This is a genomic window from Rhizobium sp. Root1203, from assembly GCF_001424945.1.
Lineage (GTDB): Bacteria > Pseudomonadota > Alphaproteobacteria > Rhizobiales > Rhizobiaceae > Rhizobium.
Window position 1 is genome coordinate 616,009 of the sequence record NZ_LMCW01000012.1, and the last position, 57,671, is coordinate 673,679.

The 57,671-nt window shown below is 60.4% G+C and carries 50 protein-coding genes, 1 tRNA gene and 1 other annotated feature (2 of these 52 only partly in view); of the genes, 15 read left to right on the top strand and 36 right to left on the bottom strand.

Annotated features, from left to right (window positions below; genetic code table 11):
- Positions 1-325, bottom strand: the beginning of a protein-coding gene (locus ASC97_RS13575; RefSeq protein WP_037061425.1) for an LL-diaminopimelate aminotransferase. It extends 896 nt beyond the left edge of the window; the window shows 325 of its 1,221 coding nt (coding positions 1-325); its start codon is at positions 323-325; its stop codon lies off the left edge, out of view.
- A gap of 225 nt (positions 326-550) precedes the next feature.
- The gene (locus ASC97_RS13580) at positions 551-967 is read right to left on the bottom strand and encodes a hypothetical protein (RefSeq protein WP_057468839.1); all 417 of its coding nucleotides are present in this window, start codon (positions 965-967) and stop codon (positions 551-553) included.
- A gap of 154 nt (positions 968-1,121) precedes the next feature.
- On the opposite strand from ASC97_RS13580, the gene phaC reads away from it, so the two are divergent.
- Positions 1,122-2,960, top strand: a complete 1,839-nt coding sequence (gene phaC / locus ASC97_RS13585; RefSeq protein WP_057468840.1) for a class I poly(R)-hydroxyalkanoic acid synthase — start codon at positions 1,122-1,124, stop codon at positions 2,958-2,960.
- A gap of 25 nt (positions 2,961-2,985) precedes the next feature.
- Here the strand turns inward: phaC and ASC97_RS13590 are convergent, their stop codons facing one another.
- Positions 2,986-4,008 (bottom strand): SAM-dependent methyltransferase, encoded by a 1,023-nt coding sequence (locus ASC97_RS13590; RefSeq protein WP_443216742.1) that lies wholly within the window; start codon positions 4,006-4,008, stop codon positions 2,986-2,988.
- Positions 4,009-4,380: 372 nt separating this feature from the next.
- Between ASC97_RS13590 and ASC97_RS13595 the strand changes: the two genes are divergently transcribed.
- Positions 4,381-5,676 carry a DUF2778 domain-containing protein gene (locus ASC97_RS13595; protein ID WP_057468841.1) on the top strand — a complete coding sequence of 432 codons (1,296 nt, stop codon included), beginning with the start codon at positions 4,381-4,383 and terminating at the stop codon, positions 5,674-5,676.
- Between the two features lie 36 nt (positions 5,677-5,712).
- Here the strand turns inward: ASC97_RS13595 and ASC97_RS13600 are convergent, their stop codons facing one another.
- Entirely contained in the window at positions 5,713-6,390 is a 678-nt protein-coding gene (locus ASC97_RS13600; RefSeq protein ID WP_057468842.1) for an NAD(P)H-binding protein, read from the bottom strand.
- 33 nt (positions 6,391-6,423) lie between these two features.
- The gene (locus ASC97_RS13605; RefSeq protein WP_057468843.1) at positions 6,424-7,890 is read right to left on the bottom strand and encodes a SulP family inorganic anion transporter; all 1,467 of its coding nucleotides are present in this window, start codon (positions 7,888-7,890) and stop codon (positions 6,424-6,426) included.
- 71 nt (positions 7,891-7,961) lie between these two features.
- Positions 7,962-8,017 (bottom strand) — a sequence feature (sul1 is cis-regulatory element that is thought to sense ions involved in sulfur or methionine metabolism; They are found in Alphaproteobacteria).
- Positions 8,018-8,667: 650 nt separating this feature from the next.
- Here ASC97_RS13605 and map point away from each other — a divergent pair.
- The 5 genes from map (at position 8,668) to ASC97_RS13630 (ending at position 14,482) form a co-directional block, all read left to right on the top strand.
- A complete protein-coding gene (gene map, locus ASC97_RS13610; protein WP_057468844.1) occupies positions 8,668-9,504 on the top strand; it encodes a type I methionyl aminopeptidase in 837 nt (278 codons plus the stop codon).
- 7 nt (positions 9,505-9,511) lie between these two features.
- The gene (gene radC / locus ASC97_RS13615; protein ID WP_057468845.1) at positions 9,512-10,318 is read left to right on the top strand and encodes a RadC family protein; all 807 of its coding nucleotides are present in this window, start codon (positions 9,512-9,514) and stop codon (positions 10,316-10,318) included.
- A gap of 79 nt (positions 10,319-10,397) precedes the next feature.
- Complete coding sequence (locus ASC97_RS13620) at positions 10,398-10,988, top strand: dual specificity protein phosphatase family protein (protein ID WP_057468846.1); 591 nt, start codon at positions 10,398-10,400, stop codon at positions 10,986-10,988.
- Between the two features lie 100 nt (positions 10,989-11,088).
- A complete protein-coding gene (sthA, locus tag ASC97_RS13625) occupies positions 11,089-12,495 on the top strand; it encodes a Si-specific NAD(P)(+) transhydrogenase (protein ID WP_057468847.1) in 1,407 nt (468 codons plus the stop codon).
- A 163-nt stretch (positions 12,496-12,658) separates the two neighbouring features.
- Complete coding sequence (locus ASC97_RS13630) at positions 12,659-14,482, top strand: B12-binding domain-containing radical SAM protein (protein WP_057468848.1); 1,824 nt, start codon at positions 12,659-12,661, stop codon at positions 14,480-14,482.
- A 9-nt stretch (positions 14,483-14,491) separates the two neighbouring features.
- Here the strand turns inward: ASC97_RS13630 and ASC97_RS13635 are convergent, their stop codons facing one another.
- From ASC97_RS13635 to ASC97_RS13655, 5 genes are all read right to left on the bottom strand, one after another.
- Positions 14,492-14,917 carry a nuclear transport factor 2 family protein gene (locus ASC97_RS13635; RefSeq protein WP_057469360.1) on the bottom strand — a complete coding sequence of 142 codons (426 nt, stop codon included), beginning with the start codon at positions 14,915-14,917 and terminating at the stop codon, positions 14,492-14,494.
- A gap of 192 nt (positions 14,918-15,109) precedes the next feature.
- Entirely contained in the window at positions 15,110-16,594 is a 1,485-nt protein-coding gene (tig, locus tag ASC97_RS13640; protein WP_057468849.1) for a trigger factor, read from the bottom strand.
- Positions 16,595-16,775: 181 nt separating this feature from the next.
- Positions 16,776-16,860, bottom strand: a tRNA-Leu gene (locus ASC97_RS13645).
- Positions 16,861-17,015: 155 nt separating this feature from the next.
- Positions 17,016-17,606 (bottom strand): GDYXXLXY domain-containing protein, encoded by a 591-nt coding sequence (locus tag ASC97_RS13650; RefSeq protein ID WP_057468850.1) that lies wholly within the window; start codon positions 17,604-17,606, stop codon positions 17,016-17,018.
- Complete coding sequence (locus tag ASC97_RS13655) at positions 17,603-18,706, bottom strand: DUF2157 domain-containing protein (RefSeq protein ID WP_057468851.1); 1,104 nt, start codon at positions 18,704-18,706, stop codon at positions 17,603-17,605. The genes ASC97_RS13650 and ASC97_RS13655 overlap by 4 nt, the downstream gene beginning before the upstream one ends.
- Positions 18,707-19,555: 849 nt before the next feature.
- Here ASC97_RS13655 and ASC97_RS32945 point away from each other — a divergent pair.
- Both ASC97_RS32945 and ASC97_RS32950 read left to right on the top strand, forming a co-directional pair.
- Positions 19,556-19,699: a DUF1127 domain-containing protein gene (locus ASC97_RS32945; protein WP_082529986.1), complete on the top strand. Its 144-nt coding sequence runs from the start codon at positions 19,556-19,558 to the stop codon at positions 19,697-19,699.
- A gap of 295 nt (positions 19,700-19,994) precedes the next feature.
- A complete protein-coding gene (locus tag ASC97_RS32950; protein ID WP_082529987.1) occupies positions 19,995-20,138 on the top strand; it encodes a DUF1127 domain-containing protein in 144 nt (47 codons plus the stop codon).
- Positions 20,139-20,236: 98 nt separating this feature from the next.
- Here ASC97_RS32950 and ASC97_RS13660 read toward each other — a convergent pair whose 3' ends face one another.
- Entirely contained in the window at positions 20,237-21,124 is an 888-nt protein-coding gene (locus ASC97_RS13660) for a LysR family transcriptional regulator (protein WP_057468852.1), read from the bottom strand.
- Positions 21,125-21,235: 111 nt separating this feature from the next.
- On the opposite strand from ASC97_RS13660, the gene ASC97_RS13665 reads away from it, so the two are divergent.
- The 3 genes from ASC97_RS13665 to trmFO all read left to right on the top strand — a co-directional run bounded on the left by ASC97_RS13665 (position 21,236) and on the right by trmFO (position 25,474).
- Entirely contained in the window at positions 21,236-21,853 is a 618-nt protein-coding gene (locus ASC97_RS13665) for a glutathione S-transferase family protein (RefSeq protein WP_057468853.1), read from the top strand.
- A gap of 52 nt (positions 21,854-21,905) precedes the next feature.
- Complete coding sequence (locus tag ASC97_RS13670; protein WP_057468854.1) at positions 21,906-23,969, top strand: 2Fe-2S iron-sulfur cluster-binding protein; 2,064 nt, start codon at positions 21,906-21,908, stop codon at positions 23,967-23,969.
- Between the two features lie 71 nt (positions 23,970-24,040).
- Positions 24,041-25,474 carry a methylenetetrahydrofolate--tRNA-(uracil(54)-C(5))-methyltransferase (FADH(2)-oxidizing) TrmFO gene (gene trmFO, locus ASC97_RS13675; RefSeq protein ID WP_057468855.1) on the top strand — a complete coding sequence of 478 codons (1,434 nt, stop codon included), beginning with the start codon at positions 24,041-24,043 and terminating at the stop codon, positions 25,472-25,474.
- Positions 25,475-25,516: 42 nt separating this feature from the next.
- Here trmFO and ASC97_RS13680 read toward each other — a convergent pair whose 3' ends face one another.
- The 7 genes from ASC97_RS13680 to yajC all read right to left on the bottom strand — a co-directional run bounded on the left by ASC97_RS13680 (position 25,517) and on the right by yajC (position 32,181).
- Positions 25,517-26,554, bottom strand: coding sequence for an MBL fold metallo-hydrolase (locus ASC97_RS13680; RefSeq protein ID WP_057468856.1), 1,038 nt, complete (start codon positions 26,552-26,554; stop codon positions 25,517-25,519).
- A gap of 41 nt (positions 26,555-26,595) precedes the next feature.
- Positions 26,596-27,258 (bottom strand): peroxiredoxin, encoded by a 663-nt coding sequence (locus tag ASC97_RS13685; RefSeq protein WP_057468857.1) that lies wholly within the window; start codon positions 27,256-27,258, stop codon positions 26,596-26,598.
- A 175-nt stretch (positions 27,259-27,433) separates the two neighbouring features.
- Entirely contained in the window at positions 27,434-27,901 is a 468-nt protein-coding gene (locus ASC97_RS13690; protein ID WP_057468858.1) for a hypothetical protein, read from the bottom strand.
- Between the two features lie 70 nt (positions 27,902-27,971).
- The gene (locus ASC97_RS13695; protein WP_057468859.1) at positions 27,972-28,823 is read right to left on the bottom strand and encodes a phytoene/squalene synthase family protein; all 852 of its coding nucleotides are present in this window, start codon (positions 28,821-28,823) and stop codon (positions 27,972-27,974) included.
- A gap of 2 nt (positions 28,824-28,825) precedes the next feature.
- On the bottom strand, positions 28,826-29,212 hold the full coding sequence (locus tag ASC97_RS13700; protein ID WP_057468860.1) for an Mth938-like domain-containing protein: 387 nt from the start codon (positions 29,210-29,212) through the stop codon (positions 28,826-28,828).
- Positions 29,213-29,216: 4 nt separating this feature from the next.
- Positions 29,217-31,778, bottom strand: coding sequence for a protein translocase subunit SecDF (gene secDF / locus ASC97_RS13705; RefSeq protein WP_057468861.1), 2,562 nt, complete (start codon positions 31,776-31,778; stop codon positions 29,217-29,219).
- A 55-nt stretch (positions 31,779-31,833) separates the two neighbouring features.
- Positions 31,834-32,181, bottom strand: coding sequence for a preprotein translocase subunit YajC (yajC, locus tag ASC97_RS13710; RefSeq protein ID WP_057468862.1), 348 nt, complete (start codon positions 32,179-32,181; stop codon positions 31,834-31,836).
- Between the two features lie 194 nt (positions 32,182-32,375).
- Here yajC and ASC97_RS13715 point away from each other — a divergent pair, with 194 nt between their 5' ends.
- Complete coding sequence (locus ASC97_RS13715) at positions 32,376-33,248, top strand: ATP-binding protein (protein WP_057468863.1); 873 nt, start codon at positions 32,376-32,378, stop codon at positions 33,246-33,248.
- 80 nt (positions 33,249-33,328) lie between these two features.
- Here ASC97_RS13715 and ASC97_RS13720 read toward each other — a convergent pair whose 3' ends face one another.
- The 13 genes from ASC97_RS13720 to ASC97_RS13780 form a co-directional block, all read right to left on the bottom strand.
- The gene (locus ASC97_RS13720; protein ID WP_057468864.1) at positions 33,329-34,879 is read right to left on the bottom strand and encodes a peptidoglycan DD-metalloendopeptidase family protein; all 1,551 of its coding nucleotides are present in this window, start codon (positions 34,877-34,879) and stop codon (positions 33,329-33,331) included.
- Positions 34,880-35,007: 128 nt separating this feature from the next.
- Positions 35,008-35,661, bottom strand: coding sequence for a protein-L-isoaspartate(D-aspartate) O-methyltransferase (locus tag ASC97_RS13725; protein WP_057468865.1), 654 nt, complete (start codon positions 35,659-35,661; stop codon positions 35,008-35,010).
- 6 nt (positions 35,662-35,667) lie between these two features.
- Entirely contained in the window at positions 35,668-36,435 is a 768-nt protein-coding gene (surE, locus tag ASC97_RS13730; protein WP_057468866.1) for a 5'/3'-nucleotidase SurE, read from the bottom strand.
- Between the two features lie 4 nt (positions 36,436-36,439).
- Complete coding sequence (serS, locus tag ASC97_RS13735; RefSeq protein ID WP_057468867.1) at positions 36,440-37,723, bottom strand: serine--tRNA ligase; 1,284 nt, start codon at positions 37,721-37,723, stop codon at positions 36,440-36,442.
- Positions 37,724-37,825: 102 nt separating this feature from the next.
- Positions 37,826-38,653, bottom strand: coding sequence for a twin-arginine translocase subunit TatC (gene tatC / locus ASC97_RS13740; protein ID WP_057468868.1), 828 nt, complete (start codon positions 38,651-38,653; stop codon positions 37,826-37,828).
- Positions 38,650-39,297, bottom strand: a complete 648-nt coding sequence (gene tatB / locus ASC97_RS13745; protein ID WP_057468869.1) for a Sec-independent protein translocase protein TatB — start codon at positions 39,295-39,297, stop codon at positions 38,650-38,652. The genes tatC and tatB overlap by 4 nt, the downstream gene beginning before the upstream one ends.
- A gap of 50 nt (positions 39,298-39,347) precedes the next feature.
- Entirely contained in the window at positions 39,348-39,548 is a 201-nt protein-coding gene (locus ASC97_RS13750; RefSeq protein WP_057468870.1) for a twin-arginine translocase TatA/TatE family subunit, read from the bottom strand.
- Between the two features lie 185 nt (positions 39,549-39,733).
- The gene (gene scpB, locus ASC97_RS13755; protein ID WP_057468871.1) at positions 39,734-40,447 is read right to left on the bottom strand and encodes an SMC-Scp complex subunit ScpB; all 714 of its coding nucleotides are present in this window, start codon (positions 40,445-40,447) and stop codon (positions 39,734-39,736) included.
- On the bottom strand, positions 40,444-41,304 hold the full coding sequence (locus tag ASC97_RS13760; protein WP_057468872.1) for a segregation and condensation protein A: 861 nt from the start codon (positions 41,302-41,304) through the stop codon (positions 40,444-40,446). The genes scpB and ASC97_RS13760 overlap by 4 nt, the downstream gene beginning before the upstream one ends.
- Before the next feature lie 20 nt (positions 41,305-41,324).
- Positions 41,325-42,338: a beta-N-acetylhexosaminidase gene (gene nagZ / locus ASC97_RS13765; protein ID WP_057469361.1), complete on the bottom strand. Its 1,014-nt coding sequence runs from the start codon at positions 42,336-42,338 to the stop codon at positions 41,325-41,327.
- Between the two features lie 106 nt (positions 42,339-42,444).
- Positions 42,445-45,381, bottom strand: coding sequence for an SPOR domain-containing protein (locus ASC97_RS13770; RefSeq protein WP_057468873.1), 2,937 nt, complete (start codon positions 45,379-45,381; stop codon positions 42,445-42,447).
- A 59-nt stretch (positions 45,382-45,440) separates the two neighbouring features.
- A complete protein-coding gene (gene argS / locus ASC97_RS13775) occupies positions 45,441-47,198 on the bottom strand; it encodes an arginine--tRNA ligase (RefSeq protein WP_057468874.1) in 1,758 nt (585 codons plus the stop codon).
- A gap of 64 nt (positions 47,199-47,262) precedes the next feature.
- Positions 47,263-48,480, bottom strand: coding sequence for a deoxyguanosinetriphosphate triphosphohydrolase (locus tag ASC97_RS13780; RefSeq protein WP_057468875.1), 1,218 nt, complete (start codon positions 48,478-48,480; stop codon positions 47,263-47,265).
- Positions 48,481-48,700: 220 nt separating this feature from the next.
- Between ASC97_RS13780 and erpA the strand changes: the two genes are divergently transcribed.
- Positions 48,701-49,033, top strand: a complete 333-nt coding sequence (gene erpA, locus ASC97_RS13785) for an iron-sulfur cluster insertion protein ErpA (RefSeq protein ID WP_057468876.1) — start codon at positions 48,701-48,703, stop codon at positions 49,031-49,033.
- Between the two features lie 119 nt (positions 49,034-49,152).
- On the top strand, positions 49,153-49,944 hold the full coding sequence (gene xth, locus ASC97_RS13790) for an exodeoxyribonuclease III (protein WP_057468877.1): 792 nt from the start codon (positions 49,153-49,155) through the stop codon (positions 49,942-49,944).
- A 35-nt stretch (positions 49,945-49,979) separates the two neighbouring features.
- On the opposite strand, the gene exoR is transcribed toward xth, so the two are convergent.
- The 5 genes from exoR to ASC97_RS13815 form a co-directional block, all read right to left on the bottom strand.
- Positions 49,980-50,783: an exopolysaccharide production regulator ExoR gene (gene exoR, locus ASC97_RS13795; RefSeq protein ID WP_057469362.1), complete on the bottom strand. Its 804-nt coding sequence runs from the start codon at positions 50,781-50,783 to the stop codon at positions 49,980-49,982.
- Between the two features lie 723 nt (positions 50,784-51,506).
- A complete protein-coding gene (locus tag ASC97_RS13800; RefSeq protein WP_057468878.1) occupies positions 51,507-52,742 on the bottom strand; it encodes an OmpP1/FadL family transporter in 1,236 nt (411 codons plus the stop codon).
- A gap of 405 nt (positions 52,743-53,147) precedes the next feature.
- Positions 53,148-55,991 carry a valine--tRNA ligase gene (locus ASC97_RS13805; protein WP_057468879.1) on the bottom strand — a complete coding sequence of 948 codons (2,844 nt, stop codon included), beginning with the start codon at positions 55,989-55,991 and terminating at the stop codon, positions 53,148-53,150.
- 116 nt (positions 55,992-56,107) lie between these two features.
- Complete coding sequence (locus ASC97_RS13810) at positions 56,108-56,983, bottom strand: PopZ family protein (protein ID WP_057468880.1); 876 nt, start codon at positions 56,981-56,983, stop codon at positions 56,108-56,110.
- A 221-nt stretch (positions 56,984-57,204) separates the two neighbouring features.
- On the bottom strand, positions 57,205-57,671 hold the 3' portion of the coding sequence (locus ASC97_RS13815; protein ID WP_057468881.1) for a protein-L-isoaspartate O-methyltransferase family protein. Its footprint extends 196 nt past the window's final position; 467 of the gene's 663 nt are visible here — the last part of the coding sequence; the start codon falls outside the window, past its right edge; the stop codon is at positions 57,205-57,207.

Genomic DNA, 57,671 nt, shown 5'->3' on the forward strand with positions numbered 1-57,671 from the left:
CCATGTTGGCGAAGCCTTCCTTGGACCCGAGCGTCGCAACGACCTGGGTATCGGGGTTGAGCTTCACGCCGAAACGGCGGGCGTAGTAGCCGGCCTGGGCGCGCCGGAGGCCTGGAATGCCCTTCGAGGAGGAATAGCGATGCGTGCGCGGGTCCTGAACCACTTCGCACAGCTTGTCGACGATGGCTTTCGGTGTCGGAAGGTCCGGGTTCCCCATGCCGAGATCGATGATATCGGCGCCGCCCGCTCGCGCGCTAGCTTTCAAACGGTTGACCTGTTCGAAAACGTAAGGCGGCAAACGCCGGACTTTGTGAAACTCTTCCATCTCTTTCCCCACGGAAATGCGGCCACTGCGGCCGCGCTCGAAGTTCGTCCATAATTCCCGGCTGCTCGCGATACGAACTTCACAATCGCCAGCGCCGTATTGATCAGACTTTCAACGCGCGGCGATTCTTTGACGAAACGTCGCACAGACTGCGCATTATCAGGAAAATTTCATCTTCCGCTACTGGCGGAAGGCTTTGCTTCCAAATCGCCTCGAAGGCAAGGTCTAATTGGCAATTTTGGAAAGCGTGTCGGCGCCGTGCTGTTCAGCGAGCTTGCGGTATTCGGCGACCCGGCGCTGATATTCAGCCTCCGTAATCGAGCCCGCCTTGCGCTGCGCACCGAGCGCGGTCAGCTTCTGCTGCAGGTTGCCCGCTTCCTCGTCGCTCATCTGGACGTTTGCGGCCGTGAGCGGCGCGCCGAAGTTGGGGTAGCCGTCCCGGCTATGGCTGAGACCGCTTTCTGTGGGCGCCTCGCCCTTGGTCGCGTTCATGACGACTGGGGTAGGCGCCGCTCGCCTCGCCGCGATGGCTGCCTTTTCCTCCGGCGTTCGCATGCAACCGGCAAGCACCATGGCCGCGGTGGCGCCAATCAGAGCGATGCGGGTCACGTTTGCGATGGTGCGAATGCCGTTGTTCGTCATGCCGGAGGTTCCAGATCCTTAAGCTGCTTCGACTTGTTAAATTCGCCGCAGGCACAAAGCAATAGCATGAACGCCCGACAGCGGAACTTGTTTTATCGATCTTTCCAGATGTACAACTTGATTTGCAGAAACATGCTGCCGCCGGAGGAGACACGTGACCGACAGCAAGCAGGAGAACGGCGACAAGGCGAAAGCCCCGGGCTTTGACGCAAACGACCTCGATCCCTATCTGATGAAGGATCCCGAGGCGATGGCGATGAATTTTGCCCGCGCCCTGGAAAATCTCGGTAAAGCGGCTTCCGCCTGGCTTGCACCGCGCGAGCGCGGGGAGATCAGCGAGAATGCCGTCGAGCCGATGACGGACATGGTCAAGACGCTGTCCAAGGTCACCGAATACTGGATCTCCGACCCGCGGCGCGCCTTCGACGCGCAGACGCAGCTGATGAGCAGTTTCTTCGGTGTGTGGATGCGCTCGATGCAGCGTATGCAGGGCGAATCGGCTGCGCCCGAGCCTGACCGCAAAGACAAAAGGTTTTCGGACGAAGACTGGCAGAAGAATCCGTTTTTCGAATTTCTCAAGCAGGCCTACTTCGTCACCACGGACTGGGCCGAGAAGCTCGTCACCGAGACCGAAGGCCTCGACGAGCACACCCGCCACAAGGCGGGCTTCTACGTCAAGCAGATTACCGCTGCCCTTTCGCCGACCAACTTCGTCGCAACCAATCCTCAGCTCTACAGAGAGACCATCGCGACCAGCGGCGAGAACCTGGTGCGCGGCATGAAGATGCTGACCGAGGACATCATGGCCGGTCATGGCGATCTGAAGATGCGCCAGACCGACATGACCAAATTCGCGGTCGGGCGCGACATGGCGATGACGCCGGGCAAGGTCATAGCGCAGAACGAGATATGCCAGATCATCCAGTACGAGCCCGTGACGGAAACCGTGCTGAAGCGCCCTCTCCTTATCTGCCCGCCGTGGATCAACAAATTCTATATTCTCGATCTCAACCCGCAGAAATCCTTCATCAAATGGTGTGTCGACCAGGGGCATACCGTCTTCGTCATCTCCTGGGTCAATCCCGACGCGCGGCATGCGCGGAAGGACTGGGCTGCCTATGCGCGCGAGGGCATCGACTTCGCGCTGGAGACAATCGAGAAGGCGACCGACGAGACGGATGTGAACGCGATCGGCTATTGCGTCGGAGGCACGCTGCTCGCGGCTACGCTTGCGTTGCATGCCAAGGAGAAGAACAAGCGCATCAAGACCGCGACCCTCTTCACCACGCAAGTCGATTTTACCCACGCGGGCGACCTCAAGGTTTTCGTCGACGAGGAACAGCTGACGCGGCTAGAGACCCAGATGGAGGAGATCGGCTACCTCGACGGCTCGAAGATGGCGATCGCTTTCAACATGCTGCGGGCGTCCGAGCTCATATGGCCGTATGTCATCAACAACTACCTGAAGGGCCAGGAGCCGATGCCCTTCGACCTACTGTTCTGGAACGCCGATTCGACGCGCATGGCAGCAGCGAACCATGCTTTCTACCTGCGCAACTGCTACCTGAAAAACGCTCTGACAAAGGGGGAAATGGTCCTCGACGGCCAGAACGTCTCGCTGAAGGCGGTCAAGATCCCGATCTATAACCTGGCGACGCGCGAGGACCATATCGCTCCGGCTAAATCGGTGTTTGTCGGCAGCCAGTTCTTCGGCGGCAAAGTCGATTTCGTGCTGGCGGGCTCCGGCCATATAGCCGGCGTCGTCAATCCACCGGACAAGAAGAAGTATCAATATTGGAGCGGAGGCCCCGTCAGGGGCGACTATGAGGCCTGGCTCGGCACCGCCGAGGAAACAGCCGGCTCGTGGTGGCCTCACTGGCAGACGTGGATCGAAGCCAAGGACGCGACGCGCGTTCCCGCGCGCAAACCCGGAGGCGCGGCGCTGAACGCGATCGAGGAAGCACCGGGCAGCTATGTCATGGAGCGGGCCTGAGGCGCGCTGGCCGCTCCTTGCCAGATCACTCGAAGAAGATCAGGCTTGCCGGGGATGGCGGCAGCGGCTTCGCGACGACAGCGCGGAAGCCGGCGAGCCTCGCCATGTCGGCGAGTTCGCGCTCCGTATAGGCATCGCCCCTCGGTGTCGTCGCGAGCATCACCCAGGCAAAGGCCGCGGGAAATTCAGGCGACACCCGGTCATCGTTCGGGACGAATTCGACGACAGCAACCCGTCCCCCGGGAGCAAGGCTCGCGCGCGCCTTCTTCAAAAGCGTGACGCAGCCATCGATATCGAAATGGTGCAGGAAGTTCGGCAGCAGGACAAGGTCGTATTCCTCACCCCAATCAACGTCGAACGCGCTGCCCGGCACGAAGCTGAAGCGGGCAGCCACGCCGGCATTCCCGGCATTCTGCTCGGTCACGGCAAGGACCGGCTTCCAATCCAGAGCGACGATCCTGGCGGACGACGCCACCTTTGCAATTTCGATCCCGAAAGCGCCCGGACCGGCAGCGACATCCAGCACCTTGGCGGGCGGCTTCGGCCATCCGGCGACCTCCGATGCCAGGGCCTGTGCGCTGCCGCCGGTGAACGCACCCATGGCTCGGGCAAACCTCACCCACACGGGATTGTCGGGCGCGACATTCGCCAGACCGACTGCACCGCCGTTGCGCACGCTGGCAGCCGGGTCGTCGAGGAACAGCGACACCATTTCCGGGGATGCCAGGAAGTCGATCGCCGCTCCCATATAGGCAGGCGAACGCCGGTCCAGGAAAACCTGGCTGGACGGCGTCAATGCATAGTCCTCGCCGTTCTTCGTCAGGAACCCCGACACCACCAGAAAATCGGAGAGAATGCGCAATCCGCGCTCGGCATATCCAGATTCTGCCGCCAGTGACTTTGCCGTGCGGCCTACGCCGCCGATCATGGTGAAGAGCTCAAGTTCGATTGCAGCCTTCAGCGCTGCCGTCTTGCGATAGGCGAACATTCCATCGACCACCAACGCAGGCGAGACATCGGCGCCAGCGAGACCATCCATCGAAGACATCGGCTTCCCCTCCCGAGAGATCCAGCGCCACACTCTTTAGCAGAATCCGGACGGAATTACACCATCTACTAATATTGCATTCACATCAGCTGGATAGGTGCCGAATTTCGGTCATTTCAACACGGTCGAACAGTATCCTGAAGAGGCGTGACGTCAGAAAAATCACGCAAGCGGGCGAGAGCTGTCGCGACGGATCGGTGCAGATAATTCGATCACGTAAAGAAATTGGTTACCATAATTCGTCATCCTGCAAACGGCGGCAAATGGCGCCGGGCCGCAATTTGGCCCTGTTGCTCCATTACCCGCCCCGGCGAAGAAGTATCCATGTGTCAGTACCGCCGGCCTAGTAACGCGTTGCGAAAGACGAGTATCATGGCGTTTGCGGTCGATGTGTTTGCCAATACCAGGCCGATAGGTAAGTCCATTTCTCGTTTACGCCGCTCATTCCGCTTTCTCTCGGGTGCAACTCTCTTTGGTGCCGGCTTCGCCGCTTCCGCATGGGTCGTTACGACGGTTGCGGCAATGCATGCGATTGCGCCTTCGACGCAACCCGGTACGCTGACGGACATCTCGTTCAAGCCGAAGGTCGCTGCCATTCAGCCGGCGAAGGAACGCGTCGTGCACGTGGCGAAATTTTCGCGGTTGGGTGCGCTGACGGCCAAGGGGGAGCGCGTCGTTGCCCCATCCGCCCTGACGACGGCGTTCATCGGCAGCTCCGCTCCACTCGCCGTCGCGGAAGCCGCTCCGGCGAAGCCCACGACAGTGGCCGCCGCGGCACCGGTCGAACAAAAATCAAAGGACGACGCGCTCGCGCCGGCGCCCGCCGCTGTCGTGGCCAGCGCCACGCCGAGCGATCGTATCGTCATTCCGACGAAGGAAGAAGTCGCGGCGATCGAAGGCCCCGCTCTTCTCGCGCTCGCCGCTCCGCCGCGCGCGGCAGCCGGGCCGGAGGCGCAGCCTGCGCGTGACACGACGATCCCCCAGAAGCCGGTCGAGGTTGCAAGCGTGGCAGCCGATGCCGAGATGAAGGAAGCAGCTGACGAAGGTTCCGCCTTCGATCTCGTGCTCAACAACAGCAACGCCAGCGTGCCGCTGCCGATGGCGCGTCCGGACGGATTGAACAAGCGAGGACCTGCGGCCCGCCCGGCAGAGCCGGTGCTTGCTTATGCCCGACCCGATGTCGGCGACGACGAGGGCGAGATTCCCATCGTTCCCAAGCGGCTTTCCAATCCGGTCGCCCGCAACGGCGTCGCGGTCTACGATATCTCCGCCAATGTCGTCTACCTCCCGAACGGCGAACGCCTGGAAGCCCATTCCGGCCTCGGAAAAATGCGCGACAATCCGCGTTACGTGCACGCAAAGAACCGGGGACCGACGCCTCCGCATACCTATGCCCTGACGATGCGCGAAAGCCTGTTCCACGGCGTGGAAGCAATCCGCCTCAATCCCGTCGGCGGCGCCGGCAACGTCTATAATCGCGTCGGCCTTCTTGCCCACACCTACATGCTCGGTGCCCGCGGCGATTCCAACGGTTGCGTTTCCGTCAAGGATTACAAGCGCTTCCTTGCTGCGTTCAAGCGCGGGGAAATCCGCCAGCTGGTCGTGGTCACCAGCATGCCGAACAAGCCGGCATCGCGCCTCGCATCGCTGTTTTCATCCCGATCGTAAGCCACGAACGCGGCTGTCGGATGCTGGCATCCGCCGCTACCGGCGAATGCCCCTTGCCAGGGCATCGATCTCCCTGCTGCCAAGCACCGCGCGTCCCCTGCCGGTCCTAGCCGCCTCGAGCATCGCCTTTCCGATGACCTCGGTCGTCAGGACGAGATCAGGACGCAGCCGCCGCATGACCGGCAGCACAAGCGCCATGACGCTGTAGAGAACCTGATAGGAGCGCGTCTTCGATCGGATGCCGTGGAGCGGCTGGATGATGCCGGGCCGAAACAGAAACACAGCGGAAAACGGCAGGCCCTGCAACGCGTTCTCCGTCCTGCCCTTGACGCGGGCCCACATCGTCCGGCCGGTGCCGGTCGAGTCCGTGCCTGCTCCCGAGACATAGACGAACGTCATCGGAGGGTTCGATCTCGCCAGGGCCTCCGCGGCCGCCATCGTCAGATCGTAGGTGACGTGCGTGTAGGCTTCTTCGGTCATTCCGGCGGATGAGACTCCGAGGCAGAAGAAACATGCGTCAAAGCCCGCGATCTGCTCCTCGATATCGGTGTAGTCAAAGAGGTCGGCCTTGATGATCTGCGTCATCCTTGGATGGACGGTGGGGACCGGCTCGCGGCCCACGACCGTGACATGCCGGACGTCGTCGGCAAGCAGGCACTCGCGCAACACGCCCTGGCCGACCATTCCGGTGGCTCCGAATATTAGTATGTTCATTTGAATGTCCCTGGCGATGCCAACGCTGCTCGATCAAACCTCCTTCAAGTTTGTCGTCTTGTCGAGACGCCCGATCAGCATCGCGCTCGCCTGATTGAGCCCGGCCACCTCCACCTCGATGCCATGCGCCTTGAACCGCTGGACGACCCGCTCCAGCGCGGCAACGGCGGTGATGTCCCAGAAATGCGCCTGGGACACATCGATTGATACCGTCATGCCGATGGCTTCGCGGAAGTCGAAGGCTTCGATGAACATATCGGCGGATGCGAAGAAGACCTGGCCTGAAACCCGGTACGCGAGCGTTTTTGCGGATGTATCGGCTTCAGCGTCTACGCTCAGCAGGCGCGCAACCTTGAAGGTGAAGAACACTCCGCTCAACAGCACCCCGACCGTGACGCCCAACGCAAGATTTGAGCTGGCCACGGTGACCACGACAGTCGCCAGCATGACGACGCTCGAGGTCTTAGGGTGGAACACCATCATCCGCAGGGACGACCAATCGAACGTGTCGATCGAGACCATGACCATGATGGCCACCAGAGCGGCGACCGGCACCTGCGAGACCCAGGGCTTGAGCAGAACCATCAGGACCAGCAAGAGCGCACCCGCAAACAGGGTGGAGAGACGCCCCCGCCCGCCGTATTTCACGTTGCTGACCGTCTGCCCGATCATCCCGCACCCCGCGATACCGCCAAAGAGACTGGACGCGGCATTGGCGATGCCGAGGCCGGTGCATTCCCTGTTCTTCGAACTCGGCGTGTCTGTGAGGTCGTCGACGACGCTGGCCGTCATCATGGATTCAAGCAGGCCCACCATGGCGATCGCAAGGGCTGGGCCAGAGATGATCGCCAGCGTCTCGATCGTCAGCGGAACAGCAGGCCAGGCGAAGACGGGAAGCGAATCAGGGAGCTTTCCCAGATCGGCGATCGTCAGAACCGGCAGATGCAGCGTGACCGAGGCGATCGTCAGGACAAGGATGCATATCAGCGGCGACGGGATCGCGGTGGTAATGCGCGGAACGAGATAGATGACGGCCAGCCCGGCCGCCAGCATAGCGTAGGCGATCCAGTCTCCACCGAGGATATGCGGCAGCTGGGCGCCGAAGATCAGTATCGCCAGCGCATTGACGAAGCCGGTCCGGACAGACTTGGACACGAACCGCATGAGGACGCCGAGGCGCAGAAGCCCGAAGAGGATCTGGATGATGCCGGCCAGCAGCCCCGCTGCGAAGAGGTAAGGCAGTCCGTGAGCGTGGACCAGAGGCGCCGCGACCAGGGCGACCGATCCGGCTGCAGCCGAAATCATCGCCGGCCGGCCGCCCGTAAAGGCAATGACGATGCCGATGACGAAGGAGGCAAAGAGGCCGACCTGCGGGTCGACGCCCGCGACAAACGAGAAGGCAATGACCTCGGGGATCAGGGCGAATGTCGCGACTGCTCCGGCGAGCATCTCGCGTGTCGGATTGGCGAACCAATCCCTGCGAATGGATGAAAATTGCATGTGTTTGAAGTCTCGCAAAGCGTAGCCCAACGCACCCCACCGGAGCGGTTGCATTTGGCGTGCAGGTTTTGCGTTGTCTGGCGGATCGGCGGCCAGAAGAGCCACCCGGAGTTTCACCGGGTCCGTGGTGAGTGGCCGGTTTATAGACTGCATTGCCTGCCGCACGCAACGCCGGTCGTCGGTTTGACGCCGACCAATCTCATCGACCGCAATGCCTCTGCCTCCTTCCACGCCCACGCCCACGCCCACCTCCCCTCCACCTCATTCCTGTGCTCGTCACAGGAATCCAGCCACGGCGGCCGGCGCCGTGAATGACCCGCTCTTTGTTGTCGGAGGAAGAGTTTTCCGCGCGCCCAAGGACTTGGGCGCACTGGATTCCTGTGACGAGCACAGGAATGAGGTTGGCACTCCCCCGGCGAAAATTAGGAGGGGAATGCAGAGAGACCGGAGTTGCGGGCATAAACCGCCGAACGGGGCGCTGGGAAGCGCCATATATTTTTACTCCGACGCGGCAATTTCCAGCGCCCGTCCGAGTAAGTCAGAATGGCCAAACCACGGGTGATCAGGCCGCGTGACCGAGAAGCCTTGCACTGGCGATAGTCGAAACGCAGCCTCGCGTCACCCACGTCGACCCGTCACGGATAGGCAAGGGCGCAGGGCAAGATCGCAGGGTAAGGCGCAACGCCACAAATCACCCCAAAGCCCATTGATCCCGATGGACGAACCCGGCATAGCTGCATTATGTACGACAAAGACAATTTCTGCTAAGGCCCTTCCATGGTAAATTACATCGAAGCCTCCTCCGCGCCGTCGAAGAATACGGGCGCCATCAGGATATACGGTTCAGAGGCATTCGAGGGCATGCGCAAGGCCTGTCAGGTCACGGCGCGTTGCCTGGACGAGCTGGCCGCGATCGTGCAGCCCGGCGTCGCGACCGACGCGATCGATCGGTTCGTCTTCGAGTTCGGCATGGACAACGGCGCCTATCCGGCCACCCTGAATTACCGCGGCTACACGAAGTCGACCTGCACCTCGATCAACCACGTCGTCTGCCACGGCATTCCGGACGGGAAGCCGCTTCGCGATGGCGATATCGTCAACATCGACGTGACCTATGTCGTCGATGGCTGGCATGGCGATTCCAGCCGAATGTACCCCGTCGGAGCGGTCAAGCGCGCCGCGGAACGATTGCTGGAAGTCACCTACGAATCGCTGATGCGCGGCATTGGCGCCGTTCGCCCAGGCTCCCGCACCGGGGCCATCGGCGAGGCAATCCAGACCTATGCGGAAGCGGAGCGCTGCTCGGTGGTGCGTGACTTCTGTGGTCACGGGGTCGGCTCGCTCTTCCACGATTCACCGAATATCCTGCACTACGGCCGCGCCAACGAAGGGCCGGAGCTGCGTGAAGGCATGATCTTCACCATCGAGCCGATGATCAATCTCGGTCGCCCACATGTGAAGGTTCTCGCGGACGGCTGGACGGCCGTCACCCGCGACCGCTCGCTGTCGGCGCAATACGAGCACACGGTCGGCGTGACCGCCGATGGCTGCGAGATCTTCACCCTCTCGCCGCGCGGCCTCGACAGACCGGGGCTACCGCCCCTCAGCCGATGAGCAGCTGATGGCAAAAGTACCCGCTCCGTTCACCGGCGACGACGAACTGCCCTATGAGGCAGCGGATGAAACGGCCGTCGACGAGCGGGCGTTCTTTGCGGAACAGTCCACCCAAGCGATCTCTCATGGACAGCCGGCAAAGGAAGAGCACTATCACGGGCACCGGGAACGGCTGCGCAACCGATTTCGGGAACATGGGGACACGGCGCTTGCAGATTACGAGCTGCTCGAGTTGCTGCTCTTTCGGCTGATCCCGCGCCGGGATACCAAGCCCATTGCAAAGGCGCTTATCGAGCGCTTCGGATCCCTGGCGGGCGTTTTCGGGGCAGCGACGCCGCTGCTGCGCGAGGTGACGGGGGTCGGCGAAGCTGTTGCGCTCGACCTGAAGCTGATTTCGACGGTTGCGCACCGGACGCTGAAAAGCGAACTCCGGGGCAAGCAGGTGCTCGCCTCCTGGTCCTCCGTCATCCAGTATTGCCAGGCGGCCATGGCCCATGAGACACGCGAGCAGTTCCGCATTCTCTTTCTCGACAAGCGCAATGCGCTGATTGCGGACGAGGTGCAGGGGCTCGGCACGGTCGATCACACTCCGGTCTATCCGCGCGAAGTGGTGAAGCGCGCACTTGAGCTTTCCGCCACCGCCCTCATTCTCGTCCACAACCACCCCTCGGGCGACCCCACCCCTTCCCGCGCGGACATCGACATGACCAAGATGATCATCGATACGGCGAAGCCGCTGGGGATTACCGTTCACGATCACATCATCGTCGGAAAGGATGGGCACGCCAGTCTGAAAGGCTTGCGTCTGATCTAAGGGGATTTTCGTTTTCAGGTGTCCGTCAGGTTTGGGTGGCAAAGCAGCCATGCTGCAACCATCCTGATCGGGACCATTGATGACGAAAAAAATCGCTTCCCGGAGATCCTCTCTCTATCGGACGGTGGCATTATACCCCGCGATACTGCTCTTTCTCATCGTTGGCGGCTATTCCTCCTATCTCGCGGCCACGGACAACTTTCATACTGTGATACCCGGAGAGGTCTATCGCTCGTCGCAACCGTCCGCGGAAGCGATCGCGGACCTGGAAAAGCGCTATGGGATCAAGACCATCCTGAACCTGCGCGGCGAATCGAACAAGCCGGATTGGTATACTGCCGAAGTTGCACAAGCCAAGGCGCTCAACATAACGCACATCGACTTCAGCATGTCCGCCGCCAGGGAACTGTCCGAGGAAAAGGCCCGGGCCCTCATCAAGATCATGCGCGACGCGCCGAAGCCGATCCTGATCCACTGCCGGTCGGGCGCCGATCGGACCGGACTTGCATCGGCGCTCTATCTGGCGGCGATCGCCAATGCCAACGAAAAGACCGCCGAAGGCCAGATGTCGATCTTCTACGGCCATCTCGGGCTGCCGATTTCCCGTGCATTCGCCATGGATCGCACGTTCGAGATGATGGAACCGCTCCTTGGCTTCGCCCAATCCTGATAGTCGCGCGTAAATCAATCTGCAACATTGACCAGCTACCCGTGATCGCGCCACATTTTGCGTCGCAAAATGATTCCAGCTTTCCAATCGGGGCCAGCTCATGTTCCAGTACGATCTCGTTGTTGTCGGTAGCGGCCCGGCAGGCCGCCGCGGCGCAATTCAAGCCGCCAAACTCGGCAAGAAGGTGCTGGTCATCGAACAGGGCAAGCGTGTCGGCGGCGTTTCCGTCCATACCGGCACGATCCCGTCCAAGACGCTGCGCGAGACGGCGCTCAATCTGTCCGGCTGGCGCGAACGCGGTTTTTACGGCAAGGCCTACCGCGTCAAGGACGAAATCAGCGCCGACGATCTCCGGCGCCGGCTTCTGATCACGCTCGATCATGAGGTCGAGGTTCTCGAGCATCAGTTTGCGCGCAATCGCGTTCAGCACATCCGCGGCAAGGCGAGCTTTGCCGATCCCTCGACGCTTGAGGTCGTCAAGGACGATGGTGAAGTGCTGAAGGTGACAGGCGCGAGCATTCTGCTCGCCGTCGGAACCAAGCCGTTTCGGCCGGACTATATTCCCTTCGACAACAAGACCGTCCTCGACAGTGACGAGCTGCTTGAAATCCAGGAGCTGCCGCGCTCGATGACCGTGATCGGCGCAGGCGTCATCGGCATCGAATACGCGACGATCTTCAGCGCGCTGGATACCGCCGTTACGGTCATCGATCCAAAGCCGACGATGCTGGACTTCATCGACAAGGAGATCATCGAGGATTTCACCTATCAGCTGCGCGATCGCAACATGAAGATCCTGCTCGGCACCAAGGCTGACACGGTGACGCGGCTCGACAATGGAAAGGTCGAACTGCTGCTCGACAACGGCCGCCGGCTGGTGAGCGACATGGTGCTGTTTGCAGCCGGACGGATGGGCGCGACCGACACGCTCAACCTTGCGGCTGCCGGCCTGGAGGCAGACAGCCGCGGTCGTCTCAAGGTCAATCCCGAGACCTTCCAGACCTCGGTGCCGAACATCTATGCGGCCGGCGACGTCGTCGGCTTCCCGAGCCTTGCGTCCACGTCGATGGAACAGGGCCGGATCGCGGCGCGCGTCGCGATCGGTGCGGTCGCCAAGGAGCCCCCGAAGTACTTCCCGTATGGCATTTACGCCGTGCCTGAAATTTCGACCTGCGGCCTTACGGAGGAGGAGATGAAGGAGCGCGGCATTCCCTACGAATGCGGCATCGCCCGTTTCCGCGAGACCTCGCGCGGCCATATCATGGGTCTGGACACCGGGCTTCTGAAGCTGATCTTCTCGCTGAAGACCCGCCGCCTGCTGGGCGTCCATATCGTCGGCGAGGGTGCGACCGAACTGGTACACATCGGCCAGGCGGTGCTCAACCTCAAGGGTACCGTGGAGTATTTCGTCGAGAACACCTTCAACTATCCGACTCTCGCGGAGGCCTACAAGATCGCCGGCCTCGATGCCTGGAACCGCATGGGCGACATCAAATCGGAACTCTGATGTCATGTTTGCCTGGAAGGCACCCAGATTTCCGGGCGAGTATATCACGAAAAAACAACAGCTTAAGCACAGACGAACGGGTTTCGGAAAAGACGCTTTTCCCGCCGGGCGTCCGGGTCAAAGCTTCCCTTGTAATATTCGTGGTCTCTGATAGCGTCGGTGCATGGGGGTTCTCTCTTACCAGCGAGTAACCGTGCGAGATCTATCCGAAACTTCAGAACGGAATTTCCAGCTCATTCTGATCAAGCCGTCTCACTACGATGACGATGGCTATGTGATCCGCTGGTGGCGGGCCATGATCCCTTCGAATTCGCTCGCAGCGCTCTATGGAATTGCGGCCGATTGTGCCGAGCGCAAGGTGCTGGGTCCGAATGTGGGCATCGACATAACGGTCGTCGACGAGACCAACACCCGGGTCAACATTCCCTCCCTTCTCAGCCTTCTGAAGGCAAACGGCAATTTCGGCATGGTCGCCCTCGTCGGCGTGCAGTCGAACCAGTATCCGCGTGCGCTGGATATCGCCCGTCCGTTCCGCGATGCCGGCATTGCCGTGTCGATGGGCGGCTTCCATGTTTCAGGATGCCTGGCGATGCTCGATGGCAAGGCGGTTGGCCTCGATGCCTGCCGGGAGATGGGAATCTCGATGTTTGCCGGAGAGGCCGAAGGGCGTCTCGACACGGTGCTTCAGGACGCCGCTTCCGGTACGCTGGCGCCGCTCTACAACTACATGAACGACCTGCCGAGCATCGAGGGAGCGGCCGTTCCCTTCCTGCCGAAGGCCAATGTGACGCACACGCTCGGCCTCAGCACGAGCTTCGATGCCGGCCGCGGCTGTCCGTATCAGTGCTCCTTCTGCACCATCATCAACGTGCAGGGCCGCAAATCTCGCTTTCGCACGGCCGACGATGTCGAGAAGCTGGTGCGGATGAACTGGGCGCAGGGCATCCACAAGTTCTTCATCACCGACGACAATTTCGCCCGCAACCGGGATTGGGAAGCGATCTTCGACAGGTTGATCGAACTCCGCGAGAAGGATGGCATTCCACTCGGCCTGATGATCCAGGTCGATACGCTGTGCCACAAGATCCCGAACTTCATCGAAAAATCCAAGCGTGCCGGTGTGACGCGCGTGTTCATCGGGCTGGAGAACGTCAACCCGGACAACCTCACGATTGCCAAGAAGAACCAGAACAAGATCACCGAATACCGCAAGATGCTGCTTGCCTGGAAGGCGCAAGGCATCATGACGCTTGCAGGTTATATCCTCGGGTTCCCGGCCGATACGCCAGAATCGATCCGGCGCGACATCGCCATCATCCAGCATGAGCTTCCCCTCGATGTGATCGAGTTCTTCTGTCTGACGCCGCTGCCGGGCTCGGAGGACCATCAGACATTGTGGAAGAAGGATGTCGAGATGGATGCCGATCTCAACATCTACGACGTCGAGCACGTCTGCACCGCGCATCAGAAGATGAGCAAGGCAGAATGGGAGAGCATCTACCGGGAGGCGTGGTCTCTCTATTATACGCCCGAACACATGAAGACGCTGCTGCGCCGCGCGGTGGCGACCGGCGTTCCCCTGGCGAGCCTCGTCAAGATCCTCGTGTCCTTTGCAACCACAGTGCCGCTCGAAAACGTGCATCCGCTGCAGAGCGGGCTGCTTCGGCTGAAGCATCCGTCGGAGCGACGCCCCGGACTGCCGCACGAAAGCGCATTCGTCTTCTGGCCTCGATTCATCTGGCAGACTGCCGCCAAGCATGCGTCGCTTGGCGCGACCATTGCACGGCTGGCGACCAATGCATTTTTCATTGCCCGCGACAAGGAAACGAAAACCTACATGGATCAGGCGCTGACGCCGGTCGGCGATCATGAAGACGAGACGCTCGAGCTGTTTACCAAGACGGCTGGCGGCCTTGCCGCAGTTTCGCACATCAAAAAGGTTGCGGAGCTGACCCATGCACACCGGGCCGTCGGCGGGCCGGTCTGAAAATTATCGCTACATCTGCACGGCAGGCGCTTGGACCAAATTGAGTATCACCGCGGTCTGCAGCGTATCGATGAATTCAACGCACTCCTTCACCTTCCCGTCCTCGAAGGTCATCTTGTCCATGATCTCGGTGTCGAACTCCGTCGCACCGCAGCGCATGCGACCCCTGCGGTGAACCAGCGCAACGTTGCCGTCGACATGGATGGATACGAACTCGATCGCTTTCATATCCCAGCCGTCGATCAGCTGCCGCATCGTTCGGCGAAGGGCTTCCGCGCCGACCACAGGGTCGGTCAACGGCGCAAGATGCTGGTTGCCGACAACGCGGAACACGCAATCGTCTGCAAGAAACGACATCAGGCTGTCGAGATCCCCTTCCCTGCGGGCCTCGAAAATCCGCTCCACAAGGCCCTTGAGCTCATCCTTGGAAACCATCGCAAAAATCCCCTCTTTGCCATGGCCAGTCTGCCCCCGATCATGCGGCAATGCAACCATATGGAGCACACCCTCCCCTTTGGTGGTAGAGAACCCCTGTGGCGCCCCTCCCCGGATGCAGTTGCCGTCTTCCGGAAAACAAGAAACCCCGCACAAGGGCGGGGTTTCGATTGGAATGGAGGAGCCGAAAAGTTACTCGGCGCCGTCCTCGGAAGCCTTCTTCTTCGGAGCTGCCTTCTTCTTCGGGGCTGCAGCTTCTTCGCCTTCGGCGGTTTCAGCCTTTGCAGCAGCAGTCTTCTTCTTCGGCGCAGCCTTCTTGGCTTCCTTCTCGGAGCCTTCGCCTTCTTCTTCGGCCAGCAGCTCTTCCTTGGTTACCTTCTTGTCCGTGACGTCGATCTCAGTCAGCAGATGGTCGATGACCTTTTCTTCGAAGATCGGAGCGCGGATCGAGGCGGCTGCACCCGGCTGGCTACGGAAGAATTCGAGGATCTGCTTTTCCTGGCCCGGGTACTGACGCAGCTGTTCGTAGATCGCCCGCTGCATTTCGTCTTCGCTCACTTCGACACCGGCCTTTTCGCCGATTTCGGAGAGGACGAGACCGAGGCGAACGCGGCGCTCAGCAAGCTTCTTGTACTCTTCGCGAGCCTGTTCTTCGGTCGTGTCTTCGTCTTCGAAGGTCTTGCCGGACTGTGCGAGGTCGTTGGCGACCTGGTTCCAGATGCCGTTGTACTCGGCTTCAACGAGCGAGGTCGGCGTCTCGAACTTGTACATTTCGTCGAGCTGATCGAGGATCTGACGCTTCACCTTCTGGCGGGTCAGCGAGCCGTATTGCGATTCGATCTGGCCGCGGACGATTTCCTTCAGACGGTCAGCCGATTCAAGGCCGAGCTTCTTTGCCAGTTCATCGTTGATTTCCACCTCGGCCGGAGCAGCAACATCCTTGACGGTAACGTCGAAGGTGGCGTCCTTGCCAGCGAGGTTCTTGGCCGGATAGTCAGCCGGGAACGTGACTTTGATGGTCTTTTCTTCACCGGCCTTGGTGCCGACCAGCTGCTCTTCGAAGCCCGGGATGAAGCGGCCGGAGCCGAGAACGAGTTCGGCGCCCTGATCGGTGCCGCCTTCGAAGGCTTCGCCGTCGACCTTGCCGACGTAGTCCATCGTGATGCGGTCGCCGTCGGCAGCCTTGCCCTTCTTGGTTTCGTAAGAGCGGGCGCTCTCAGCAACCTTGAGGACCTGCTCGGTGACTTCTTCGTCCGATATATCAACGACTTCGCGTGTGATCTTGACGCCCTTGACGGACTTCAGTTCGATCGGCGGCAGGACTTCATAGGAGAGCGTGAATTCGAAATCCTGCTCGGCTGCGAGGATCTTGTCCGCTTCGTCCTTGTCTTCCGTCATCGCGACTTCCGGCTGCGTTGCGGACTTTTCGCCACGCTCGGCAAGGATGGCGGTCGGCTGTTCGCGAACGATCTCGTTGACGAGGTCGGCCATGATGGACTTTCCATACACCTTCTTCAGGTGCGCGGTCGGAACCTTGCCCGGGCGAAAGCCGTTGATCCGGACCTTGTCCTTCACGTCGGCAAGACGCTCGTTCATCTTGACTTCCATGTCCTTGGCCGGGATTACGACCTTGATTTCGCGCTTCAGCCCTTCAGCGAGCGTTTCGATAACCTGCATGTCTTCCTACCTTCATTTCGTGGCGGCCGTGCCCAGACGCCGTTCGTTTCGATGAGCACGACGCCGGAAAGTTGCCGGGCGTGGCTTGTTCTCAATTCTTATTCGTTCCGCCCCAGGCGAAACGGCGCTTGCTACCGGGCAATCGGGGAACACCTGTTCGGCCCCCCCGCCTGCAAGCTCTTGGTGCGGGTAGAGAGACTTGAACTCCCACGCCTTGCGGCACCAGAACCTAAATCTGGCGTGTCTACCAATTTCACCATACCCGCGTTCTCAAAAACCGCATGCATATGCCTGCACATGAGGCCTTCCGGAGCGCGGCGTCTCTATAACACCCGATTTGGTAGAGGCAAAGGAAAAATGAAGGCCTGATGACAGGGATTTTCGCCTATTCAGGCGGCCTTCCACACGATGCCGCTCCAACTCAGTAAAGAGGCTCGTCATAGGCGGGCTTACCGTCCACCAGCAGACTCCGTATCTGTGGGGTTCCGTCAGCGGCAACGCGGACCGCAATTGAAACCTCGCCCTCCTGCCGCGCCTGCTCCAGCGCCAATCCTGCGCCTTCGGGCACGTAATAGCGCTCGATCCCATAGTCGACATGGATGCTCTCGGTCTGAGCGTTGCCATAGCTGTAGAACGGCATGGTATGCAGAACGACCGTGGCTTCTTGTTGCGGCAGGGGCTGGAAGGACGATTCGACAACTCCCCAGAAACCACCCTCGCCTTGCTTCACCCGAACCCAAAGGCTGCGCTCTCCCGGCTCCTTGGGAATCTCACCTGTCAACGACTGCAGCGGAACGGAGGATATCTCATAGTTCAGCACCACATAATCACCGCGCAGGAAATCGCGCGGATCGACCGGTGCGGTTTTCAGCAACACATCCGTTCCGTTGCGCAGGATGGCCGCCCGGCCTTCGATCACATAACCAAGCACCGCCGTCTGAAGGGCCGCGACAGCGACGGCGGCAGCGAGGCAGCGGCGCCCGGTTTGAGGTTTCAGCGAAAAGATACTCATAGGCTCGCCTCCCCTGCTCTGCCCGCAAATCTACGTTCGAGGCGGAAGACGACCCAGGCCAGGAATGCCACGAACAGACCGGAGCACAGGAAGAGCCCGGAGGTACCGAGGATCGAACCGACCGTGACCGAAGCCAGATACAGCATCTCGACGGCAAACACCGCATAGGCCAGGTAGCGAACGGCACCGTTGTCGCGCCCCTGAAGCGCAATGGCCAAAATTGTGGCCGCCAACGTCACCAGCGCCAGGGCTACCAACCACCCGCCTTTGTCAATCTCCACATGGAGGAAGAACAAGCCTATGACGGCAACGAGGAACGCGTAGAAGGCCGGCGCGACGCCGGCGCTCCTTACGAGACCGGACAGGCGAGGCACAGGAAGGCTTACGACGATCAACGCAACCATCCCGCCCGCAGCGTAAAGACAGGCAAGCCGGGGGTCGGATTGAAGCGTATAGAGCCACGCGAGCCAACCGACAAGCAACAGGTACGCAAGATGCCGGGCGCGGTCGGCCCCGGTATATCGCACGAGGCCGATGACGATCAAAGCCATGATCGGTACCATCCAGCCATCAAAACGCATCCAGCGCATGTCGGAGCCGTTGAGATAGACTGCAAAACTTGCCCAGGCCAGAAATCCCGACACCGCGGCGACGACTCCCGAGCGAAACAGAATGGCCGATACGGCTGCCATAGAGAACCAGAGATACATCACCTTCTGTTCGTCTCCGGACAGATGATACATCTGCCCGACGAGCGAGATCGCTCCGCCGAAGCTCAGTGTGCCGATGACCAGGAGCCCATTGGCGGCCGCTATCGCCCCACGCGCCAGCATGGCCGCTGCGCCGAGATGAGCGGCCCAGATCAAAGCGACGATCAGGCAGACGCGCACCAGGCGCGGGATCGTCTCCCAATTCGATGCAACGACGAGAAGAATAGCGGCGGTCAACAAAATTGCCGCGAGGATCGTCAGTACATTGCCCAGGCTGAAGCTCGCGGGACGCGCGTCATATTCCTTCAACAATGCGTCTGCGGTTTCCCCGCCCAGCAGTCCCTTGCCGACCCACAGCGACAAATCTCTCTCCAGACGCCCGCGGTACATGCCCCACTCCGCAAAATGCGCGACGACGCGCCCTCAATCTCAACCGTTATAGACGCTGATTAGCCCCCAAGGAAACGGCCCTACGCAAATTCCTCATAGGAGAAATTGGTGACGGATATTAATCGATCGATAACCTTCATTTGCTAATATACTAGCTCCACCAAATAGCCATGCGCCTGTCGCATCGGTCGCATGAGAACATTGCACTGCAGCATCTCAATAAGTCATACTATTTAAATAGCGAGAGCTGCAGGGTTTGCGCCCTGCTTTCGCTAGATACTTGCGGAAATGATGTCCGTAACGAATTCGGAGCCGCGCACTCCTCCTCCCAGGCGCGCTCCGATAGACTGACGACACTCCTCCTCCCAGTTGTCAGTCGCTTACACACGCCCACCGGATCCTCCCCCGGTGGGCGTCTTGCTTTTCTGAGGGATATTTTATTCGAGCTAAGCATCTGAAATGATTCAGGTGTCTGAACGTCACGATGTCCGCGCCATCGATTCTTTCTGCATCCGCTTCAGCCGATGATCCTCATTGAGCCCCATGGGCAAAATGCCGCTTGAGACGGCCAAAACCAAGCGGCGGTGACCCAGCCGTTCCGCAACTGCCCCGATCGTGCGACGTGGTCAGGCTGAAAAACGTCTGCATGGGCCCGATTCTGCCTATTCATTGACCAACCAGCGGCGAAATCGATTGTTTTGCGCCACAAGCTTTGCATTCTGCGCATATGTGGCGTGAAAACTTGTCTCTACCGCTCCTTCGCGGTGCAACATATATTCTGTTCATCAAATACAGGTCAGCGCCGATGGGCGGCAGCTGGCAGACGCAGCCCTCGGAAAGGGGATCAACATGAACATCACTCGCTCTTTTAACAACTGGCGCAAGTATCGTCAGACCATCACTGAACTTGGCCGCATGACCAACCGCGAATTGCACGATCTCGGCATCGACCGTTCGGACATCCAGCGCGTTGCTCGCGAAGCAACCCGCTAATACCAATCGGTTAGCTTCCTCCCAAGCAACCGCTTACACAGAACGCCCGCTGCCTTTCGGCAACGGGCGTTTTCTTTTGTCCAAGGTTCCGGATAGCGCTTCGGTTGCAGAAAGTTCTCTTCTCGCCTTCTGCTTAAATTTTATCGCATGCACCTTCCGTGTGCATCGCATGCACAATTGCATGGCAGGAGCCTAATAATTGCACTGCACAATATCGCGGCGAACGCCTATATGAATGTCAACCGTTGAGGCGGCAATAACGCCCCCCACGATCATCATTCTGAGGAATAAGATCATGAACCCGATCCGCATTGCAAAGAGCTGGCTCAGCTACCGCCGCACCCTTAGCGAACTTGGTAGCCTGTCTAACCAGACGCTTTCTGACATCGGCGTAAGCCGCTATGACATCCGCAACATCGCTTCCCGCGCTTTCCGCTAATAGCGGTACGCGTGGAGCTTCCAAGACGGCGCCATCAGGGCGCCGTTTTTGATTCCAGGGCTATGCTTCCTGACCACTTCGATTTTCGAAGTCGCTGCTCATAAGTCGAGCGCCCGCAATCTTTGAACCGCGAAGTCCACGAAGCTGCGCGTCTTCGCAGAGACATGACGGCCCTCCGTGTGAACGACATGGATTGGCAGCGGCTCCTCCTCGTAGTCTTCCAGGACCATTCGCAGTTGACCGGCGGCGATCTGCCGAACGACCTGGTATGAAAGCGCGCGCGACAGGCCCCAACCTGTTACTGCCGCGGCGATCGATGCATCGACGGTGTTGCAATACAAGCGCGGACGCAGCGTCACTGTTGTATGATCGGGAGCAAAGTGCCAATCCAAGGGCGCTGAAGAGCCGGTGCTCACGATGGTGACGTGCCTTGAAAGATCGCTCGGCTTCCCCGGCACACCGTTGCGCTCGAAATAGGATGGCGCTCCGCAAACCACACGGCGCACACTGCCGACCTTGACCGCCGTTTGGTCTGAATCCTGCAGGTGCCCGATGCGGATCGCGACGTCGATGCCTTCTTCCACAAGGCTGACGATCCTGTCGAACAGGAGGACGCGCCCGGTGACGGCCGGATGCATTGCGAGAAACTCCGTCATCACAGGTATGATATGGAACTGCCCGAAGAGCACAGGAGCGGTGACTGTCAGCATTCCAGACGCCGTGGCATGTGAACCGCCGGCTGACGCCTCCGCTTCCTCGATATCGGCGAGAATCCTTCTGCAATCATCGACATAGCGTCCGCCCGAGGGGGTAAGCTTCACGGAACGTGTCGATCGCACGAATAACCGAGCGCCCGTTGCATCCTCCAGCGAAGCAATAGCGCGGGTAACCGCCGGAGGGCTCATATGCAGTTGGCGAGCCGCCTCGGCAAAGCTGCTGGTCTCCGCAACTCTGACCAACACCCTCATGCACTGCAGTCGATCCATCGCTCGCCTCGTTCTATTCCATCAAGTGGAATAGTATCTTTCAAATTATGGAAATTCCACTCAACAGACGGAACAATTATTCTCTGCCCAATTCAAACGGAGAGCAGACCAATGAAACTTCACGTTCATCCCCTTTCGGGTCATTCGCATCGTGTTCGTCTCTTCCTGTCGCTGATTGGGGCGGATGCGGATATTGTCGAAGTCGACCTTGCCGCCGGCGAGCATAAGAGCCCGGCCTTTCTCTCGCTCAATCCCTTCGGCCAGGTGCCGGTGCTTGAGGACGGAGATGTTATCATCGCCGATTCCAACGCGATCCTTGTCTACATCGCAAAGAAGCACGGACCGGAGGGGTGGCTTCCCGAAGATCCCGCGGGTGCGGCTGCGGTTCAGCGCTGGCTCTCGGTTGCTGCGGGCGAGATCGCCTATGGGCCAGCCGCTGCCCGCCTTGTAACTGTCTTCGGGGCGAAGTTCGATACCGAGGAAGTGATCGCCCGAGCGCATCGCATTCTCGCGCTGATCGACGCTCGGCTCGCCTATTGCGACTGGATTGCAGCGGACCGTCCGACAATCGCGGATGTGGCGCTCTATAGCTACGTCGCTCGAGCGCCGGAAGGCAACGTCGATCGCTTCATCTATCGCAACGTCACCGCCTGGCTCCAGCGGATCGAGGTCCTCCCCGGTTTTCATCCGTTTCAAAGGACACCTGTCGGATTGGGCGACGCAGCCTAGCAGCAAATTTATTCCATCAGGGCGGATACTGCCATCCGCGGAGGAGCACGCTATGCTCACGAACGAGAACCATGAGACGATCTCTCCCTGGCATTCAGGGGAGATTGCATTGCAGGAAAAGGTAGGCGTGGCGCAGCGAATGGGCGAAGTGGGCCGACGTGTCCTGCGCGATCACCTGATCGACCAGCACCGGCAGTTTTACCCGCAACTGCCTTTCATCGTTCTCGGGACGGTGGACACCCAAGGCAACGCCTGGGCGACGCTACGCGCCAACCGCCCGGGCTTTCTGCAGAGCCCGGATCCCCATAAGCTCAGCGTGAACCTTCCGCGGGAGCCTGACGATCCCGCGGACCGGGGCATGGAAGATGGCGACGCCATCGGTATGCTCGGCATCGAGCTCCACACACGCCGGCGCAATCGGCTGAATGGCACCATCAGCCGAAGGACGGCGAGCAGCTTCGATGTGCATGTCGGCCAAGCCTACGGTAATTGTCCGCAGTATATCCAGTTGCGGGATTTCACGTTCGTGCGCGAAGGGACGGTGCCCCCGATGCAACGTCCTGTCGTGTTTGACGGGCTCGATGGGCGCGCGACCGACATCGTCAAAAAGGCCGACACCTTCTTCGTCGCTTCCTACGTCGAACGCGAGAACGGCGAGCGGCAGGTCGACGTCTCCCATCGCGGCGGCAAGCCGGGCTTCATCAGGATCAACGACGACGGCGTTTTGACGATCCCGGATTTTGCGGGCAATCTCTTCTTCAACACGCTCGGCAACATTCTCACCAATCCGCACGTCGGCCTCGTTTTTTCCGATTTCGAGAGTGGCGACCTGCTGCAATTGTCGGGCGATGCCGAAGTGGTGCTTGATTCGCCGGAGATTGCAGCCTTCCAAGGTGCCGAGCGGCTCTGGCGTTTCCGGCCCCGACAGATCGTCTACAGGCCCGATGCACTGGCGCTCAGATGGCAATCGCGTGCCGACGGGCAATCTCCCAACTCCTTGATGACCGGGAATTGGGATGAAGCGGCCGGCCGGATTCGCGCGGCGGAGCTTTCGCGCAGTTGGCGACCGCTGCGTGTTTCGCGGGTCGTAGAGGAGAGTGCAAGCGTCCGCTCGCTTTACCTTGAGCCCGCCGACGCCGGCGGTGTTATTGCGCATCTTGCCGGGCAACACCTGCCGATCCGTGTCAGACCTGAGGGAGCGGAGGTGCCAGCGGTCCGCACCTACACCATTTCGGCAGCACCATCCGATGGCATCTATCGCATCAGCGTCAAGCGCGAAGGCATGGTTTCGACGCATCGGCACGACGCTGTTCGGCCGGGCGACATCATCGAGGCCCGCGCCCCTACGGGTGCTTTCACGATCGACGCGCGGGAGACGCGGCCCGCCGTGCTGCTTGCGGCTGGAATTGGCATCACGCCTCTGCTCGCCATGCTTCGGCATGTGCTCTACGAGGGGCTTCGGACCCGAAGGATCCGGCCGACCTGGCTGATCTACTCAGCACATAGCAAGGCGGAGCGTGCTTTCGCCCCTGAGATCCAGTCGCTGGTTGATGCGTCCGGCGGCGTCTTCAGACTCGTTCGGCTGCTCGGGGACGCCAGGGACGCCGTCGCCGGAGAAGATTACGAGAAGCAGGGCCGTATCGATATGGCGCTGCTCTCGGCCGTCCTGCCGTTCAACGACTACGACTTCTATCTCTGCGGTCCGCCTGCCTTCATGCAATCGGTCTATGACGGCCTGCGCGGCCTGAGCATTGCCGATCGTCGTATTCACGCAGAAGCGTTCGGTCCAGCCACGCTCGCGCGCGCCGACGACGCGCCAGCGCCCAGGCGCGCGGCCGCCGATAGCCCGGTTCCTGTCTATTTCATGCAATCGGGAAAGGAGGCACGCTGGCAGCCGAACGACGGCACGCTACTCGAACTTGCGGAAGCGCGCGGGCTGGCCCCCGAATTCAGCTGCCGGCTCGGCAATTGCGGCAGCTGCCGGACGAGAGTTCTGTCCGGCGCGGTCGCCTACACCAGAGTACCGACTGCCGATGCCGCGAGCGATGAAGCACTGATCTGCTGCGCCGTGCCGGCTGCGGACGGCACGGGCACGCGCCTGGAACTCGACCTCTAGGTCCGTTCTCTCGTGCGGGCATCTCGATTCTTCGGTTTCCTGTGCCGCCTCGGCATGATAATCAGCCGCGCATGAACAAGACCTCTTCCCATTCTCCCATCCACGTGGTCGGCGGCGGGCTCGCCGGCTCGGAAGCTGCCTGGCAGATCGCCAATGCTGGCGTCCCGGTCGTCCTGCACGAGATGCGGGGCGTTCGCGGTACCGATGCGCACAAGACCGACGATCTTGCGGAGCTCGTGTGCTCGAACTCGTTCCGCTCCGACGATGCAACGAGCAATGCCGTCGGCGTCATCCACGCCGAAATGCGGATGGCTGGCTCGCTGATCATGGCCTGTGCCGATAAACATCAGGTGCCGGCCGGCGGAGCGCTTGCCGTCGATCGCGACGGTTTTGCGGCTGCGGTGACCGCCGCGGTCCATGGCCATCGGCTAATTACCGTCGTTCGCGAGGAAGTTTCCGGCCTGCCGCCGAAGGAATGGGATCTGGCAATCGTCGCAACCGGACCCCTCACGGCACCCTCCCTGGCGAGCGCCATCCAGGCGGAGACCGGTGCAGATGCGCTTGCCTTCTTCGATGCCATCGCCCCGATCGTCTACCGCGAGAGCATCGATATGGATATCTGCTGGTATCAATCGCGCTACGACAAGGTCGGCCCCGGTGGCACCGGCAAGGACTATATCAACTGCCCGATGGATGAAGCCCAGTACAACGCCTTCATCGATGCCCTCATTGCCGGCGACACGGTGGGCTTCAAGGAGTGGGAAGGCACACCCTATTTCGATGGCTGCCTTCCGATCGAAGTCATGGCCGAGCGCGGGCGCGAAACCCTGCGCCACGGACCAATGAAGCCGATGGGGCTGACAAACTCCCACAACCCGACCGTGAAGGCCTATGCGGTCGTCCAGTTGCGCCAGGACAACGCCCTCGGCACGCTCTACAATATGGTCGGCTTCCAGACGAAGCTGAAATACGGCGCACAGGCGGACATCTTCCGGATGATTCCGGGCCTGCAAAATGCGGAGTTCGCCCGCCTCGGCGGCCTACATCGCAATACCTATATCAATTCGCCTACGCTGCTCGATTCTTCGCTGACGCTGAAATCCCGGCCCGGTCTGCGCTTTGCCGGCCAGATTACAGGCTGCGAGGGATATGTCGAAAGCGCGAGCGTCGGCCTGCTGGCCGGTCGCTTCGCCGCGGCAGAGCGCAAGGGCGAGGCAGTGTCGTTGCCGCCCGCAACGACGGCGCTCGGCGCGCTGCTTAGCCACATCACCGGCGGGCATCTCGTCACCGACGAAGAACCTGGCAAGCGCTCGTTCCAACCGATGAACATCAACTTTGGCCTGTTTCCGGAGCTGGAACCGGGCTCGATCGTCAAGCCGGAGGGCGTCAAGCGCTTCCGCGGCAAGGACAAGACGATCATGAAACGGCAGCTCGTCGCCAAGCGCGCGCTTGCGGATTGTGCAGACTGGCTCGGTCACGTGGTGCATCTGGCTGAAACAGCCTGATTCCAAAGCGGCGGACCATAACCGGTTCGCCGCTTCTTCGTATCAGTGCGTGACGGGACCACTCGCTTTCTTCCAGGCGTCGATGCCGCCCTGTATATGAAAGGCCGACGCAAGCCCCGCGTCGTGCGCGGCCTGAACTGCCATCGCCGAACGTTCGCCGAACGCGCAATAGAAGACGAGGCGCTTGTTGGCGGATTGCGCCAGCGCCTGCAGCATCCCGCCATCCCCGATGTTTTCCTCCAGGTCCGGATAGGGAACATGCAACGAGCCTGGAATGCTGCCATTTCGCTGCCGCTCCCCGTTTTCGCGAAGATCGATCAGGGCAACATTGCTATCACCGAGAAGGTTCAGGGCCTGGTGAGCCGTCAGGACCCAGCCATGACGGGCGACCTCTTCCTGATTCAGCCCTACATGCATGTTGGCCGGAACAGCGACATCCATCATCTTTGGGCTGGCGAGCTTCAGGTTGTTCATGACATCGGCGTATTCGTCCGCCGAGCGCACCTGCAGACGCGGATTGAAAGCCTTCTCCTCGCCAATCGTCGAGACGGTGTCACCCTTGTAGTCGTGGGCGGGATAGACCAGCGTGGTATCGGGCAGTTTCAGAAGGCGCCCGAAGATGGATTCGAATTGAGCGCGGGGATCTCCATTCTGGAAATCCGTGCGGCCCGTTCCGCGAATGAGAAGCGTATCCCCGGTGAATACCCGGTCCGGAAGCACGAAGCTGTAGGAATCGTCGGTATGTCCCGGAGTGTAGACGACATCGAGCGACAGACCCTCGATCGTCAGCTTGTCGTTGTCGGAGAGACGCATGGAGACGATATCGGCCTTCGTCTGCTCGCCCATGACGGTAATGCAGTGGGTCTTGTCGCGAAGGGCGCCAAGACCGGTGATGTGGTCGGCATGCAGGTGCGTATCCACCGCCTTGACGAGCCTGAGGTCCAGCTCGCGCACGAGCTGCAGATAGCGTTCGACCTTCTCCAGAACGGGATCGATGATCAATGCCTCACCGCCGTGTCGGCTTGCCAGCAGATACGAATAGGTGCTCGACGCTGGATCGAAAAGCTGACGAAAGATCATCCTCGTCCCCTGCTTCGGTATGATGCGGCTCCGAGGCCCGGCTACCCCTGCGGCTGCGGCACGATGCGGATATAGGGTTTCGGCGCGGTCCAGCCTTGCGGATAGAGCTTTTTGGCATCGTCGTCGGAGACCGAGCCGGCGATGAAGACATCCTCGCCCTGTTTCCAGTTCACAGGCGTCGCCACCTTGTGCCTGGCCGTCAGCTGCAGGGAATCGATGACACGTAGCACCTCGTCGAAATTCCGTCCGGTGGTCATCGGATAGACAAGGATAAGCTTGATCTTCTTGTCGGGACCGATGACGAAGACATTGCGCACTGTCTGATTGTCGGCAGCAGTGCGATCTGTCGGATCACCGGAGACCAGGGCCGGGAGCATGTTGTAGCGCTTCGACACCGCGTAATCCGCGTCCGCGATCATCGGATAGTTCAGCCTGACTCCCTGCGTCTCTTCGATGTCCTTCATCCAGCCGGCATGGCGTTCCAGCGGATCGACGGAGAGGCCGATGATCTTGACGCCGCGCCTGTCGAACTCGGGCTTGATCCTGGCCATGTAGCCCAGCTCAGTCGTACATACGGGCGTAAAATCCTTGGGATGAGAAAACAGCACTGCCCAGGAATTACCGATCCAGTCGTGAAAGCTAATATTTCCTTGGGTGGTCTGGGCTTCGAAATCTGGAGCGAGATCATTGATTGCAAGAACCATCATGCACCTCCATCGCGTCGCGAAACTGCGTTCGAGCTTTCGCCAAGTGAGGTAAATCTTGCTCCTGTTTGGGTGGCAAGGCAACGCAAAACGGTCGCAGCTGCTCATCAAACCGGATGAGGCAACGACGATCGATCTATTGCGGTCCCAGCAAAGGCCAGGCGTTCCCGTAGCGCTAGTGGCGGTTGGCAGCCGTGGGAATGCTCGCGACAATCTCCCTGTCCGGCTCGGCGACATAATTGCCGAGCAGCCAGAGCGAAACTTCCGACGCCTCCCTCGGCGACGTGAATTCGAACGTGGCGTTATGGTGGGGCGCGTCGAGGAATTCGATGGCCAATCCCTTGCCCGTTTCAGAACTCGATACACGCACCCTGCCCGGCTCGATGAGGTGGCATGCATAGTGTCTCAGCATATTGCGCATGAGACTGGCCTTGTTGTCGTGCAGGCGGACGAACACGGCCTGTCCGTTGGCAGTCGCCTGCAACTGGCGGATCGCTTCGTTGGGAAATGCGCGATTGAACTCGATGATGGCGAGACCGGTATCATGCAAGCCATCTTCTTGGTTCCGTGCGGCCATGCGCACGCAGATAAAAGCGATGCCGATCACAATGGCGAAAAGAACGCACCAGACGATAATGCTCACGCCGCTCTCCATTCAAAACTGGCAGTAACGGCCATCTTAACGCATGAGCCTTGCGCGAGTTTAAACAGCATCAGATTTTCTTCCGCATCAGGGACAGTGTCATTCTGATCTGCCGGCGCCACTGCGATTGTTGAATCGACCGCTCGAACATTGCCGCACCCGTCTTCTGGGCCTTTTCAAGGACGTGGTCCGCCAACACGGCCGGCAGAAAGGCAGGAAACACAACAGCCGAGATCCCAACGCCTCTCGCCCTGGTGAGATGATCGCGACCCAGCCCGGCAAAAGCCTCGATCGCCGCGGAAATGCGCGTCGTATCACGGCCCGCAAGAAACGCATCTCGGTCGAGCCCGGTCGCAGCGAGGATTTCAAGTGGAACATATAGCTGGCCGCGGTGACGATGCAGCGGCATGAGCAGAAGCAAGCCGGCAATCGCCTGAGCCACCCCCGCATGGCCAGCGGCTTCGGCGGAGCGCGCAGCCTCGTCCGGCCCAAGCACCAGACTTGCCAGCTGGATCAACGCAGATGCGGTCTCCCCAGCATAGCCTTCCAACGCGACGCGCGTCTCCATCGGATCGTCGTAGAGATCGAAGATGCGCGCATCGATCATGTCGACAAGCGTCTGGCGCGGCAGGCGATGCGCTTCGATAGCTGACAACAGAGCAGAGGCTACCGGATTTGCTTCCGTCGCCCCGTGCGCGTTGCCTTCCAGAAGATCGCGCCAGTATTGCATGCGCACTTCGCCGGGAAGCGGTTCGTGGACGAGGTCGCGGATGCGGGCAAGCTCAGCGTTGAAGGCATAAAGCGCTGCCAGGGCGCCACGCTTGTCGGGCGGTGACAACAGGCACGCAAGATATCGGTCGCGATCGCTGTCGCGCAGCATCGCCAGGCAGATATCCTGGTTCTTCGATGACATATCGGCCATGCTCAGACCGCGATCAATGCCGCGGCCACGGCACGGGATTCCAGAAGCATGATGTTGAACGTGCGCACCGCCGCACCCGTATTCATCGTATCGGAGGAGATTCCCGCCGCCTTGAGCGCCGTCTTCAGGTCGGCGGGTATCGGACGCATGTCAACGCCCGTCCCGACCAGCAGGAACTCAATGTCGCCGGCCTCGGCCAGGACCCGCTGGAAATTCTCGATCGACAGAGGCATCGTCGCATCCATATCCCAGCCATGGATTCCGGAGGGAAGGCAGAGGATCGAACCGCGATGTGACATGTCAGCAAAACGGAAGCCACCGTTGCCGTAAGTATCGATTGGGGCGCGTCCGGGGAAATGCGCCTCACGTATTTCTATGCCTCTGGCCATATTTCTATACTGCCGGATTGCCGGATTGAGAATCCGGTTCCGCCGCTTTCTTGTCTTGATCGTTGTCGAGCGCATCCGGGCGAAGTTTGAAAACAATCAGCACCGGTGCAGCGATGTAGATGGAGGAGAATGTGCCCACGGCAACACCGACGAGCATGACGAAGGCGAAAGAACGAATAACCTCGCCGCCGAAAAGCGAAAGCGCGGCCAGAGCGAGCATTGTGGTCGCAGCAGTCAAGACTGTCCGCGACAGTGTCTGATTGATCGTCGCGTCGATCAGGATCGGCAGCGGCATCTTCCGGTAGCGCTTCAGGTTTTCGCGCAATCGGTCGTAGACCACCACCGTGTCGTTCAGGGAGTAGCCGACGATCGTCAGGAGCGCGGCGACGCTTGTCAGATTGAACTCGATGCCTGTGAGGACGAAGAGACCCAACATGAGGATAATGTCGTGAAGCGTAGCTACGATCGCCCCGACGGCGAACTGCCATTCGAAGCGCGCCCAGATGTAGATAAGGATGACCAGGAGCGAGGCGAGAACGCCAAGGGTAGCGGCTCTCGTCAATTCGCCAGATATCGCCGGCCCGACGACTTCCACGCGGCGGAAATCATAGTCCTGCCCGAGTTCGTCCCGCACCAGCGTGATCGCCGATTGCTCCGCATTCTCGCCGCCGCCTTGAGACTCCAGCTGAATCAACGCGCTCGATGTATCTCCGAGGCGGCGGGCGGACACGTTTCCTATATTCAGATCGCCAAGGCGGGCCTGGATATCATCGATATCCGCTGCCCCCTGCCTTGCCTTGACCTCGACGATCGAGCCGCCGGCGAAATCGATACCAAGATGCATGCCGACTGTGGCGAAGCCGATCATCGCCGCAATCGACAAGGCCGCAGATACCGTAAACGTATATCGACGAATACCCATGAAGCGAATGTTCGCGTGGTCAAAGATCCCGGTGTGAACATCCTTCGGCAAATGCTTGGGGTGACGTCTGTGAAGCCATGTTACGACAATCCAGCGCGTGAGGGTAATGGCTGTGAATACGGTCGTCAGGATACCGGCGGCAAGCGTCACGGCAAAGCCGCGGACTGCATCGTTCCCAAGGAAATAGAGGATCACGGCTGCAATGAAGATCGTCACGTTCGCATCTACGATCGTCATGATCGCCTTGGAGAAGCCGCTCTCGATCGCCTCGGCAAACGGGCGTCCGCTCTTGGCCTCTTCGCGAATGCGTTCATAGATCAGGACATTGGCGTCGACGGCCATGCCCATGATCAGTACAATGCCGGCTATTCCGGGTAGCGTCAGGGTCGCGCCTATCAGGCTCATCACGGCGAGAATCAGAATGAGATTCAGCAGCAGCGAAAGCGCCGCGATAAGACCCAATCCGCGATAGAAGCCGTACATCAGGCCAATTACCAGAATCGCCGCCACGACGCCCGCCACGAGGCCCGCACGTGTCGATTCAGCACCCAGAGCAGGACTGACCGTGCGTTCTTCGACTGTCGTCAGCGTCGCTGGCAGAGCCCCGGCCCGCAACATCAAGGCGAGATCGCGCGCGCCATCTTCCGTAAAGCTGACGGGGATGATGCCCGCGCCGTCGACGATCGGCGCGTCGATAAGGGGCGCGGCCATCACCTGATCATCGAAAATGATCGCGAGGTGGCGGCCGATATTCTGTCGCGTCTTCTGCGCAAGACGCTCAGTCCCTTCAGCATCGAGCTTGTAGCTGATCGAAACCGCCTGCGTCTCAGCATCCGCCGCCGATTGCACATCGGTGATGTTCTTGCCGACGATGAAGTCCGTGCGGTCAACGAGATATGGAATCGGCGGATCGTCCAGCGAGTAGAGCACCTCCGAAGTCGCAGGCCAGCGTCCGCCGAGTGCGTCCTGGCCTGACATGCTCTCGTCGAGCATGCGGACGGAGAGCTTGGCGGGTTCGTTGAGAATGCTCTTCACGCGCTCAGCGTCGACGGAGCCGAATACCTGCACATCGATCCGATCGGCGCCTTCGGCCCGAACGGCAAAATCGTTGCTGCCGGTCTCAGCAATGCGACGACGGACAATGTCCACGGACTGCGCCTGCGCGGCAGCTATGCTGCTCTCGAGCGCGCTATCGCCAATCTGAAGGGTGAGCTGCCCGCCTTCGCCTCGCTGCAGACTGACGTTCTGGCTCGACCCCACGAGGTAGCCGCCCTTCGTGGTCGCGGTCAGGTCCTCAAGGGAATCGATGGCCGCCTGAACCTGGTTCGGATCGGTGATCTTCACAGTGACGGTCTGATCGTTGCCGGTCAGCCCGGTGTAGCGTATTTTTGACTGGCGAAGTTTGCCGCTGATCTCGCGAACGGTGCTCTCCAGCCGCTCCCTGGCGATATCGGCGCGCTCGATCTGGAAAACCAGATGCGTGCCGCCCTGCAGGTCGGCGCCCAAGGCAACGCGATTGTGTGGCAGCCAGGACGGCAAAAGGCCCAGCTTCTTGTCCGACAACAGATTGGGGGCCGCGATCAACACGGCCACCAGAACCACGAACCAGATCAGAACGGTCTTCCAGCGGGAAAAATGAAGCATTTTCTCTCGACTATATCAGATCCGGGCAATCCGGTTCGCGGATGTATGGTTTTCGTTACGCGGCGTCTGCCTTTACAGGTTCACCCTTGACGCGGACTTCGGAGATACCGGTCCGGACAATGCGCACGCGCACGCCGTCGGCAATTTCAACTTCGACTTCCTTGTCGTCAATAACCTTGGTGACCTTGCCGACAAGACCGCCGCCGGTGACGACCTGGTCGCCGCGACGGATCGCCTTCAGCGTCTCCTCGCGCTTCTTTGCCTGGGCACGCTGCGGACGGATCAACAGGAAATACCAGACGACCATCAGCGGCACGAACAGGATGATCATTTCAAAGCCCGAACCGAACGGCGACGCCGCGGTGTCGGTTGCGGCCTGGGCGAATGCCGGGGTGATGAACATGCTAAACTCCTCAAAACTTTTCCGGAGGCGAAACGTCGCCATTTCTCGGGTGGCCGGACTATAATTATGGTCTTTGCGAATGCAACAGAAACAGCCGGAAACCGTACCGATTCCAGTGCCTCTTAACCTTTCCGCCGGCAAAAGGCCATGCTACCTCCCAGCGAAATCAACAACGGCATTCAGGAGGAACCGCAATGACCGAAGAGTTGAACAGCGTCATTCTGACGGAACTGCGCCGTCTGGCCGATGCTGTCGAGCGTCTTGCCGGCCCGGCGCCCGCAGCCAACGACTGGGACGCGGCAGACTGCTTCGTGTGGTCTCCTTCCCGTCTCTACCTGCAGCCGGTTGCACGGCCGAACCGCGTCGCCCTGAAGCTCATCCGCGGCGTCGACCGCGTGCGCGATATTCTGCACGAGAACACTGTGCGCTTCGCCGATGGTTACCCGGCCAACAACGTCCTTCTCTGGGGCGCGCGGGGCATGGGCAAATCCTCGCTGGTAAAGGCCGTGCACGAGGATGTCAGGGGTGAAAGCGGCGTCTCGTTGAAGCTCGTCGAAGTCCACCGCGAGGATATCGCCAGCCTGCCTGCCCTGCTTGACCTGCTCAAGGACACGCCGCACCGGGTCATCGTTTTCTGCGACGACCTGTCCTTCGATCACGACGATACGGCCTACAAATCACTGAAGGCGGCGCTCGACGGCGGCGTGGAAGGCCGGCCGGACAACGTGCTGTTCTATGCGACCTCCAACCGCCGGCACCTGCTGCCGCGTAACATGATGGAGAACGAGCAATCGACGGCGATCAATCCGTCCGAGGCGGTCGAGGAGAAGGTATCGCTCTCGGACCGCTTTGGCCTCTGGCTCGGCTTCCACAAGTGCAGCCAGGAGGACTACCTGACAATGGTCGACGGCTATGCCGACTATTTCAAGCTGACCTTCGACCGCCAAAAGATGCACGCCGAAGCGCTTGAATGGGCAACGACGCGCGGAGCGCGCTCCGGACGCGTGGCGTGGCAGTACATCCAGGACCTGGCTGGCCGCATGCGTATCGTTCTCGATCGCGTCTGAATATCTGAGGAGTACTCCGTTCCAAACGACAGAAGCCCGGCTTTCGGCCGGGCTTCTGCTTGGTCCTCGAGACGCATTACCTATTCGAGGAAAGTGATCGGGTTCACCGGGGTCGCGTCCTTACGGACTTCGAAGTGAACCTGCGGCTGCTTGACGTTGCCGCTCATGCCGGAGACCGCCACCGTCTGGCCACGCTGGATCTTTTGACCGCGGGCGACGCTCAGCGTGTCTGCATTGCCGTAGACCGTGACCGTACCGTCATCGTGTCGGACGAGAACCGTATTGCCGAGTTCCTTCAGGCCGTTACCGGCATAAATGACCACACCGTTTTCGGCGGCTTTGATCGGCGTGCCCTGCGGTACGGAGATGTCGATACCGTCGTTGCGGCTGCCGTTCACGTTGGCGCCGTAGGCGGCGATGACTGCACCGCGAACCGGCCAGCGATACTTGGAGATTCCCGTCGCCTCGGGGGCAGCGGATGCAACTTCCTTCTTGGCGGCTTCATCGACGGTTTCGGTCGCGACCGGTGCCTTGTAGGTGGCCGGCTGGGCGGCGGCCGTGGCCGTTGCTGCCGCCGGCTGTGCGACCGGCTTCGCCTCGGCCTTGGCCGGGATCGACGCCGTCTTCATGCCATCCGGGGAGCTGGCGCCATTCGGCAAGTTAAGTTCCTGGCCAATACGGATAGAGCCGGCCGAAAGGTTGTTTGCTGCCTTCAGTTCGTCAATGCTGCTACCGGTCGCCTTGGCAATCTTGGCGAGGGAGTCACCCGGCTTGACGACGTATGTACCACCTGCGCCCTTCGGGCTCTTGCCCGCGCCCGGCGCCTTGGTGGTCGGATCCGCGCTCGCCAGCGACTTGTCGCGGGCGGAGTTTGCGCCAGGAACAACCGCTAGGTTCTGCTCCTGCGACTTGCCAGGTTGTGGCGCCTGGCCGTTCTTCGAGAGATCGGCGGCCTGGGCCGAGGCCTTGGCGGCATTGCCGCCATTGTAGGTCGGGATCAGGACGATTTGGCCGGGCTTGGCGGCAGCCGCTGTCTTCAGGCCGTTGGCACGCAGGATTTCCTTCTCCGGAACGCCATAGCGCTTGGCAAGTATCGCAACGCTTTCGCCGGGACGGAGCGTCACTGAAGGCGCGTTTGCGGAAGACCAACCTGAGACCTTTGGTGTCGTACCTGTAACGATAGCGTCGGTGCCGTTCTTGGGCGGCACCAGTACCGGGGCAGATCTCGCGGATGGGGTCGACGTTGGAAAAGGCTGCGCAAGAGCGACCTGCTTTTCGCGGGCCGGCGAGACGGTGCCGGGTGCCGAAAGCTCAGACCGCTGGACAGAGACCGGCGCCGAAGCCATCCGGGCGCTGGACCCGTAAGCCGGCTGCGCAGGGTACGACTGGCTCATAGCCTGACCGCCCGCAGGATAACTGCCCTGCAAATCGGCCTGAGGTATGGGATCGGCCTGCACGCCGCTTCTGCGCGGAATGGAACCGGTCGTCAGTTGATCCTGACCGGAAGAAGAGAACAGACCACCGAAACGTGTCACATCGGAACTACACCCCGTTGCGACACTCGCCAGGAAAGCCGCAATCAGGACATTACCGGCAGACTTCCCGAAGCTTGGCGAAAGACTGAAACGCATGACTCGACCCACTGAATGACGCAACCGTTTGTGGGATTATTAAAGCGCGTTAGTATTACCACCCGGTTAAAGCGCGGGAATCAGTGCGATCTTTTTGAGAGATTGCTAACCATAGACGCCGAAGGTGCTCAGAGCTGTGACGCAACGCGCGGCACGATAGGCAGGTAAGGTGAGTTGAACAGCTCTTCGCGCTCGAAACGGCTACCGGTCTTCGTCAAGCGCACAAGACGGCATTCCGTGTCCGAAATCATCAGCGGGGCGATCATCGAGCCACCCGATACGAGCTGGTCCGCATAAAAGCGCGGCATGGCATTGAAGGCCGCGGTGACCAGGATGCGATCGAAAGTCCCCTCGCCCTGCAAGCCGGCGCTGCCGTCTGCCTGACGGACGATGACGTTGCGGATCCCAAGCGATTCGATACGCCGCTGGGCGCTGCCGGTCAGCGTCTTGTAGCGATCGACCGTCAGGACGCGCTCCGTCATGCGGGCCATGACAGCCGTCATGAAGCCGCTCCCGGTGCCGATTTCCAGAACACGCTGGCCCGGCTTGACCTTCAGGCTATGCAGGACGCGCACGGCCAGATCGACCCCTTCGAGGAAGGATCCGCATTCGATGGGGATTGTACGGCTGGAATACGCCTGGTCCGCAAACTGCGGCGGCACGAACAGCGAGCGCGGCGTTTGTTCGACGGCGGTCAGCAGGTCTATATCGGACACGCCTTCAGCCCGCAGCCTCAGAACGAGCGCTGCAAACCCTTCCTTCTCGACCAGACGTGACGTCAACGCGATTTACTCCGTACCCGAAAGCGCCCGCTTCACGCGGTCCTGTACGGAATAATCAGTCAGATCCAGTTTCAAAGGTGTTACCGAAATCCTGCGATGTTTGAGGGCGTGGATATCGGTACCCTCGACAAAGGCGCCGGAACGCTCTCCGAATTTCAACCAATAGTAGGGAAATCCACGGCCGTCGGCGCGGGCATCGACCTGCAGGTTGAAGGCAAGCTTGCCCTGTGCCGTCACCTCAACGCCCTCGACCTCCTCGGGTCGGCAGTTCGGGAAGTTGAGATTGAGGAAGGTCCCGCCCGGTAGATCGAGCGATATCAGTTTCTCGAGCAGTGCCGGCGCGTGCGCCTCGCACACCCCCCAAGGGACGAGGCGCGCGCCATCCTCGTGGAGGTAAGCCTGACTCAGGGCGAAGGAACGCACGCCATGCATCGTGCCTTCGATGGCCCCGGCAATCGTTCCCGAATAGGTTACATCGTCGGCAACATTGGAGCCGGAATTGACGCCGGAGAGCACGAGGTCCGGCTTGATATCCATCACCTGCTTGATGCCCATGATGACGCAATCGGTCGGCGTACCCCTCAGCGCAAAGTGCTTGTCGGATATCTTGCGCAAGCGCAGCGGCTCGGAGAGGCTCAACGAATGCGCAAGGCCACTCTGATCGGTCTCGGGTGCGACAATCCACACATCGTCGGAGAGCGTTCTCGCAATCCGCTCTAGCGCTGCGAGGCCTTCTGCGTGAATGCCGTCGTCATTGGTGAGCAGAATGCGCATAGGATCAGGCTGCCCGTTCGATCTTCGTCAGGCCACCCATATACGGCAGCAGCACGTCCGGCACGGTCACGGATCCATCCTCGTTCAGATAGTTTTCGAGAACAGCGATCAGGCAGCGCCCAACCGCGGTTCCGGAGCCGTTCAGGGTGTGGACGAACTTCGTCGCCTTGTCGTCCTTGGCGCGATAGCGCGCATTCATACGGCGCGCCTGGAAATCGCCGCAGACGGAGCAGGACGAGATTTCACGATAGGTGTTCTGTCCCGGCAACCAAACTTCCAGGTCGTAGGTCTTGCGCGACCCAAAGCCCATGTCCCCGGTGCAGAGCGTCATCGTGCGGAAATGCAGGCCTAGGCGCTTCAAAACCTCTTCGGCGCAGGCCGTCATGCGCTCGTGCTCCGCGAGCGAGCTCTCTGCATCGGTGATCGATACGAGTTCGCACTTCCAGAACTGATGCTGGCGCAGCATTCCGCGCGTGTCGCGCCCGGCCGAACCCGCTTCGGAGCGGAAAGAAGGCGTCAAGGCGGTGAAACGAAGTGGCAGCTTTTCGTGATCGAGAATTTCCTCCCGCACCAGGTTGGTGAGCGTGACTTCGGCTGTCGGAATGAGGTAGCGGCCATCGGTCGTCTTGAAGAGATCTTCCTCGAACTTCGGCAGGTTGCCGGTGCCGAACAGCGCCTCGGCACGCACCATCAGCGGAGAACTGACTTCGGTGTAGCCGTGCTCGGTCGTGTGGAGATCGACCATGAACTGGCCGAGAGCGCGCTCCAGCCGCGCCAACGGTCCCGTCAGCACCGTGAAGCGCGAGCCGGAGAGCTTCGCAGCCTTTTCGAAATCCATGTAGCCGAGCGCTTCGCCGATTTCGTAGTGTTCCTTGGGTGCATGGTTCCAGCGCGGCTTTTCCCCGACCACGCGGGCAACCACGTTGCCGTTCTCGTCCTCGCCGACAGGAACGTCGTCGTGCGGAACGTTCGGAATGCGCGCAAGCGCGTCATGGAGCTCTTCCGAATACTTGCGGTCGTCTTCTTCCGCCGCAGGAAGCAGCACCTTGAGGTCACTGACTTCCGCCTTCAATTTTTCGGCAAGGTCGCTGTTCTTCTGCGCCATCGCCGCGCCGATTTCCTTCGAGGCAGCGTTTCGGCGGGACTGCATGTCCTGAACCTTTTGAACGGCGGAGCGGCGCTTCTCATCAAGCGCGATCAGGCTTTCGGACAAGGGCTCCGCGCCACGCTTGGCAAGGGCAGCGTCCAGCGCTTCGGGATTCTCACGGATCCATTTGATATCGAGCATCGTCGTTCCAGGTCGTTGCAAAAGGGATAACCCGGCCAAAGCCTGACCGGGCTTCGACCGGATGTTCGGAAGCGCTCATCGAGAGAATTTCGGGAGGACCGCTCAGACGCTGTCCGTCTTGGCAACGTCCGCGGACCCGTCAGCCTCTTTGACCGTCTCACGAGCACGCTGGCGCTCCACGAGTCGCGCCGCGTAGATGGAAATCTCGTAGAGAATGATCGTCGGCAGTGCAAGGCCGATCTGGGACATCGGATCGGGAGGCGTCAGCACCGCAGCGACGATAAAGGCGAGTACGATCGCGAACTTGCGCTTCTCACGAAGCCAGTCCGACGTCAGGAGTCCGACACGTGCGAGCAGGGTTGTGACCACAGGAAGCTGGAATACGAGGCCGAAGGAGAAGACCAGCGTCATGATGAGGCTGAGATATTCGGATACCTTCGGAAGCAGCGAGATCGCGACATCGCCCTCGCCCGGCGCCTGCTGCATGGTCAGGAAGAACCACATGACCATCGGCGTAAAGAAGAAGTAGACCAGAGACGCCCCCATGAGGAACAGCACCGGCGACGCGATCAGAAACGGCAGGAAGGCAGCGCGCTCGTTCTTGTAGAGGCCGGGCGCGACAAACTTGTAGATCTGCGCCGCGATGATCGGGAAGGCGATCACAAGACCGCCGAACATCGCAACCTTCACCTGCGTGAAGAAGAATTCCTGGGGAGCAGTGTAGATCAGCTGCGCCTTGGAAACATCGAGATGTGCCCAGACGACCGCCCACTTATAGGGATAAACCAGGGCATTGAAGAGGTGCTTGGCAAAAATGAAGCACACGATAAAGGCGACGAAAAAAGCACCGATCGACCACATGAGTCGCGTGCGGAGTTCCATCAGGTGCTCGATCAGCGGCTGCGGCTTGTCTTCAATATCACCGCTCATGCTTCGTCCTTCTTCTTTTTCGCTGCCGTCTTCTTCGTACCGGCTGTGGCCTCGACTGCAACGGTCGTCGGCTTCTTTGCTACAGTGGTTTGCGCAGGCGTACGCTTCGGCTTTTCGGCCGGAACAACGGCAATGGCCGCGGCGGCATCGGCCTTGTCCGCAGCCTTGGCGCGTGGCTTGCGCGCCGCCTTTGGTGCCTCCGAAACGACTGCACCGGGCAATTCACTAGCGACAGCCGCTCGAGGCGTCGGAGGCGACATGACCGGAGGTGTCTCAGGCAGGCTCATCGACGGTTCAGGCGTGGACATGACCTCCGGCGGAACCTCAGTCTTGTTGTCGACGGTCGTGGCCTTCTGCAGATCTGCCTTGATCTCGTTGCCCATCTGCCGAAGCGGGTTCATTGCTTCGCGCAACGTATTGACAGGGTTCAGCTTCTGCGCATCGCTTAAGGTTTGGCGGACTTCGTCCAGATCCGCCTCGCGCAACGCTTCGTCAAACTGAGCCCGGAAATCGCCCGCGACCTTGCGCGCACGCTGCGTCATTTTTCCGAACGCACGAAGCATCGGCGGCAAATCCTTGGGACCAACCACCACAATCAGTACGACCGCGATGACAAGCAGCTCGGTCCAGCCAATATCGAACATTCAAGGCTCCTGGGCGGGAAAACGCGGGGGCTGCGTTTGCCCGGACGTAGTTACTTCGTTTCGTCGGCCTTGTGATCGACGGTCTTGCCGGGGGTCGTGGCCTCGGGGGCGTCTTCGTCATTCATCCCCTTCTTGAAGCTTTTGATGCCCTTGGCAACGTCACCCATCAGTTCCGGAATCTTGCCGCGACCGAACAACAACAGCACAATGACCAGAACGATCAGCCAGTGCCACATGCTAAAAGAACCCATTACGCTAACTCCCTGTTGCGATGCTTCCTGATGTAAGAATTTCCGACATCAATTCCAACATCTAAATTCCCCTTGGATTGATGCTTAATGTCACGGGATCGCCCGTTGTGACAAGTCGTCGAGCCGTCGAAAAGCTCTGATCCGCATTGTTTTCGCCATGAATGGCGAAACAAAGACAAGTCGCGCTAATCTTCGGCTGCACCGCCGGGCGCCAGAAGGCCAAGCTCTTCGAGATCCAGCTGCGTAATCGGATCTTCGTCCTCGGTCAGTTCGTCACTCATCAAGGGCGACGGGATGTTGAAATTGGCGGGGATGCGGCCGGAAAGCAGGCCTGCACCCTTCAGCTCTTCGATCCCCGGAAGATCGCGCAGCTCCTCCAGGCCAAAATGGTCGAGGAAGTCGCGGGTGGTCCCGAGCGTCACAGGCCTGCCGGGCGTGCGCCGCCGGCCGCGAAAGCGAACCCAACCCGCCTCCATGAGCACATCCAGCGTGCCGCGAGAGGTCTGCACGCCGCGGATATCCTCGATTTCCGCACGCGTCACCGGCTGGTGATAGGCTATGATCGCAAGAACCTCCAAGGCGGCACGCGAGAGCTTCTTTACTTCGTCCTCGTCGCTGCGGATGACGAAAGACAGGTCGGCGGCAGTGCGAAACGCCCACGCATCGTCGACCTGCACAAGATTGACGCCGCGATGCGCATACTGATCCTTCAGCCTCAGCATTATGGCGCGGACGTTGAATATTCTGGGCAGCCGGTCGGCAATGAAGCCTTCCGACACGGGCTGCGACGACGCGAAAACCAGGGCTTCGGCGATGCGTTCTGCTTCTGCCTCCGCATGGGGGTCTTCAGTCGACAGTTCTTCGTCTTCGCGCTCTGTTGCGTCTTCGAGATCGGTCAAGCCGGTTGCTCCTGTTCGACGATCTGCAGTGTCGCATGTCTTGGTCCGCGCCGCAGGTATATCGGCTGGAATGCCCCGTCCTGGCGGATCTCCAGCTTGCCCTCGCGCACCAGTTCCAGCGAGGCGGCAAAGGCGCTGGCGATGGCCGTCACCCGATCTTCGGGGGACGCCATGTAGCGATACAGGTGCTGTTCAAGCGCCGTCCAGTCGACAATTTCGCCGATAAGGCGGGTCAGCAATTCGCGGGCGTCGGTCAGCGACCAGACGTTGCGACGCGCAATCGTAACCTGGCTGACAGCCTGGCGCTGCCGCAGCGAGGCATAGGCTGTCAGCAGATCGTAGAGACTGGCATCGTATGCAGACCTCGGCCGATCCGGGATATGCTCCGGAGCACCACGCGCAAACACGTCGCGACCGAGGCGATTTCGGTTTATCAGCCCGCCGGCGGCCTCGCGCATCGCCTCCAGACGCTTCAGGCGGAAGGCAAGCGTCGCCGCCATCTCCTCGCCCGATGGACCGTCGTCCTTGGCCTGCTGGGGTATCAGCAGCCGCGACTTCAAATAGGCAAGCCACGCCGCCATGACGAGGTAGTCGGCCGCAAGCTCAATCCGGATGCGACGCGCGCTGTCGATGAACTGCAGGTACTGTTCGGCCAGCGCGAGGACCGAAATACGTGACAAATCGACTTTCTGGTTGCGAGCGAGATAAAGCAGAAGGTCAAGCGGGCCTTCGAAGCCCGCAACGTCGATAAGCAGCGCCGGATCGTTGGACGCGCGTTCGGCACCGTTGTCCTGCCAAAGCTTGTCCATCGGCGCTATGGCCGCCCGTGGCCGTTCCGGGGCCTTTGTCGTGTTCAAGCGCCGTACTCCTTCTGCAATCAGACCGTCGCAAACATTCCATCGAACTCGGCCCGGATGGCAGCCTCTTGCGCCGCGTCGGGCGTGGGAAAGCCGTTCTCCACCGCCTTCGCCCGCTCAAGCGGCTTGCCACCGAGGACCGGCACGTTGGCCACGACCTGCTGCATCTCGTCCATGTGCCCGTTGCAGTGCAAAACGATGTCGCATCCACCGCCGATGATATTCGCAGCGCGCTCGCCGATCGACCCTGCCAGGGCGTTCATCGAGGTATCATCGGACAGCAACAGGCCATCGAAACCGATACGCTTGCGAATGATCCCGTCAATCACCTTGGGAGACGTCGTTGCCGGATTGTCCGGATCGATCGCCGTGAAGACGACGTGGCAGGTCATCGCCAGGAGTTCGTCCTTCATGGCAATGAACGGCGGGAAATCATGTGCTTCCAGCTCGTCCCGCGAAACGTCGACCACCGGCAATTCATGATGAGAATCGGCGAATCCGCGGCCGTGGCCCGGCACGTGCTTCATGACAGGCAATAGCCCGCCGGCCTTGAGCCCTTCAGCCGCCGCCATGCCCATCTCAGTCACCGTGGTGGGTTCGCCGCCGTAGGCGCGGTTTCCGATGACGTTGCTGCTGCCTTCCACCGGAACGTCAAGAACCGGAAGGCAGTCAACATTGATGCCGAACCGCGACAGGTCGAACGCATGCAGGCGCGACATCAACCAGGCGGCGCGCTTGCCCCGCTCCTTGTCCTGCCGGTAGAGGTCGCCGAGCTGCTGTCCGGAGGGGTAGTGCTGAAAGATGGGTGGACGAATCCGCTGCACACGCCCGCCTTCCTGGTCGATCAGGACCGGTGCGTGCCAGCCGACACTTTCGCGCATTTCAGCGACGAGATCGCTGATCTGCCGCGGTTCCGAGATATTGCGTCCAAAGAGGATGAAGCCCCATGGGCGTTCCGCCTTGTAGAAGGCCTTCTCGTCGGGCGTAAGGGAAAGGCCGCTGCAGCCCAGGATCATTGCTTTTGATTCGGTCATACTCGAATCATAGTGGTGCCGGGCCAAATTACGAGCCGCGTCAACCGTCATTCACAAAAAAACGGCGGGACAATGCCCGCCGTTTTCCAACCGATTTGGTCCAGCGTTACTTCGAAATCAGGCAGGAACCGCCTGCCGCGCGATACTTCTCGCAGATCGCAGCGGCCTCATCCTTGGAGGACGCTGGAATACGGACGCGATAGAAAGTTCCCTTGCCGGCGATTTCCGCCTTACGGATCTCGTAGCTGCGACCGGCGAGCACCCCTGCGAATTTCTTCGACAGGCTGGCATAGGACTTCCTGGCCTCCGCTTCCGAGGGCAGAGAAGCGATTTGCACACCGTAGCTGCCCGATGGGGCGGCGGTCGGCTGAGCCTGAGTTGCAGCCGGTGGCGATACGGCCGCCACGTCCTTCGGCGCGGGCTGTGCGGGCGCCGCAGGTGCAGGTGCAACCGGGGCAGCAGCGACCGGACGCGTGACCGGAACAGGCGCGGTGTCGGTCTTCGTGCTCGTGACGGTGCGTACCGGCGGATCGACATTTTCAGGCGTTGCGGCTGCAGCCTTGGCGAGGACATTCTCTGAAGCCTGCGCAGGAGACGGCGTCGCCCCTTCGACCGGCGTCGAGCGGATGTCCGCGGAGGCCATCTGGCCCTCCGGTGCTGTCGTAGCCGGTGCCAGGGCCGGCTTGGCGCCCGCCGTGATCTTCTGCGTCTGCACCGTCGTCGGCTTCGGGAGCGTCGCCTGGGCAGCCTCAGGCTCCGGTGCCGGCTCATCACGCGCCACCAGCGTGCCATCCGGCTTGACGATCATGGTACGAACCTTGCGGGCAGACACAGCCGGTACCTTGTCGGCGTCGCCTGCATCGTCAGCCGCGCTCTGCGTGGCGTCATGTGTCGGCAGCAGACGAGGATCCTGGGTATCGCCCACCGGCGTTGCCATTGGCGGCACTGCCGTATCGCTATCGTTGTCCTCAGGCATCGTTTCAGGTGTCAGCGTACGCTGCACAACATCGACCGGCTGCTCGTCGCTCGAAACCAGAGCCTTCTGCTTTGGTGCTTCGGCCGCCGCGCCGCCAACGCTGTCGTATACGGCCTTGTCCTGGTTTGGCACTGTCTTGCCACCCGGATTTTCGGGTACAACCTTCACCGGCTCCTTGTCGGCGGTGATGACGCGCGGCTCGCCAGAGGCAATTCCAAGGCTGCCGTCTCGCATCAGGAACGAGTAGCCTGCATAGGCCACGCCGCCGAAGACGACGATAACGGCGGCAGCCGCCAGCATCCGCTTCATCGACCGGGCGCGGCTCATATCCTCGGCATCGCTAGCCGACTGGATCTGAACTTCGGAAATGTTTTCACGACGCTGCTGCACGGGCTCGTTGACGCTGCGACGGAAATCCTCTTCAAGCGCTCGCTCGAACTCGTCGAAGCCATGCGACTGCGTTGACTGCCTCGCTGCAGGCGGGATCGGTGCGACGGAAGCCGGGGCGTGCGACCGCCAATCATCGACCGACCGTGCGGCCGTTTCGATCGGCTTGGCCGGCGCCAGCAGATTGGCGATCTCGGCATCGACATCGAAGTCGAAATCGGAGGTTGCGACAACCGGTTGCGGCCTGTCGACCGGCGGGAGCGTCGGAACATGCATTTCTTCGACGGCTTCTGGATGATACTCGGCGTCCGAGATCATCGACGGATCGAAGGGCAATTCGTCAGCGGCATCGGAGGCAAATGCGGCCGAGACCGGGGCTACCGGGACCGGCGCAGGGGCAGCCGGCATCGGTTCACGGGAGACTGCCATCGGCGCCTGATACATCGGCACAGACGGGATAGCGGGCGCGGCGCGGGGTACCGGCGCAGCCTGCACAACTGCCGCGGGCGCGATCGGCTGAGGCTTCGGCTGCTCCGTCTCGCGAGCGACGATCGGCTCGACGAAATCCAGATCCGCCAGCTCCAGCTCGATGCCTTCAAGGTCCAGCTCGAAATCGTGATCGGCGAAGGGGTCTTCCGCTTCCGGCTGCGCCTTGGCGACAACGGGCTGCGGCTCTGGCTCGGGCTCCGGGGCGGCTGCGACGGGAGCGACCGGCTCGGGAGCGTACACCGGCGCCGACACTGCCGGCGAAACGGCTGCGACTTCCACCTCGGAAACCGCCGCGACCTGACGTTCCGGCACAGGATACTGCGAAACATCATCAAGAAGATCATCGATATCGAAGGCGATATCGTCGAGATCGGCAGGTGCCGCTTCCGTCAGGGCGGCATCGGCCTGAACGGTACCGTCCCTTGCGGCGGAAGCCAGATCGAATGCCTGATGATCAATCAACGGTTCGGAAGCCGGTGCCTCGATTGCTTCTTCGAACGGCTCGTGGCGGTCGATTTCTGCTGGAAACCCAGCCGCCGCAGGTATTTCGAACTCAGCCTCTGGCAAAGCCGCAGCCGGCTCGTAAGGCTCGACGGGCGCGGGAGCCGGCACAACGACAGGAGCGCTGGGCTCTTCGCGGCGCGCAGGATGGAAGTTGGCGATCGGCAGCCGGATGCTGGCTGCGGACCATTGCGGCGCCTTTGCGGGCTGCACCGGGGCAGGAGCAGCACCGATCGAGAGCTCCAGTTCCTCGATCAGGTCGCGGGCACCGCCGGATACGGGCTCAGCCGGCCTAGACGCCGCAGATGCCGTCCAATCGGCGGAGGAAAGAACAGTGCGCGTGTCGGACTGCTGCTCGACGGCAGAATATTCATCTTCGTCACGCTGCTCCGGAACAGCCGGTGCGTCAAAAGCAGGCTGTGTATCGTACACAGGCTCGGGCTCGACAAACGCCGGTTCGATCGGCAGGTCGACGACCGCCGGCGCGTGCGGAGCGTCATAGCGCTCGAACTCGCGCAGCAACTCATCTTCCAGGTTGAAGGCCGGCTCCTGCCTCGGCGCATCTGCGACCGTATTGGCCGCGACGCGAGGCTCGAAGCCGACGATACGCGCAAGTTCCGCCAAAGGATCGTCGTCGGCAAAGAGGTCCGTATTCTTACGCGTGTCATACGCCCGCTGTTTATCTGCCATACTCATCCACTCGCAAATGCAAAGGTTTCGTGCCAGCGCATTGTGGGTAAATGGTGACGCTACCGCATCTCTTCCGGCGCAGCGGTCCCTGCAATCGCAAGTCCCGACTTCAAAACCGACGCAACGGCGTACACCAGCCCTAGTCTGGCTATACTCGATTCTCGGCTCTTATCGTTAATAAATCGTAAGTCTACCTGATCCTTGCCTTTATTCCAATGCGCATGGAAAGAACTTGCCAGATCGTAGAGGTAAAATGCGACACGATGCGGCTCCTGCGACTGCGCTGCCGAGTCGACAAGCCTTGGGAACTCCGCAACCTTCGCAACCAGTTGCAACTCAGCGGGATCCGATATTCCCGACACCGCTGCAGCAAGGTTCGCCGGCGATACGTCGAGGTCGGAAAATGCCTCTTTCGCCTGCCGGAAAACGGACATGCAACGGGCATGAGCATACTGTACGTAAAAGACCGGATTGTCTTTCGATTGCTCCGTTACTTTGGCGAAATCGAAGTCTAGCGGCTCCGAACTCTTGCGGTAAAGCATCATGAAGCGCACCGAATCGCGCCCGACTTCTTCGACAACATCGCGGAGGGTGACGAAATCGCCGGAACGCTTCGACATCTTCACCGGCTCGCCGTCACGGAACAGCTTGACGAGCTGGCACAGCAGCACGGTGAGCTTTGCCTTGCCTTCGGACACGGCGCGCGCAACAGCTTCCAGGCGCTTCACGTAGCCCCCGTGATCGGCGCCGAGCACGTAGATCATCTCGTCGAAGTCACGGTCGAATTTGTTCTTGAAGTAAGCAACGTCGGCTGCGAAGTAGGTGTACGAGCCGTCCGACTTGATCAGCGGCCGATCCATGTCGTCGCCGACTTCCGTCGAGCGGAACAGCGTCTGTTCGCGATCCTCCCAGTCTTCCGGCAGTTGGCCCTTCGGCGGCGGCAACGTCCCCTTGTAGACATGGCCCTTGAAGGTCAGATCGTTGATCGCGGTACGGATCGCAGCAGCGCCATGGGCATGCAGCGCGCGCTCGGAGAAGAAGACGTCGTGATGCACGTTCAATGCCGCGAGATCCTCGCGTATCATCACCATCATCGCATCTATCGTGCGGTCCTTGACGATCGGCATCCACTGATCTTCCGGCAGGTTGTGCAACCGCACACCGTAGTCACGCGCCAGTGACTCGCCGACCGGCACGAGATAATCGCCCGGATAGAGACCCGACGGAATCTCGCCGATCTTCTCTCCCAGCGCCTCACGGTAGCGCAGGAACACCGAACGAGCCAGGACGTCGATCTGCGAGCCGGCGTCGTTAATATAATATTCCTTCACGACGTCGAAGCCGGCAAAGGACAGCAGATTGGCCAGCGCGTCGCCGACAACGGCGCCGCGGCAATGGCCGACATGCATCGGGCCGGTCGGATTGGCCGAGACGTATTCGACGTTGACCCTCTTGCCGACGCCGAGCGTCGAGCGCCCGTAATCGGTGCCTGTCTCGATCATCGACGCCAGGAGCCGCTGCCAATAGCCGACCGAGAGCTTGATATTGATGAAGCCCGGACCGGCAACTGAGACGTCGGCGACGTCTCCGTCTTCCTTCAGCTTGGCCGTGATGACCTCCGCCAGGGCGCGAGGGTTTGTCCCAAGCGGCTTTGCGAGGACCATCGCAGCATTGGTCGCCACATCGCCGTGGCTTGGGTCGCGGGGCGGCTCGACGGCGATGCGGCCGAAATCCAGCTCGGATCGCTTTTCCTTGACCAGATCAATCTGTTCGAGGGCGGTTTTAATCCTGGCTTCGAAATCGGTAAAAAGGTTCATCGCACTGTTCCACGCATAGGCTAGCCATAAGGCATTTGCCCGACTTTTGCCGGGCGACCGCTGCCTATCGCAAATCCGGAGTATGGTCAAACAATCGCCTGTGGGCACTGATTGCGTAGGTGTCGGTCATGCCGGCGAGATAATCGCCGACATGACGGGCCTTCGGCGCCGTGGCGAGGCCAGCGATGTGATCGACCCAGTAGTGGCTCTGCATCTCCTTTGGATTGGCCATATACGCCCCGAACAGATCCGTAACGATCTGTGCGGCGCCAGCGCGAATGCGCATGATCTCCGGATGACGGTAAATGCGTTTGAACAACATCGCCTTGATCTGGCTGTCTGTTTCCGCCATCGCCGGGGAGAAAGTCGCGATCACGCGGTCGGCATGGCGGACATCGTCGGGGCTTCTCGGCTTCACCTCGGCGAGGCGCTCCTGCGCGACCGAAATAACGTCTTCGACCATGCGCGTGATCTGGCGGCGCATGATCTCGTGAGTGAAACGGCTCGGCTCGAGGTTGGGATAACGCGCCCTCACTTCAGCCATAAGGCCGGCGAGGAATGGTATTTCCTCCAGCATGTCAAACGTCAGGTAGCCGGAGCGCAGTCCGTCGTCGATGTCATGCGTGTTGTAGGCAATATCGTCCGCTATCGCGGCCGCCTGCGCCTCGAGGCTGGCGAAGGTGTCGAGTTCGAGGTCATGAATCTCGCAGTAGTCGAGGATCGGCTGCGGCACCGCGCCTCGCGTACCGACGCCATCCCTGGTCAGAAGCGGGCCGTTGTGCTTGACGAGTCCCTCGAGGCTTTCCCAAGTCAGGTTGATGCCGTCGAAATCGGCGTAGCGGCGTTCGAGCTTGGTGACGATGCGCAGCGACTGGGCGTTGTGGTCGAAGCCTCCGAAAGGCATCAATACCTCGTGCAGAGCGTCTTCGCCGGTATGACCAAATGGCGTATGGCCGAAGTCGTGCACGAGCGCCACACCCTCCGCCAGATCCTCGTCGAGCTTCAGCGCCCTTGCAAGCGCGCGGGCGATCTGTGCCACTTCGATGGTGTGCGTCAGGCGCGTCCGGTAGTGATCCCCGTCCTGGGCAATAAACACCTGCGTCTTATGCTTCAGCCGGCGGAAGGCCGTGGTATGCACGATCCGGTCTCGATCACGCTGGAAGTCGGAACGCGTCGGGCTGGAGCCTTCCGGATAGAGCCGTCCACGCGTCGTCCAGGGGTCGGCCGCATAGACCGCCCTGTCACTGTTGCCGAAACCTAATGCCCGCCTGTCGATCGTCATTCTTCACCGTCACTCGCCATCTCGCAGCCGCTGCCCATTGACGCCGCTTTCCGCTCTTCATACCTATAGAGACGGTAAACGGCAAAGAGGCCCTTTCTTGGCCGCTTTTCCACAAACCGCGCTTTCGTGATACAAAGCGCAAGTGCCTTTAAAATCAGTCGTTTGTAATCGGCGGCTGAAACGCTATTCTCTCCGGATCTTGACCCCGGCAGGAGCAGACATGACCGATACGAGTGTAACCCTTTCCGACGCCGCGGCAAAACGAATCGCAGCGATCGTCGGTACCGAGCCCGGAAAGAGCGCGCTGCGCGTGTCTGTCGAAGGCGGCGGATGTTCGGGCTTTTCCTACAAGTTCGATCTTGCTGACGGTGTGCAGGACGACGACACCATCGTCGAGAAGAACAATGCCAAGGTGCTGATCGACAGCCTCTCCCTGGTCTACATGGCGGGGTCGGAGATCGACTTCGTCGACAACCTGCTTGGCCAATCCTTCCAGATCAAGAACCCGAACGCCGTGGCGAGCTGCGGCTGCGGAACCAGCTTCTCGATCTAGTTCCTTTCGGATCTATCCACATCGAACCGGCCGAAGAATGTCTTCGGGCCGGTTTATCGTCTTGTGGTGGGTTGGAGGAGCGCGGTAGAAGAAGGCGTTAGAGCGGAACAGGACCTCCCATGAAGATCGCGACCTGGAACATAAACGGCGTCAAGGCGCGCATCGACAATCTCACGCAGTGGCTGAAGGATTCCGACCCGGATATCGCCTGCCTGCAGGAGATCAAGACGGTCGACGAGGGGTTCCCCAGGCTCGAGATAGAGGCCCTTGGCTATCACGTGGAGACGCATGGCCAGAAGGGGTTCAACGGTGTCGCGATCCTCTCCAAGACCAAGCCGGACGAGGTCAGCCGAGGACTACCGGGCGATCCGCTGGACGAGCAAGCCCGGTTTCTCGAGGCTGTGTTCTCTCTGCCAGGAAACCGTGTCGCCCGCGTCTGCTGCCTCTACTTGCCGAACGGCAATCCTATAGAGACGGAAAAATACACCTACAAGCTTGCCTGGATGGAGCGGCTGCGCAAATTCGTGGCGGAACGCCTTGCCTACGAAGAGATCCTCATCCTCGCCGGCGACTACAATGTGATCCCAGAGCCGCATGACTGCTTCGATCCGAAAGTCTGGGAGAACGATGCGCTTTTCCTGCCGCAAACGCGAGAGGCCTTCCGGAGGTTGGAAAGCCTCGGCATGACCGACGCAGTCCGGGCGACAACGGATGCGGTTCCGGCCTATACGTTCTGGGATTACCAGGCGGGAGCCTGGCCGAAGAACAACGGCATCCGCATCGACCACCTGATGCTCTCGCCGGAAGCGGCCGACCGCATGACCTCGACGGCGATCGAGAAGCATGTTCGCGCCTGGGAAAAACCCTCCGACCACGTGCCTGTCGTCGCGTATTTCGACTTTGCGGCCTAGTCAAAGCTGCAAGCAGAGGGTATCGCCCCTATAGCTTAATCCGTGTTGCTTGTGGCGATCTTATGCGACATCGAGATCGCCGTCCGGCGATCGTTTTCCGTAGCCACCGAGAACGCCTGCTCCTGCAGGGATTCCATCCAGCTGCAATCCTTCGGCTTGCAGCGGTCGAGCGCCGCGGTCATCAACGCCAGACCGTTGGCGGCCTGACCCTCCTGGAACAGAATATTGCCGAACACGGCCATGGCACCCGGATGACCGCTCTTGCGGGCCTGGTTGAGCCATTTCTTCGCCTGTTGGGCGCTGGTGCCGCCGCCCTCGCCCGCAAGCATCATCTGCGCGAGCTGGAACTGCGCTTCCGGCACACCGAAGGTGGAAGCAACCTGGAAATAGAGCTGGCGCGCCTGGCTCAGATCAGTCTTTACCGGGCTACCCGGAATGCCATGCTTGTAGTAGTTGGCAAGCGACAGCAGCGCATTGACAAAAAAGCCGGTATCCTCTGAACCCGGCTCGACACCCTGTTGCGCGATCTCGCTATAGATCTTGAAGGCTTCGAAATCATTCTGCGTGACGCCATCGCCATCGGCATACATGTTGGCGAGAGCCCAGCGCGAACCAGTGTGTCCCTTTTCCGCCGCATACTTGTAGGCTTCGACGGCCTCTTCTTTCTGGCCGTTTTTGTAGGCTTTGAAACCGAACTTGAAGAGATCGAAAGGACCGGATTCCTTCGTAACGCCCGACTTTATATCGAACGCGCCGGCCGGACAGGCAACTGCCGCGAAACAGGCGACGGAAAGCCCCATAAGCATCAATCTGAAAGGTCTGAACTCGGACGTCAGCATTTCACTCGATTTCTTTCGTTTCCACCCATGCCAGCCGCGCCGGACACTGTCCTTGCAACCTGCTGACCTAGTCCTTTCGGCGAGCGATCCCACGGTGAGCTCAAAGGCCCCTTTGCCCGCGTCGCGTCCAGCCTTGCGCCCTCCTCCAAGGGCCTGCATTCGCTTTAGATCGAGGTTCTCCGTCCGCATCCCGGCACGGTTCACCTGCGATTGCACCAACTGCATTTCTGCGAAGCCGAGGTTCGGTATTTCGCGTTCGGAACATAGGTAATCACCAATTGTGACAAAACCTGAGCGGTTGTTACCGACCACCGATTCTGGCAGGCGCAACGCCCTGAAAATTGAAGAGAAGGAAAGACTGGAAGCCGCCGGACGCGAGCGAAGCTTTTCGGCTGATACGTCTTGCAGCCAACGCGAAACGACAGAAACGGCATCAACATTGCCGTAGCCTTCGCCTGCCTTCTCTGCACTCAATGAAAACCGACCCATCTTACTCTTTACGCGCATCCCAAGCTTGTCATTCCCTCGCCCGAGCTTAGCGCTGCGCCTAGTTTGTGGCGGGAAATGGACATTTTGCCCCGAAGCCGATCTTACGCGAATGGTGGTAAAAAGCTGTTGCTGAATCGTCACAAAATGAAACGGCGGAAGAGCATGCTTAACGGTCTGTAGACAAAGAAAAAGCCCGGCAGGTGCCGGGCTTTCATTTGCACTGATCTTCTGAGATCAGAACTTGAACTTGATGCTGGTCGATATGGCGGCGATCAAATCGTTTCCGAAGGAATACGTCACGTCGTTGCCGTAGGTAACACCGTCCTTCACGATCGTTCCGGACTCGCCGCTCGTCATGACGCCAAGCGCTCCGGCCAGTCGCCATTCGATGTTTTCGGTCGGGCTGTAGGCCGCCCCAACGCCAACGACCCAGCTATCGGTCTGCGCGCCATAGCCATCGCTGGTCCCGCGATCCCACGTCAAGCTCACCGCACCGCTCCATTGGTCGTTGAACTTGTGGCCGACGCCACTCGTGACGGTCCAACCATCGCGATACGCGAGGTCGAGCGAGGCCAATCCGCCAGGCGGGCAAGTTCCGGTCGTCGGGCAGAAGGGGACCGACTGGAGTACGCTCCAGTTCGTCCACTTTATGGAGCCGAAGGCGAGCCAATCCGGCGCGATACCGCTTTGAGCCTTTAGCTCCAGCGAGTCAGGCGCTTCTGCGGAGCCATATACATTCGTAATCCTACCGCCGTATCCCGGCGTCAAAGGCGCATCCGTCAAATCCACGGTGCCCGTGAGATTGTCGTATTTGACGCGGCTGTTGTAGACGAGGCTGGCGCGGAGCGCGTATTCTGGAATTTCGTAGGCGACACCGGCGCGCCATCCCCATGCCTGGTCCTCGAGATCAAGGCGGCCGGTTCCGATTGTCGAGAAGCCAGGAGGCGCGGCAGGAAGGGAATACACCATCCGCTCCTTGAAGCCCTCGACCTCCTGATAGAACGTGCCGCCGATCACACGGAGCTGCCCCGGCCCCACGTCGAACTTGTAGGAACAGGTCGCACCGTAGTTATGCGTCGTGATCTTTGTTTCGATATTGTTGTTGGCGCCGGCCCAGTTGATGCCTGGATTCGTGTGCGCGCCGAACGGCTCGGAGTAATCGAGAAGGCAGTCCACATCGCCGATGCCGCCCTTCAGGCCGACATACGGGACCGCGTAATTTTCCGTATCGTCAGCCGAATGCGGACGGTTATTCAGATTGCCACCAGCCGTCGGGTTGTCCCGAACGTTGTCCAGCCTGCGCTGCGGCATGACATAGATCACGCCCGACTGAATGGAAAACTGCGATGCATCGAACAATTGGTCGATGTTGTAGCCGCCGCGATCAAGTCCGCCCGCGAAGGACGGCTGCGCCAGCGTTGAAAGTAGAGCAAGCGACAAGCCGCCTGCCAATGCCATACGAGATGCCAATGTGTCTCCCCCACTAAAGGCAATTAGAATTGAGGGGACTGTGCAGGCGATCCCGGTAAATGGCAACTTTGCGAGGGGATGCGATTGGAAAGTGAGCTAATGGATCATTTACGTAAAAAATTGACGGGCACGTCAATATTTTCGCTATTTAGAAAAAAATTCCAAGAAAAGCCTGCCCATATCGAAAAAACAGGATGATCGTGCCTCATCCGGAACCATCTGTAACCTGCAGACAACACTCTTATTTTTCGCCGCAAGACCGTGGAAAACCTGTGAAATCAATCAGGAAAAGCGCTTTTAGCCTCCAGCCGTTCCCTTAAAATGACAAAATGCCTAGCCGCGGACGAAAAAGCGCCCGATTCTCTATCGGGCGCCCTTAGAATTAAATACTACTTTCCGTTGATATTACGTCGCCTCAGCTACACGCGAGAGTGCAGTGCGCAGGCTGGCCATCTGTCCCGTGAGCTCTTCCAGACGGTCGCGCTCGGCGGTCACGACCTCCGGGTTGGCATTCGCGACGAACTTCTCATTCGACAGCTTGCCGTTGATCCGGGCCATCTCGCCTTCCGTCTTGGTAATCGCCTTTTCGAGGCGTGTCTTCTCGGCACCGAGATCGATGAGTGCCCCGAGCGGCAGGCAGGCGGTCGCTTCGCCGATAACAATCTGGGCGGCTCCCCTCGGCGCCTCCTGGGTCAGAGAAATGCCATCGACGCGGGCCAACCGCTTGATTGCCGCATCGTGCCGAACCAGACGTTCGCGCGTCAAACCGTTGGCCTTCACAACGACAAGCGGCGCAATCGCTGAAGGCGGCACGTTCATCTCTGCTCGAACCGAGCGAATACCGGATACGAGGTCGATCAGCCAGTTGATCTCGTCCGCCGCCGCATCATCGGCGTAAGACGGTGCAGGCCATTCGGCGTGGCAGATCAGGCTGTCACGCTCGACGCCCTCTCCGGCGGTATGTGCCCATAGCTCTTCGGTCATGAAGGGCATGAAGGGGTGCAGCAACTTGTAGATCTCCTCGAGAATATAAGCGCTGCAGGCCTGGGCCTCTTTCTTGGCGCCTTCGTCGGCACCGCTGAAGACCGGCTTCAGCAGTTCGAGATACCAGTCGCAGACCTGGTTCCAAACGAAACGATAGAGCGCGCCGGCGGCGTCGTTGAAGCGATAGGCCTCGATCGCTTCCGTGACATCGCGCTCGGCACGGGCGAGTTCCGTCAGAATCCAGCGGTTGATCGTCAGTTCCGCAGCTTCGGGAATAAAATGCGGATCGCTAACGGCGCCGTTCATCTCGGCAAAGCGCGTCGCGTTCCAGAGCTTGGTGCCGAAGTTGCGATAGCCGGCAATGCGAGCCGGATCGAGCTTCACGTCGCGGCCTTGAGCAGCCATGATCGCCAGCGTAAAGCGCAGCGCGTCGGCGCCATATTCGTCGATAAGCTCCAGCGGGTCGATGACGTTGCCCTTCGACTTCGACATCTTCTGGCCGTTCTTGTCGCGGACCAGCGCGTGAATGTAGACCGTGTGGAACGGCTCGACCGGATTGCCGTCTTCGTCCTTCATGAAATGCATGCCCATCTGCATCATGCGAACGACCCAGAACGGAATAATGTCGAATCCGGTCACGAGGACATTGGTCGGATAATAACGTGCAAGTTCCGGCGTCTGCTCCGGCCAGCCGAGCGTCGAGAAGGGCCAGAGGGCGGATGAGAACCAGGTGTCGAGGACATCTTCGTCACGGGTGAGGATTTCGCCCGGTTTGAAATTCTCGAGCAGGTCTTCGACATAGGCCTTCATTGGCCCCTCGTGCGACAGATAGTGCTGGATAGCGGCCTGCAGCGCTTCTTCTTCGGACTTCTCTACGAAAACCTGACCGTCCGGACCGTACCAGGCGGGGATCTGATGTCCCCACCAAAGCTGGCGAGAAATGCACCACGGCTGAATGTTTTCCATCCACTGGAAATAAGTGTTTTCCCAGTTCTTCGGGACGAACCTGGTGCGGCCTTCGCGAACCGAGGCAATCGCCGGCTGAGCCAGTGTCTTGTTGTCCACCCACCATTGCTCGGTCAGGCGCGGTTCGATAGGCACGCCACCGCGATCGCCGTGCGGAACCATGTGCTTGTGCGGCTCGATCCTGTCGAGCAACCCCGCTTCTTCGAAGATCTCCACGATGATGTTGCGCGCCGCGATGCGATCCTGGCCTTCAAGCCGATCCCAGGCGCCGTGCAGCGCTGCGGGGTGATCGAGCCCCTCCAGGAAGTCCTCGTTTTCCCTGATGTTGATCGTCGCATCGACGTTCATGATGTTGATTGCAGGCAGCCCCCTGCGCTTGCCGACTTCGAAGTCGTTGAAGTCGTGCGCGGGCGTCAGCTTGACGGCGCCGGTACCCGCGGTCGGGTCGGCATAATCGTCCGCAACAATGGGGATCCTTCTGCCGACGATCGGCAGGATGACGTGCTTGCCGATAATGGCCTTGTAGCGCTCATCCCCCGGATTGACCGCAACGCCGGTGTCGCCGAGCATGGTTTCCGGCCGGGTCGTGGCCACGGTCAAATAGTCCCGCGTCTCAAATTCCGTCGGATTCCCTTCCTCGTCAAACGCAACGGGGTGTTCGTAAGTAACTCCCTCTTCCAGCGGATAACGCAGGTGCCAAAGGTTGCCCTTGACCTCGATCTGCTCGACTTCCATGTCCGAGATCGCCGTCAGCAGCTTCGGGTCCCAGTTGACGAGCCGCTTGTCCTTGTAGATCAGGCCTTCCTTGTAGAGCGTGACGAAGACTTCGAGAACGGCGGCCGAAAGCCCCTCGTCCATCGTGAAGCGTTCGCGCGACCAGTCACAGGAAGCGCCCAGCCGCTTCAACTGATTGAAGATCAGGCCACCGGATTCCGCCTTCCATTCCCAGATCTTCTCGACAAAGGCTTCGCGACCCATCTCGCGACGGCCCGGCAGCTGTTGCTCCATGAGCTTGCGCTCGACAACCATCTGCGTGGCGATGCCTGCATGATCCATGCCCGGCTGCCACAGCACATCCTTCCCGCGCATACGCTCGAAGCGGACCAGGACGTCCTGCAGCGTATTGTTGAGCGCATGACCCATGTGCAGCGAACCCGTCACGTTCGGCGGCGGGATCACGATGGTAAATGTCTCGGCGCCCGGCTTGGCATTCGCGCCTGCGCGGAAGGCATCCGCCTCATCCCATTTCGCGGCGATTTTCGGTTCAACGGCAGCGGAATCGTAGGTCTTTTCGAGCATTTGGGGACCAGATCTGGAGGTTCTATGATGCGGTTGGTAAATAGGATGGCTGCGGGCAAGTCAATAAAAAAGCCGCCCCGAAGACCGGAGCGGCTCTCAAGACAAAGGAGTTCCGATCAGCGGCGCGGGCCGCGCGCGACACGCTCGATTTCCTCGCGAACAAGGCGCTCGACCAGCGTCGGCAGGTTGTCATCGAGCCAATCACGCAGCATCGGTCGCAACATGTCCTCGGCGATCTCGTCCAGCGAACGCCGCTCTGCACCGTCGATTGCGGCTGCAAGCTCCTCGAACGAACGGGCGATCTGCAACCCCGCATCCTGCGAAAGGAGCGCCTGCTGCGTGTCCTCCGAGATGCTGGGGAGCAAGCGATCCGAAAGAGGAGCAGCAACGGCGATCTGCGCCGGCGCCTCTGCGGTCTGGACAAATTCTTCCTGGAGCTGCATCGCAGCAGCCGCCGGCACGTCGTACTGGGATTCAGTCGGTTTGTCTGCCGCAACGGCTTGTGGGGCCGGTGTTGCAATCGGCGCAGCGGCATTCTCGACGCTACGCGGCATTTCGACCGGAGGCTGGGGCGCTTCGAACATGTGTGCAGGGACTTCGGGGCGCATTTCCTGCTGACGGAAACCGGGCGGTACTTCGCGCTGAAGCTGAACCGTGTTCCGCTCGGAGGCAGCGCGAACGCGGGCGGCAACATCTGCAAGCGACATCGCGCGAGCAGGCGCTTCCAGTGTCGGCGCGGAGCCTGCAGAATTGGCTGCAACAAAACGCGGATCGGGTTGCGGCATCGTCTCCGGGAACTCGACGCCGGCATAGGCCTGGTCGACGGTCAAATGAATGTCGGAGTCGCGGTCGTCCTCATCGGCACCGTAAACGGCAGGCAGCGATGCCGAAATTGCCTTGCCCGCGCCCGGCTCATTGCTTTCGATGATCTGGCGGATGGACGCCAGAATTTCTTCCATGGACGGTTCACGCGCTACGCTTGGCTGAGCCATATCTATCCCCGTTATTCAGAAACAACGACCGGATTGCGTGGAGTGGGCATCCGAATCACCCAGACTGTAGGATAGCCGAACGGGGAAAAAAATCATCGCGAATCAAATGAATACTGCCATGCACAGTTTTCTCCGGGGCGTAGACATGGCGCAAAAAGCGACAAAACAGGAACGGGCGCCAGAGGCGCCCGTAACAGAAGGCAGACTTCGCAAAAAGCCGTCTAGAATACGAATTCGCGCGCCTTGGCAAAACCCGGAAGCGGCTTCACGGACGCATTGAAGAAGACGTTTTCCGACACTGCGCCACGCTCGCCGACGAACACCTTCGCCCGTGCCGAGCCGCCGTATCCCTGAACCGTCACGAGACGACCGCCATCGCGAAGCTGCGAAAGCAGCGCCTGCGGAACCTCCTCGACGGCACCACTGACAAAGATCAGGTCATAAGGGACGCCGGCGGCGCTGCCCAAGGCGAGCGGTCCCGTCACAACGGAGACATTCGGATAATCGGCAAGATTGGCTTTGGCTGCAGCCGCAAGCTCTTCATCCTCTTCGACGGCGACAACCGAGCCCGCCAGCAGCGACAGCAGCGCCGATACGTACCCCGTGCCGCAACCGATTTCGAGAACAGCGTCGTCCTTGCCGATCTCCGCAAGCTGGAGAAGCTTGGCAAGCGGGGACGGCTGCATCA

What these genes read in the sequence shown, in the direction of transcription:
- ASC97_RS13580 (WP_057468839.1), bottom strand. Translation starts at nt 967, where the DNA reads ATGACGAACAACGGCATTCGCACCATCGCAAACGTGACCCGCATCGCT.
- ASC97_RS13590 (WP_443216742.1), bottom strand. Translation starts at nt 4,008, where the DNA reads ATGTCTTCGATGGATGGTCTCGCTGGCGCCGATGTCTCGCCTGCGTTG.
- ASC97_RS13595 (WP_057468841.1), top strand. Translation starts at nt 4,381, where the DNA reads ATGGCGTTTGCGGTCGATGTGTTTGCCAATACCAGGCCGATAGGTAAG.
- ASC97_RS13600 (WP_057468842.1), bottom strand. Translation starts at nt 6,390, where the DNA reads ATGAACATACTAATATTCGGAGCCACCGGAATGGTCGGCCAGGGCGTG.
- ASC97_RS13605 (WP_057468843.1), bottom strand. Translation starts at nt 7,890, where the DNA reads ATGCAATTTTCATCCATTCGCAGGGATTGGTTCGCCAATCCGACACGC.
- map (WP_057468844.1), top strand. Translation starts at nt 8,668, where the DNA reads ATGGTAAATTACATCGAAGCCTCCTCCGCGCCGTCGAAGAATACGGGC.
- radC (WP_057468845.1), top strand. Translation starts at nt 9,512, where the DNA reads ATGGCAAAAGTACCCGCTCCGTTCACCGGCGACGACGAACTGCCCTAT.
- ASC97_RS13620 (WP_057468846.1), top strand. Translation starts at nt 10,398, where the DNA reads ATGACGAAAAAAATCGCTTCCCGGAGATCCTCTCTCTATCGGACGGTG.
- sthA (WP_057468847.1), top strand. Translation starts at nt 11,089, where the DNA reads ATGTTCCAGTACGATCTCGTTGTTGTCGGTAGCGGCCCGGCAGGCCGC.
- ASC97_RS13630 (WP_057468848.1), top strand. Translation starts at nt 12,659, where the DNA reads ATGGGGGTTCTCTCTTACCAGCGAGTAACCGTGCGAGATCTATCCGAA.
- ASC97_RS13635 (WP_057469360.1), bottom strand. Translation starts at nt 14,917, where the DNA reads ATGGTTTCCAAGGATGAGCTCAAGGGCCTTGTGGAGCGGATTTTCGAG.
- tig (WP_057468849.1), bottom strand. Translation starts at nt 16,594, where the DNA reads ATGCAGGTTATCGAAACGCTCGCTGAAGGGCTGAAGCGCGAAATCAAG.
- ASC97_RS13650 (WP_057468850.1), bottom strand. Translation starts at nt 17,606, where the DNA reads ATGAGTATCTTTTCGCTGAAACCTCAAACCGGGCGCCGCTGCCTCGCT.
- ASC97_RS13655 (WP_057468851.1), bottom strand. Translation starts at nt 18,706, where the DNA reads ATGTACCGCGGGCGTCTGGAGAGAGATTTGTCGCTGTGGGTCGGCAAG.
- ASC97_RS32945 (WP_082529986.1), top strand. Translation starts at nt 19,556, where the DNA reads ATGAACATCACTCGCTCTTTTAACAACTGGCGCAAGTATCGTCAGACC.
- ASC97_RS32950 (WP_082529987.1), top strand. Translation starts at nt 19,995, where the DNA reads ATGAACCCGATCCGCATTGCAAAGAGCTGGCTCAGCTACCGCCGCACC.
- ASC97_RS13660 (WP_057468852.1), bottom strand. Translation starts at nt 21,124, where the DNA reads ATGGATCGACTGCAGTGCATGAGGGTGTTGGTCAGAGTTGCGGAGACC.
- ASC97_RS13665 (WP_057468853.1), top strand. Translation starts at nt 21,236, where the DNA reads ATGAAACTTCACGTTCATCCCCTTTCGGGTCATTCGCATCGTGTTCGT.
- ASC97_RS13670 (WP_057468854.1), top strand. Translation starts at nt 21,906, where the DNA reads ATGCTCACGAACGAGAACCATGAGACGATCTCTCCCTGGCATTCAGGG.
- trmFO (WP_057468855.1), top strand. Translation starts at nt 24,041, where the DNA reads ATGAACAAGACCTCTTCCCATTCTCCCATCCACGTGGTCGGCGGCGGG.
- ASC97_RS13680 (WP_057468856.1), bottom strand. Translation starts at nt 26,554, where the DNA reads ATGATCTTTCGTCAGCTTTTCGATCCAGCGTCGAGCACCTATTCGTAT.
- ASC97_RS13685 (WP_057468857.1), bottom strand. Translation starts at nt 27,258, where the DNA reads ATGGTTCTTGCAATCAATGATCTCGCTCCAGATTTCGAAGCCCAGACC.
- ASC97_RS13695 (WP_057468859.1), bottom strand. Translation starts at nt 28,823, where the DNA reads ATGGCCGATATGTCATCGAAGAACCAGGATATCTGCCTGGCGATGCTG.
- ASC97_RS13700 (WP_057468860.1), bottom strand. Translation starts at nt 29,212, where the DNA reads ATGGCCAGAGGCATAGAAATACGTGAGGCGCATTTCCCCGGACGCGCC.
- secDF (WP_057468861.1), bottom strand. Translation starts at nt 31,778, where the DNA reads ATGCTTCATTTTTCCCGCTGGAAGACCGTTCTGATCTGGTTCGTGGTT.
- yajC (WP_057468862.1), bottom strand. Translation starts at nt 32,181, where the DNA reads ATGTTCATCACCCCGGCATTCGCCCAGGCCGCAACCGACACCGCGGCG.
- ASC97_RS13715 (WP_057468863.1), top strand. Translation starts at nt 32,376, where the DNA reads ATGACCGAAGAGTTGAACAGCGTCATTCTGACGGAACTGCGCCGTCTG.
- ASC97_RS13720 (WP_057468864.1), bottom strand. Translation starts at nt 34,879, where the DNA reads ATGCGTTTCAGTCTTTCGCCAAGCTTCGGGAAGTCTGCCGGTAATGTC.
- surE (WP_057468866.1), bottom strand. Translation starts at nt 36,435, where the DNA reads ATGCGCATTCTGCTCACCAATGACGACGGCATTCACGCAGAAGGCCTC.
- serS (WP_057468867.1), bottom strand. Translation starts at nt 37,723, where the DNA reads ATGCTCGATATCAAATGGATCCGTGAGAATCCCGAAGCGCTGGACGCT.
- tatC (WP_057468868.1), bottom strand. Translation starts at nt 38,653, where the DNA reads ATGAGCGGTGATATTGAAGACAAGCCGCAGCCGCTGATCGAGCACCTG.
- tatB (WP_057468869.1), bottom strand. Translation starts at nt 39,297, where the DNA reads ATGTTCGATATTGGCTGGACCGAGCTGCTTGTCATCGCGGTCGTACTG.
- ASC97_RS13750 (WP_057468870.1), bottom strand. Translation starts at nt 39,548, where the DNA reads ATGGGTTCTTTTAGCATGTGGCACTGGCTGATCGTTCTGGTCATTGTG.
- nagZ (WP_057469361.1), bottom strand. Translation starts at nt 42,338, where the DNA reads ATGACCGAATCAAAAGCAATGATCCTGGGCTGCAGCGGCCTTTCCCTT.
- ASC97_RS13770 (WP_057468873.1), bottom strand. Translation starts at nt 45,381, where the DNA reads ATGGCAGATAAACAGCGGGCGTATGACACGCGTAAGAATACGGACCTC.
- argS (WP_057468874.1), bottom strand. Translation starts at nt 47,198, where the DNA reads ATGAACCTTTTTACCGATTTCGAAGCCAGGATTAAAACCGCCCTCGAA.
- ASC97_RS13780 (WP_057468875.1), bottom strand. Translation starts at nt 48,480, where the DNA reads ATGACGATCGACAGGCGGGCATTAGGTTTCGGCAACAGTGACAGGGCG.
- erpA (WP_057468876.1), top strand. Translation starts at nt 48,701, where the DNA reads ATGACCGATACGAGTGTAACCCTTTCCGACGCCGCGGCAAAACGAATC.
- xth (WP_057468877.1), top strand. Translation starts at nt 49,153, where the DNA reads ATGAAGATCGCGACCTGGAACATAAACGGCGTCAAGGCGCGCATCGAC.
- exoR (WP_057469362.1), bottom strand. Translation starts at nt 50,783, where the DNA reads ATGCTGACGTCCGAGTTCAGACCTTTCAGATTGATGCTTATGGGGCTT.
- ASC97_RS13805 (WP_057468879.1), bottom strand. Translation starts at nt 55,991, where the DNA reads ATGCTCGAAAAGACCTACGATTCCGCTGCCGTTGAACCGAAAATCGCC.
- ASC97_RS13810 (WP_057468880.1), bottom strand. Translation starts at nt 56,983, where the DNA reads ATGGCTCAGCCAAGCGTAGCGCGTGAACCGTCCATGGAAGAAATTCTG.